At 72.7% G+C, this 57,106-nt stretch carries 46 protein-coding genes and 2 tRNA genes (1 of these 48 cut by a window edge); 13 read left to right on the top strand and 35 right to left on the bottom strand.

Features of this window, described 5'->3' with window-relative positions; translation table 11 throughout:
- The 12 genes from QC385_RS40025 to QC385_RS39970 form a co-directional block, all read right to left on the bottom strand.
- Positions 1-711 carry the 5' portion of an alpha/beta hydrolase gene (locus QC385_RS40025; RefSeq protein ID WP_279546328.1) on the bottom strand. 405 nt of this gene lie to the left of the window's left edge, so the window shows 711 of its 1,116 coding nt (coding positions 1-711); its start codon is at positions 709-711; its stop codon lies beyond the left edge, outside the window.
- A 21-nt stretch (positions 712-732) separates the two neighbouring features.
- Positions 733-1,182: a DUF4260 family protein gene (locus tag QC385_RS40020; protein ID WP_279546327.1), complete on the bottom strand. Its 450-nt coding sequence runs from the start codon at positions 1,180-1,182 to the stop codon at positions 733-735.
- Positions 1,183-1,431: 249 nt separating this feature from the next.
- Positions 1,432-2,310, bottom strand: coding sequence for a 4'-phosphopantetheinyl transferase family protein (locus QC385_RS40015; protein ID WP_443033105.1), 879 nt, complete (start codon positions 2,308-2,310; stop codon positions 1,432-1,434).
- Positions 2,216-3,097: a 2-oxo acid dehydrogenase subunit E2 gene (locus QC385_RS40010; protein ID WP_279546326.1), complete on the bottom strand. Its 882-nt coding sequence runs from the start codon at positions 3,095-3,097 to the stop codon at positions 2,216-2,218. The genes QC385_RS40015 and QC385_RS40010 overlap by 95 nt, the downstream gene beginning before the upstream one ends.
- On the bottom strand, positions 3,094-3,339 hold the full coding sequence (locus QC385_RS40005; protein ID WP_086851943.1) for a phosphopantetheine-binding protein: 246 nt from the start codon (positions 3,337-3,339) through the stop codon (positions 3,094-3,096). Before QC385_RS40005 ends, QC385_RS40010 begins: the two co-directional genes overlap by 4 nt.
- Positions 3,336-4,370: a 3-oxoacyl-ACP synthase III family protein gene (locus QC385_RS40000; RefSeq protein ID WP_279546324.1), complete on the bottom strand. Its 1,035-nt coding sequence runs from the start codon at positions 4,368-4,370 to the stop codon at positions 3,336-3,338. Before QC385_RS40000 ends, QC385_RS40005 begins: the two co-directional genes overlap by 4 nt.
- On the bottom strand, positions 4,367-7,432 hold the full coding sequence (locus tag QC385_RS39995) for a type I polyketide synthase (RefSeq protein ID WP_279546323.1): 3,066 nt from the start codon (positions 7,430-7,432) through the stop codon (positions 4,367-4,369). The genes QC385_RS40000 and QC385_RS39995 overlap by 4 nt, the downstream gene beginning before the upstream one ends.
- On the bottom strand, positions 7,432-7,713 hold the full coding sequence (locus tag QC385_RS39990) for a phosphopantetheine-binding protein (protein ID WP_086845001.1): 282 nt from the start codon (positions 7,711-7,713) through the stop codon (positions 7,432-7,434). Before QC385_RS39990 ends, QC385_RS39995 begins: the two co-directional genes overlap by 1 nt.
- 89 nt (positions 7,714-7,802) lie before the next feature.
- On the bottom strand, positions 7,803-9,563 hold the full coding sequence (locus QC385_RS39985; RefSeq protein ID WP_279546322.1) for an acyl-CoA dehydrogenase: 1,761 nt from the start codon (positions 9,561-9,563) through the stop codon (positions 7,803-7,805).
- A complete protein-coding gene (locus QC385_RS39980; RefSeq protein WP_279546321.1) occupies positions 9,557-11,371 on the bottom strand; it encodes an acyl-CoA dehydrogenase family protein in 1,815 nt (604 codons plus the stop codon). Before QC385_RS39980 ends, QC385_RS39985 begins: the two co-directional genes overlap by 7 nt.
- A 1-nt stretch (position 11,372) precedes the next feature.
- Positions 11,373-13,163 (bottom strand): fatty acyl-AMP ligase, encoded by a 1,791-nt coding sequence (locus QC385_RS39975; protein WP_279546320.1) that lies wholly within the window; start codon positions 13,161-13,163, stop codon positions 11,373-11,375.
- 193 nt (positions 13,164-13,356) lie between these two features.
- The gene (locus tag QC385_RS39970; RefSeq protein ID WP_279546319.1) at positions 13,357-15,294 is read right to left on the bottom strand and encodes an HAD-IIIC family phosphatase; all 1,938 of its coding nucleotides are present in this window, start codon (positions 15,292-15,294) and stop codon (positions 13,357-13,359) included.
- A gap of 260 nt (positions 15,295-15,554) precedes the next feature.
- Between QC385_RS39970 and QC385_RS39965 the strand changes: the two genes are divergently transcribed.
- Positions 15,555-17,114 (top strand): MFS transporter, encoded by a 1,560-nt coding sequence (locus QC385_RS39965; protein WP_279546318.1) that lies wholly within the window; start codon positions 15,555-15,557, stop codon positions 17,112-17,114.
- A 312-nt stretch (positions 17,115-17,426) separates the two neighbouring features.
- Here the strand turns inward: QC385_RS39965 and QC385_RS39960 are convergent, their stop codons facing one another.
- The gene (locus QC385_RS39960) at positions 17,427-19,280 is read right to left on the bottom strand and encodes a 1-deoxy-D-xylulose-5-phosphate synthase N-terminal domain-containing protein (RefSeq protein ID WP_279546317.1); all 1,854 of its coding nucleotides are present in this window, start codon (positions 19,278-19,280) and stop codon (positions 17,427-17,429) included.
- Positions 19,281-19,462: 182 nt separating this feature from the next.
- On the bottom strand, positions 19,463-20,239 hold the full coding sequence (locus QC385_RS39955) for a thioesterase II family protein (protein ID WP_279546316.1): 777 nt from the start codon (positions 20,237-20,239) through the stop codon (positions 19,463-19,465).
- Between the two features lie 321 nt (positions 20,240-20,560).
- On the opposite strand from QC385_RS39955, the gene QC385_RS39950 reads away from it, so the two are divergent.
- Both QC385_RS39950 and QC385_RS39945 read left to right on the top strand, forming a co-directional pair.
- Positions 20,561-20,977, top strand: coding sequence for a DUF4260 family protein (locus tag QC385_RS39950; RefSeq protein WP_279546315.1), 417 nt, complete (start codon positions 20,561-20,563; stop codon positions 20,975-20,977).
- 123 nt (positions 20,978-21,100) lie between these two features.
- Complete coding sequence (locus QC385_RS39945) at positions 21,101-22,339, top strand: cytochrome P450 (RefSeq protein ID WP_279546314.1); 1,239 nt, start codon at positions 21,101-21,103, stop codon at positions 22,337-22,339.
- 325 nt (positions 22,340-22,664) lie between these two features.
- On the opposite strand, the gene QC385_RS39940 is transcribed toward QC385_RS39945, so the two are convergent.
- From QC385_RS39940 to QC385_RS39890, 11 genes are all read right to left on the bottom strand, one after another.
- Positions 22,665-23,924, bottom strand: coding sequence for an FAD-dependent oxidoreductase (locus QC385_RS39940; RefSeq protein WP_336621348.1), 1,260 nt, complete (start codon positions 23,922-23,924; stop codon positions 22,665-22,667).
- Positions 23,925-24,152: 228 nt separating this feature from the next.
- The gene (locus QC385_RS39935; protein WP_279546313.1) at positions 24,153-24,593 is read right to left on the bottom strand and encodes an SRPBCC domain-containing protein; all 441 of its coding nucleotides are present in this window, start codon (positions 24,591-24,593) and stop codon (positions 24,153-24,155) included.
- Positions 24,594-24,779: 186 nt separating this feature from the next.
- Positions 24,780-27,431: an AfsR/SARP family transcriptional regulator gene (locus tag QC385_RS39930; protein ID WP_279546312.1), complete on the bottom strand. Its 2,652-nt coding sequence runs from the start codon at positions 27,429-27,431 to the stop codon at positions 24,780-24,782.
- Between the two features lie 7 nt (positions 27,432-27,438).
- The gene (locus QC385_RS39925) at positions 27,439-28,440 is read right to left on the bottom strand and encodes an AfsA-related hotdog domain-containing protein (RefSeq protein ID WP_279546311.1); all 1,002 of its coding nucleotides are present in this window, start codon (positions 28,438-28,440) and stop codon (positions 27,439-27,441) included.
- A 170-nt stretch (positions 28,441-28,610) separates the two neighbouring features.
- Positions 28,611-28,684: transfer RNA gene (locus QC385_RS39920), tRNA-Lys, on the bottom strand.
- Positions 28,675-29,295, bottom strand: coding sequence for a bifunctional DNA primase/polymerase (locus tag QC385_RS39915; protein WP_279546310.1), 621 nt, complete (start codon positions 29,293-29,295; stop codon positions 28,675-28,677). Before QC385_RS39915 ends, QC385_RS39920 begins: the two co-directional genes overlap by 10 nt.
- A gap of 136 nt (positions 29,296-29,431) precedes the next feature.
- Positions 29,432-29,800, bottom strand: coding sequence for a hypothetical protein (locus QC385_RS39910; protein WP_279546309.1), 369 nt, complete (start codon positions 29,798-29,800; stop codon positions 29,432-29,434).
- A 447-nt stretch (positions 29,801-30,247) separates the two neighbouring features.
- Entirely contained in the window at positions 30,248-31,582 is a 1,335-nt protein-coding gene (locus tag QC385_RS39905) for an AAA domain-containing protein (RefSeq protein ID WP_279546308.1), read from the bottom strand.
- The gene (locus tag QC385_RS39900) at positions 31,579-33,171 is read right to left on the bottom strand and encodes a hypothetical protein (protein WP_279546307.1); all 1,593 of its coding nucleotides are present in this window, start codon (positions 33,169-33,171) and stop codon (positions 31,579-31,581) included. Before QC385_RS39900 ends, QC385_RS39905 begins: the two co-directional genes overlap by 4 nt.
- Complete coding sequence (locus tag QC385_RS39895) at positions 33,162-34,301, bottom strand: hypothetical protein (protein WP_279546306.1); 1,140 nt, start codon at positions 34,299-34,301, stop codon at positions 33,162-33,164. Before QC385_RS39895 ends, QC385_RS39900 begins: the two co-directional genes overlap by 10 nt.
- Positions 34,252-35,205 (bottom strand): phosphatase PAP2 family protein, encoded by a 954-nt coding sequence (locus QC385_RS39890; protein WP_279546305.1) that lies wholly within the window; start codon positions 35,203-35,205, stop codon positions 34,252-34,254. Before QC385_RS39890 ends, QC385_RS39895 begins: the two co-directional genes overlap by 50 nt.
- Before the next feature lie 193 nt (positions 35,206-35,398).
- Here QC385_RS39890 and QC385_RS39885 point away from each other — a divergent pair, with 193 nt between their 5' ends.
- Positions 35,399-35,992, top strand: coding sequence for a histidine phosphatase family protein (locus QC385_RS39885; RefSeq protein ID WP_279546304.1), 594 nt, complete (start codon positions 35,399-35,401; stop codon positions 35,990-35,992).
- A 10-nt stretch (positions 35,993-36,002) separates the two neighbouring features.
- On the opposite strand, the gene QC385_RS39880 is transcribed toward QC385_RS39885, so the two are convergent.
- Complete coding sequence (locus QC385_RS39880) at positions 36,003-37,454, bottom strand: hypothetical protein (RefSeq protein WP_279546303.1); 1,452 nt, start codon at positions 37,452-37,454, stop codon at positions 36,003-36,005.
- Positions 37,455-37,751: 297 nt separating this feature from the next.
- Here QC385_RS39880 and QC385_RS39875 point away from each other — a divergent pair, with 297 nt between their 5' ends.
- Positions 37,752-38,147 (top strand): hypothetical protein, encoded by a 396-nt coding sequence (locus QC385_RS39875; protein ID WP_279546302.1) that lies wholly within the window; start codon positions 37,752-37,754, stop codon positions 38,145-38,147.
- A gap of 476 nt (positions 38,148-38,623) precedes the next feature.
- The gene (locus QC385_RS39870; protein ID WP_279546301.1) at positions 38,624-39,493 is read left to right on the top strand and encodes a spermidine synthase; all 870 of its coding nucleotides are present in this window, start codon (positions 38,624-38,626) and stop codon (positions 39,491-39,493) included.
- 31 nt (positions 39,494-39,524) lie between these two features.
- Here QC385_RS39870 and QC385_RS39865 read toward each other — a convergent pair whose 3' ends face one another.
- The gene (locus QC385_RS39865; protein ID WP_279546300.1) at positions 39,525-40,055 is read right to left on the bottom strand and encodes a hypothetical protein; all 531 of its coding nucleotides are present in this window, start codon (positions 40,053-40,055) and stop codon (positions 39,525-39,527) included.
- Positions 40,056-40,187: 132 nt separating this feature from the next.
- Here QC385_RS39865 and QC385_RS39860 point away from each other — a divergent pair, with 132 nt between their 5' ends.
- The 6 genes from QC385_RS39860 (at position 40,188) to QC385_RS39835 (ending at position 47,058) form a co-directional block, all read left to right on the top strand.
- Positions 40,188-40,892: a response regulator transcription factor gene (locus QC385_RS39860; protein ID WP_279546299.1), complete on the top strand. Its 705-nt coding sequence runs from the start codon at positions 40,188-40,190 to the stop codon at positions 40,890-40,892.
- Positions 40,889-42,289: a HAMP domain-containing sensor histidine kinase gene (locus QC385_RS39855; protein ID WP_279546298.1), complete on the top strand. Its 1,401-nt coding sequence runs from the start codon at positions 40,889-40,891 to the stop codon at positions 42,287-42,289. Before QC385_RS39860 ends, QC385_RS39855 begins: the two co-directional genes overlap by 4 nt.
- Positions 42,290-42,507: 218 nt before the next feature.
- Positions 42,508-43,821: an ABC transporter substrate-binding protein gene (locus QC385_RS39850; RefSeq protein WP_279546297.1), complete on the top strand. Its 1,314-nt coding sequence runs from the start codon at positions 42,508-42,510 to the stop codon at positions 43,819-43,821.
- 31 nt (positions 43,822-43,852) lie between these two features.
- Positions 43,853-44,836, top strand: a complete 984-nt coding sequence (locus tag QC385_RS39845; RefSeq protein WP_279546295.1) for a carbohydrate ABC transporter permease — start codon at positions 43,853-43,855, stop codon at positions 44,834-44,836.
- Complete coding sequence (locus tag QC385_RS39840; RefSeq protein ID WP_086854787.1) at positions 44,833-45,720, top strand: carbohydrate ABC transporter permease; 888 nt, start codon at positions 44,833-44,835, stop codon at positions 45,718-45,720. The genes QC385_RS39845 and QC385_RS39840 overlap by 4 nt, the downstream gene beginning before the upstream one ends.
- Positions 45,721-45,741: 21 nt before the next feature.
- Entirely contained in the window at positions 45,742-47,058 is a 1,317-nt protein-coding gene (locus QC385_RS39835) for a glycoside hydrolase family 36 protein (protein ID WP_279546293.1), read from the top strand.
- 61 nt (positions 47,059-47,119) lie between these two features.
- Here the strand turns inward: QC385_RS39835 and QC385_RS39830 are convergent, their stop codons facing one another.
- The 4 genes from QC385_RS39830 to QC385_RS39815 all read right to left on the bottom strand — a co-directional run bounded on the left by QC385_RS39830 (position 47,120) and on the right by QC385_RS39815 (position 51,917).
- Positions 47,120-48,556, bottom strand: a complete 1,437-nt coding sequence (locus tag QC385_RS39830; RefSeq protein WP_279546292.1) for a GH1 family beta-glucosidase — start codon at positions 48,554-48,556, stop codon at positions 47,120-47,122.
- A gap of 98 nt (positions 48,557-48,654) precedes the next feature.
- Complete coding sequence (locus QC385_RS39825) at positions 48,655-49,563, bottom strand: carbohydrate ABC transporter permease (RefSeq protein WP_102912406.1); 909 nt, start codon at positions 49,561-49,563, stop codon at positions 48,655-48,657.
- A gap of 12 nt (positions 49,564-49,575) precedes the next feature.
- Positions 49,576-50,589, bottom strand: coding sequence for a carbohydrate ABC transporter permease (locus QC385_RS39820; RefSeq protein WP_279546364.1), 1,014 nt, complete (start codon positions 50,587-50,589; stop codon positions 49,576-49,578).
- Between the two features lie 5 nt (positions 50,590-50,594).
- Positions 50,595-51,917 (bottom strand): ABC transporter substrate-binding protein, encoded by a 1,323-nt coding sequence (locus tag QC385_RS39815; RefSeq protein WP_279546290.1) that lies wholly within the window; start codon positions 51,915-51,917, stop codon positions 50,595-50,597.
- A 398-nt stretch (positions 51,918-52,315) separates the two neighbouring features.
- On the opposite strand from QC385_RS39815, the gene QC385_RS39810 reads away from it, so the two are divergent.
- Complete coding sequence (locus QC385_RS39810) at positions 52,316-53,371, top strand: LacI family DNA-binding transcriptional regulator (RefSeq protein WP_279546289.1); 1,056 nt, start codon at positions 52,316-52,318, stop codon at positions 53,369-53,371.
- Positions 53,372-53,871: 500 nt separating this feature from the next.
- Here the strand turns inward: QC385_RS39810 and QC385_RS39805 are convergent.
- The 4 genes from QC385_RS39805 to QC385_RS39790 all read right to left on the bottom strand — a co-directional run bounded on the left by QC385_RS39805 (position 53,872) and on the right by QC385_RS39790 (position 57,045).
- A tRNA-His gene (locus QC385_RS39805) sits at positions 53,872-53,944 on the bottom strand.
- Positions 53,945-54,059: 115 nt separating this feature from the next.
- On the bottom strand, positions 54,060-54,662 hold the full coding sequence (gene orn, locus QC385_RS39800) for an oligoribonuclease (protein ID WP_086843233.1): 603 nt from the start codon (positions 54,660-54,662) through the stop codon (positions 54,060-54,062).
- A 389-nt stretch (positions 54,663-55,051) separates the two neighbouring features.
- Positions 55,052-56,335, bottom strand: coding sequence for a helix-turn-helix domain-containing protein (locus QC385_RS39795; protein WP_279546288.1), 1,284 nt, complete (start codon positions 56,333-56,335; stop codon positions 55,052-55,054).
- Positions 56,336-56,712: 377 nt separating this feature from the next.
- Positions 56,713-57,045 carry a hypothetical protein gene (locus tag QC385_RS39790; protein ID WP_279546287.1) on the bottom strand — a complete coding sequence of 111 codons (333 nt, stop codon included), beginning with the start codon at positions 57,043-57,045 and terminating at the stop codon, positions 56,713-56,715.
- Positions 57,046-57,106: the final 61 nt, after the last annotated feature.

Here is a 57,106-nt window from a genome sequence, read left to right as displayed (position 1 = left end):
CCACCAGCTCTCGTCGGCGAAGAAGTCGGCCACCGGCGCGCCCACGGTGAGGACCCGGGAGACGCGCGGGTCGTGCGCGGCGGCGCGCAGGGCGAGATGGCCGCTGAAACTGAGCGCGAGCGCCGAGGTGTCGGTGACCTTCGCCCGGCCGGCCAGCCGGTCCATGAGGAAGGTGAGCATGCGCCAGGAGTCGGGCGTGTAGCGCAGGGTGTTCTCGCCGACGCCCGGCAGTTCGGTGACGACCGTGGCGAAGCCCAGCTTGCGCAGCTTCGGCAGCAGCGGGGCCCACTGCTCCTTGACGCTCACGATGCCGCCCATGACGATCAGCAGCGGCCGGGGGCGGGCCTCGTCCAGCCCGGACGCCCAGCAGGCGAACGAGCCGCCGGCGTGCTCGAACTCCAGGCGCTCGATGCCCTGCTGCCCCTGGCGCCAGCGGTCGAAGGTCTCCACGCCCAGCCGCTGCGCCAGGACCCGGTCGTCGTCCGCGTGGTAGGGGAAGCGGGCGAGCGCGTAGTGCCGGCAGGCGTCCAGGAGGTCGCCGCGGGCCGCGGCCACCTTGCCCTCCGCCGTCCACACGGCGGCCCAGGAGGCGGGGTCGCCGGGCATGTCGTTGCCGATCCTGGCCAGGACCTCGGCGGCGTGCCGGGGGGACATGCCCTGGCCGCGGGCGTGCAGCCGGGCGAATTCCCCGAGCTCTTCCAGATGCTCCATGTCTTCACCGTCCAGGTCGGGTCAGTGGATGGCGCCGTCGGGGCGCCGTATGCCGTAGCCGAGGGCCCGGTCCACCGCGATGTGCGTGGTCCAGCCGAGGCCCGCGAGGAGCAGCGGCCGGGATGCCGTGAGGACGCCCGCCGCGAGGAGGGAGGCGGCCAGGCGGGGGTCGTGCAGGGTGTTGTAGAGGGGGACGGTGTCGGGGGAGAGGCGGCCCGGGCCGGAGGGCGGTGTCTTGGGCCGGTGCAGGAGCGCGATGTCGGGCGCGACGAGGGAGGTCCAGAAGGCCCAGCCCACGGCACCGCCGAGGGCGATGCCCGTACCGAAGGCGGCGGCGCCGGTGGCGGCGCTCAGCACCCGCCCGGGGGTGCTGCGCCAGGTCCAGGCGTCCCGGGGGGCGGCCGGGGCCGGGGCCGGTTCGGGGGCGGTGGTGCGGACAGTGGGCGGCAGGGCCCGGAGATCTGCTTTCATACGGCGTCTCCTCTCGCGATCGAGCCGTACGACACGCGTCCGAGTGTTCTCGCGGGTGCTTGCGGCCCGCTTGTACGAACCGGAACCGCCCGGCCTCGTGCCGAGGGCCTGCCCGGCGGATTCCCGTCGTCCGCCCGGAGGGCGGGAATCCGTCGGACAGGCCCTCGGGCGTGTCCGCAACGTCCCGCCTGCTTCGCGGCGTCCGGGCGGACGGCGGGACTTTACGGACAGGCCCTCGGCGGTCGCCCGTCACCACCACTCGTCCGGCCCGGTCTCCTCCGGCTCGTCGTCGCCGAGTACCTCGGCGAGCGCGGCGACGATGCCCGCGTCGAGGGCCGTGCCGGCGGACGTGTCGGCCGTGCCGCCGAAGCCGGCGTCGCTCACCGCCACGCTGACGACGTAGTCGGCGCCGACCTCGTAGGTGCGGAACGTCCACTCGCCCTCCGAGCCCGGCTCGCCGTCCGGTTGCAGCACGTCGCTGGGGGTGCCGTCCGGGCGGAAGCCGAAGTCGGTGAAGCGGAACTGCATGCCGAGCCCGATCGCCTTGCTGTAGGCCTCCTTGAGCGTCCACAGCCGCACCAGTGCCGGATTGCGCTCCTCCTCCGGCATCGCCTCGATCCGCTCGACCTCGTGCGGTGTGCACATGTGACGGCCGAGGCCGGGCCCGTAGAGCCTGCGGTCGGCGCGCTCGGCGTCCACGCCGATCACCCCGCCGGTGGCCAGCCCCACCACGAGCAGTTCGTCGGTGTGGCTGAGGCTGATGTGTACTCCGTCGTAGCCGCGCAGATACGGCCGTCCGGTGTGGGTGTAGCCCAGCTCCACGGACGGCGGCGGCACATCGAGCGCCGCCGCGGCCGCGAACTTCAGCAGCACCCGGGACGAGGCGAACCTGGTGCGCACATCGGGGTGCGTCAGCTCCAGGAACCGTGCCCAGTCGCGGCCCAGCAGGGCGCGCAGCCGCGGCCCTCCCGCCCGCTCCGGACGCCAGTCGTCCAGGCGGGCGTAGAGGATGGCGGCCGCGTGCCGGTCCAGGTCAGCGCGGACTGCGCTCCAGTCCCCGCCGGGGCCGGTGATCACGATCGGCTCCCCCAGGGTCCGGGGTGGTGACTTGCTCCCTGGAGCCGTCATCGAAGGCCTCCATGGTGTGGTGGAGATCGGTGAGCAGGTCGGCGGCGGCCCCGCCGTCGATCACTCGGTGGTCGAAGGTGAGGCCGAGTCGCATGACGGGGGCGGCGGCCACGGTGCCGTCCGCGCGGACCACGGCCCGCTGGACGACCCGCCCCGCGCACAGCGTGACGGCGGTCCCGCCCGCCGAGTGGAACCCGTCGACCGCGCCGTGCCCGAGCGAGCTGACCGAGACGGTGCCGAAGACGCCGGGCCGCTTGCGCGGGTCGCGCAGCGCCGCGGCGAACGCGGCCCGGCCCAGCGCCAGCGGCAGCCGCCCCAGCATCCGTACGCCCTTGAACTCCGGCAGGTCGGCCGCCTCCGGGCCGCGGTAGCGGTCGACCTGCTGCTGGATCTCGCGCAGTCCGGCCCGTTCCAGGCCCGGCACGAGCGCGGACAGCACCGCGCGTTCGCCCTCGACGGGCCGGTCCAGGGCCAGCTTCGCGGTGACCGAGCCGAACCGGACGATCCGGGGCGCGCGCAGCAGCCCGGGCCAGCCGGGGGCCATCACCGCGTTGGCCTCGGGATGCCGGTCCAGGACCCGGCCCGCCGCGTGCAGCAGGTAAGTGACGTAGGAGTAGCGCAGGCCGCGCTCCCGGGCCGCGGCGCGGTGCTCCTGGATCCGCGTCATGTCGATGTCGGTGTCCAGGTGCACCGGGCGCTGTCCGGCGGCCCACTCCAGGAAGAACAGGGTGTGCCGTCGTCGCCGCTCGACCACGGTGCTCGCCCCGCCGGCCGCGGCCCCGCTCACGCCGGCACCGCCAGGTCGTAGATCCCCTTCAGGCTCCTGGCCTCCAGGACCTTGCCGACGGGCACCTTGTGACCGGTGGCCAGCTCCAGGGCCGTCACCAGTTTCAGGAGGTAGAGGGAGTCCCAGTCGGGAAGTTCGTCGAAGTCGGCCGCCACCTGCTCCGGCTCCAGGGGCATGCCGATCTCGTCCCGGACCAGGCGGACGAAGTCGTCGAGACCGAAGGTGCTCGTGCTGCTGCTCATATCTTCTCCAGGGCGAAACCGGCCTTGATCCACTTGCTGGACTCCACGGCGACGGCGAGGGCCTTCTGACCGGCCGCCATCTCCTCGAGGAGCTTCTCGATCTGAAGGAACGGCAGGGCGTTGCCGTTGTTGCCGGTGTCGGCGACGCAGGACACCTCGCGCGCCGTCGGCACCCCGAGCTGCTCGGCGATCAACCGCGTCATCCGGCCGGACAGCTGGGGCGGCAGCAGGAAGTCCAGGTCGTCGGCGTCCCAGTCGAGTTCGCCGAGGAGCTCCCAGAGGATCTCCACGGCCATCACCGGGACGCCCTCCTCGATGGCCTTGTAGTCCTCGGTGAGCGCCTGCCGGTCGTCGTGCCGGTCGGCGAGCCCGAACCACTCGATGACCTGGCCGGGCTTGCGGCCCAGGCCCGTGAACCGGTTGAGGACGTGCCGCACCGCGACCCGCTGCCCGGCCGGCTCGGAGGTGAGCACGGCGGCACCGGCGCCGTCGCCGAACAGCACGAAGTTGACCAGGTCGCTGGGTGCCGCGCCGGACAGGTCGCGCTGGACGTCGAGGTGCTTGCTGCACACGTCGCCGCCGATGACCAGCCCGGTGCGGTACTGCCCGGACGCGATCATGGTCTGGGCGACGCTGAGGGCCTGCACGGCGCCCGCGCACCCCGACTGGAGCTGGAAGGTGGGCACCTGGTCGAGGCCGAGCTGGTCCGCGACGTTGTTGACGGTGGCCGGCATCAGGGTGTCGGGCGTGGCCGTGCCGAGCACGATGAAGTCGATGGCGGAGGCGTCCACGCCGTCGGCGGCGAGGGCCTTCTCGGCGGCCTTCGCGCACAGGTCGGCCAGCGACCAGCGGACCTCGCCGGTGGCCAGGTCGCGTGCGAAGTGCCGGGTCCTGGTGCCGATGAAGACCTCGATCCACTCCTCGTTCACACCGAGCACCTTGGCGAGCGCGGTGTTGTCCACCGGGTCGCCGGGCAGGGCGGTGCCGATGGACGCGAGGTACGCGGTCGGGGCGGTCTGTTCCTGGGTCATGCCGTCCTCTCTTCCTGGCCGGGGGCGGCGGCGCCGATCTCGTGGAGGAAGCCGACGAGGTCTCCGACGGTGGAGAGCCTGGGCAGCAGGTCCTGGACGGTCAGCTCGCCGAGTCCGGTGAGCCGTTGCTCCAGGCGGTTCTTGAGTTCCATGACCATCACCGAGTCGAAGCCGAGGTCTTCGTAGAGCCGTAGCTCGGAGGTGAGTTCCTCCGGCTGGTAGCCGCCGACGGCGCCGACGACCTCGTACGCGGCCCGGGCCACCGGCCCCTCGGCCCGGCCGCGCGCGACGTCGAGCACGGCGACCGCGGTGGCCTGCGGCTCCGGCCGCTCGGACGCCGGCTCCTGCGCGGAGGCGACCGGGCGCAGCGCCGGCTCCGCGCGGGCGGCCGGTGCGCCGCCGAGGGCCGGGGTGCGGGCGGCCCAGTAGCGGTGCTGGTCGGAGAAGGCGTACGGGGCCAGCGGCAGCGGCACCCGGTCGCGCTCCTCGTACACCGCGTCCCAGTGCGGGTCGACGCCGCCGCGGTACAGCTCGGCGAGCGCGTCGGCCAGTTCGCGGCCGCCCGCCCCCTCGGCGGGCACCGGGTGGACGTGCGCGGGCCCGGACGCGGTGCGGGCACCGCCGAGGGTGCGCAGCATCCCGGAGAGCACGGGCCGCGGCCCGATCTCCACCACGTGGCTCGCGCCGTCGTCGAGGAGGGCGAGCGAGGCGTCGGCGAACAGCACCGGCGCGCTGATGTGCTCGGTCCAGTAGGCGGCGTCCATCGCCTCGCCCGCCTCCGCGTCGAGCAGGCGGCCGCGCACCGTCGAGTACACCGGGATGCGCGGCACCCCGCCGCCGGCCTCCCCGGCCAGCGCCGCGAAACGTTCCAGCATCGGTTCCATGAGCGGCGAGTGGAAGGCGTGCGACACCTGAAGCCCGCGCGTGCGCACCCCCTGCGCCGCCAGTTCCCCCTCGATGCGCTCCAGCACGGCCAGGTCACCGGAGAGGACCGTGGCCAGCGGCCCGTTGACCGCCGCCACGCCCGCGAGCGGCTCGCCGGCCACCCGCTCCTCGAGCGTCTCGCGCGCGGCCCGCACCGCCAGCATGCCGCCGCCGGCGGGCAGTTCCTGCATCAGCGCGCCCCGGGCCGCGATCAGCCGGGCCGCGGCATCGAGCGGCAGCGCCTCGGCCAGCACGGCCGCCGCGTACTCGCCGACGCTGTGCCCCAGCAGCACGTCCGGGCGTACGCCCAGCTCGGCCAGGGTGCGGCCGAGGGCGTACTCGACGGCGAACAGGGCGGGCTGCGTCCACCGGGTCAGATGGACGTCCTCGTCCCCGCCGAGCACCAGGTCGCGCACGGAGCGGCCGGTGTGCGGCAGCAGCGCGGCGTCGGCCTCGTCGAGGAAGGACCGGTACAGCGCGGAGTCCCGGTACAGCCCCGCCGTCATCGCCGGGTACTGCGAACCCTGCCCGGTGTACAGGAACGCGGTGCGGGCCCGGCCCGTGGGCGCCGCCGCGAGCCGCGCGAGCAGGTCCGGGTCGTCGGCGGCCGCCCGCAGCCGGGCCACCAGCTCGGCCGGCTCCGACGCGCCGACCGCGAACCGGTAACGGTGACCGGTCTTGACCTGGTTGCTGTTCCACGCCAGCGCGCCCACGGGCACCCGGCGCCGCTCGGCCGCCTCCGCCTGGGCCAGCAGGTTGCGGCGCAGGGCGGGCACGGCGGGCGCGGTGAGCGTGAACAGGGCCGCGCCGATGCCGGCGGGCGCGGCCGACGGCTGCTCCTGGGGCCGGGCCTTGGGGCGGGCCGCCGCTGGGGGCGCGCTCTCCAGCACGGCGTGTGCGTTCGTGCCGCCCATGCCGAAGCTGCTGAGCCCGGCGACGACACCGTCGGCGGGCAGCCGCAGCGGCGCCTTCAGCAGACGTATGCCGTGCTCGCGCAGCTTCAGGCCCGGGTTCTCCTTGGCCGCGAACCGGCTCGCCGGCACCACCCGGTTGTGCAGTGACAGCGCCACCTTGATCAGGCCCGCGATGCCCGCGGCGCCCTCCGTGTGACCGAGGTTGCCCTTCACCGAGCCCAGCGCCAGCGGCTTGCCGGTGCGGGCCGCGTGGTGGTGGCCCAGGGCCCTGATCTCCATCATGTCGCCGAGCGCGGTGCCCGTGCCGTGTCCCTCGGTGAAGGTCACCTCGGACGGTTCGATGCCCGCCCTGCGGTAGGCGGCGGCCAGCACGTCCTGCTGCGCCCAGCGGTTGGGCGCGGTGATGCCGTTGCTGCGCCCGTCCTGGTTGACGGCCGTGCCGCGGATCACCGCGTACACCCGCTGCCCGTCGGCCAGGGCGTCCTTCAGCCGGCGCAGCACCACCACGCCGACGCCCTCGCCGCGCCCGATGCCGTCGGCCTCGGAACTGAACGGCTTGCAGCGGCCGTCGGGCGCCGACAGGCCCGCCTGCGTGTAGAAGATGGACAGAGCCGGGGTGAGGGCGACGTTGACGCCCCCCGCGAGCGCGACGTCGCACTCCTCGGACAGCAGGGCGTTCGCCGCCAGGTGCACGGCGACCAGCGAGGACGAACAGGCCGTGTCGACCGCGAGGGACGGGCCCTTGAGGTCGAGGTGGTACGAGATCCGGTTGGCGGTCATGCAGTAGCCGTTGCCGGAGCCGATCTGCGCGGTGACGTTGTCGTAGTCCGTCAGGTGCAGCTGTGCCCACTCGTTGCCCATGATGCCGACGAAGACACCCGTGGACGAACCGGCCAGCCGCTGCGGGGCGAGGCCCGCGTCCTCCACGGCCCGCCAGGAGCACTGCAACAGCAGCCGCTGCTGCGGGTCCATGGCCGCGGCCTCGCGCGGCGAGATGGTGAAGAACTCGTTGTCGAAGGCGTCGGGGTCGGAGACGAAACCGCCCTCGGTGGTGTTCGTACGTCCCGGCGCCCCGGCCGGCGAGTGGAACTCCTTGGCGTCCCACCGCAGCCGGGGCACCTCCCCCACACCGTCCCCGGAGCGCATCAGCAGGTCCCAGAAGGCGCGCGTGTCCGGCGCCCCCGGGAACCTGCAGTCGATGCCGACGATGGCGATGGGCTCCATCAGCGCGCGCCGCCTTCCACGGCGGCGAACTGCTCCAGCAGGTGGTCGGCGAGCGCCTGCACCGTCGGGTAGTCCCAGGCGGCGGTGGGCTCCAGGACGAAGTCGAAGTCCTCCTCGATGTCGCCGCACAGGCTGAACGCGGCCACCGAGTCCAGGCCGTACTCGGCGAGCGGGACGACCGGGTCGATCTCGGCCGGCTGCCGCTTGAGGTACAGGGCGATGCGCTCGGCCAGCCACGTGGTGAGCGACTCACGGGTGTGTCCGGTGGTCGAAGCGGGCATGGTGCACTCCTCGGCGAGGGTAGGGCGGCGGTGACGCCGGTGGTGAAATCGGCAGTGAGCGGCTCGTGACGGCGGTTCGGCGGGGCCGGTCAGCCGGCCAGCGGTGTGTCGTAGAGGTCGAAGCTCCTGCGCTCGCGGAACCTGCGCAGCACTTCCTCGTGCACCCCGGCGTCGACGGACGCCGGGAGGTCCGGGGGCTGCTGGCCCAGGCGCCGCGCCAGGCGGTGCAGTACGGCGGCCAGCCAGCCGGGATCGGCCAGGAACGGGTCGTCGCCGCCGCGGGCCTGCTGCCACACTCCGATCACGGAGGCGGCGGCCAGCAGCACCGCGTAGCGGTCGGCGAGCGCGAAGGTGCCCGGGCTCGCCAGGGCGGTGCGGTTCTCCGGCGTGAGCGCCAGCGAGGACTCCTGGAGCTGACGCAGCTCGTCCATCATCTTCAGCGCCATGGCGTGCACCGCGCGCTCCTCGGGCGAGGAGCTGGGCAGTTCGTCCACCGAGGCGACGAGGGACGCGCTCAGACTGTCCTTGCCGCTGGCCAGGGTGAGCCGGCCGAAGGGCAGGGCGGGCAGGTCCTCGCGCGGCCGGAACAGCGCGTCGGGGGCCTTGTCCCCGGTGAACCAGGACCGCCGGGCGAGCCGGGCCAGCTGCGGGATGATCGTGGCCTGGCAGGCGGCCGAACCGGCGTGCCCGAGGCTGAGCACCGGCAGGTCCCTGATGTGCTTCTGGAAGATGCCGAACTCGCCCTCACGGACGTAGAAGCGGGCCCCCAGCACGATCGACAGGTCGTGCATGGTCTCCGTGAGCATCTTCGGCACCAGGTACTTGGTGGCCGCGGCGTAGACGCTCGTCTCCTCCGGCAGCAGATGCACCGCCCGGGTCGCGGTGAGCGAGAGGCTGTCGCAGATCAGCAGGTCCAGGAAGGCACCCGACAGCGTGGCCTTCGCGTGCGGGATGTCCATCACGGACTTGCGGTATAGCTCGCGGCCGAGCGCGAACCTGACCACCGTGCGCAGACTGGTGTCGGCCGCGCCGAGCGCCATCCCGGGCACCGCGCTGCGGGTGATCTGGAAGGCCCGCAGGGCGAGTTCGACGCCCTGGCCGCTCGCGCCGACCAGCGCGTCGGCCGGCACCGGCGTGTTGTCGAAGTGCAGCCCCGACAGATGGCAGCCCCGCACACCGACCGCGTCGTACCGGGGCAGCACCCGGTAGCTGTCCGCGTCGAGACCGGCCCGCTCGGCGAACAGCACCGAGTGGCTGCGGCTGCCGGGCGCCGGGCTGGTACGGCTGAACAGCACCCAGGCGTCGGCCCGGTCGGCGTTGTTGATGACCTGCTTCTCGCCGTTGAGGAGGTAACCGCCCTCCGGCGCGGGCCGGGCCTCGAACTCGTTGCGCACGAAGTCGTTGCCGTGCGCCAGTTCGTGGTAGGCGACCGAGACCTTGCCGCCGCCGAGCATGATGCGGGCGAGCCGCTCACGCTGCTCCGCCGAGCCGGCGGTCCACACGTTGACGCCCGCCATGAACGACGTGACGCCGTAGCCGAGCCCCAGGGCGACGTCCCGGCGGAACACCTGGCGCATCACCCGCACCAGGGAGTCGATCCGCTCCAGGCTGCCGCCGTGCTCGCGCGGCACGAAATCGGCGTTGAGGACCACGTCGTCCAGGACGCGCTCACCGGCCGCGGACAGCTCACCGGCCTCGTCGGCCTGGAGCAGCCGGGTGTACGAGAGGTCGTTGTCCTCGGCGGTCGGGTCGCCCAGACGCTTCTCCAGCTCGCCGACACGCGCGGCGACCTGGGCCTCCTGGTCGGTGGTGGGGGCTCCGTGCCCCTGGGGCGGGGAACCGGTCAGCATGACGTCCTCTCGTTCTCGCCGGCCGCGGTGGCGGCCCTGTCAGCGGTGGGCGCGGCCGCGTCCCGCTGCTCCAGCAGCGAGAACAGCCGTCCCTCGGCCCGTGCGGCCCGCACCTGGGCGAGCAGCTCCTCGTAGAACCCGGCGGGCTCGGCCCCCTGCGGGGCGTCCGGCTCGCCGAGGCGGGTCAGCACCCGGTCGAGCGCCCCGCGCAGCCACAGTCCGTCGCGCCACAGCGCGGCCGTGGCGCCCTCGCCGAGACGGTCCGCGCTCGCGGTCCACAGGCCCAGGCAGACGGCGCCGGCGTAGCAGAGCGTGTAGCGGCGGGCCGTCTCGAAGGCCTGCGGCGGGACGTCCGCCAGGACGTCCTGGTGGGTCTCCATCTCGGCGTGCACCTTGTCGGTGACCGCGAGCAGCCGCTGGGCCGCCGCGAGCACGGGCCGCAGCTCGGGCCGGTTCTCGGCCCGTCCGGCCAGCGCCTCGACGGAGCCGGGCAGCGAGGCCAGGACACCGCTGCCGCGCCGCGCCACGACGGACAGCCGGCCCGGGTCCAGCGGCGGCAGCGGCAGGCCCAGGTCGCAGGCCGCCGCGGCCCCCTCGGTGTCACCGTTGCCCCGGCGGTAGCCGCGCACCAGCGAACGGAACTGGTTGACCAGGGAGTTGAGGTTGACCAGCGTGTTGCCGTCGAACAGGCCCACGATGCGGTGGTCCCGCTCCAGCTTCTGGAACCGGCCGTGCGCGAACACGTCCTTGAGGAAGGCGCGGGCTCCCAGCAGCCGGGTCAGCTCGGCGAGCACGTCCTCCGTCCCCGAAGGCAGCAGGTACTTGGTGACCGCGGCGGTCAGGCTCATCTCCGCGGTCTGCGTGTGCACCGCCCGCGAGGCGAACAGCGCCAGCGCCTCGTGCAGCAGCAGGTCGGCGGCGGCCGTGCCCAGGGTCGCCCGGGCCTTCGGCAGGTCGATCAGCCGCCGCCCGTACAGCTCCCGCCGCTCGGCGAAGTCCAGGCCGATGCGCAGCCCGTGGTCGCCCGCGCCGAGCGACAGCGCCGCACACAGCGTGCGGGTCAGCTGAAGGGCCTTGATGACGGTCTCGACGCCGCCGCCCTCCGCGCCGACCAGCGCGTGCCGGGGCACCCGCGCCCCGTCGAAGGCGATCCCGGAGATGTCGGCGCCCCGGATGCCGTGCGTGGGCACCTTGGGCAGATGCCGGTACGTCTCCTCGTCCAGCTCCCGCTTGTCGACCAGCAGGACGCTGAAGCCGCGCGGGCCGCCCGCCGGGTCCGTGCGGGTGAGCAGGGACAGGACACTGCCGCGGGTCGCGTTGTTGATGAGCCACTTCTCGCCGCTCACCAGCCAGCCCCCGGCGGGCGCCCCGGACGCCGTGCCGCCGCTCACCTCGCCGGCCAGCAGGTCACTGCCGTGCGCCCGTTCGGTCAGGCCCAGGGAGACCGGCACCCCGGCCCGGATGTCCGCGCCGAGCCGTTCGGCCTGCTCCGCGCTGCCCGCCACCCAGACGCACACGCCGCCCAGGTAGGTCTTGCCGTGCCCGATCGCGGTCGTCAGGTCGCGCCGGGCGACGACCCGGATGAGCTGGAGCAGCTGCTCGTAGTCGTGGAGCCGTCCGCCGTGCTGAACCGGCACGTAGTAGTCGGCAAGGCCCCACTCCTCCAGGTGGCGGCAGATGTCCGCCGGGAACTCCTCCCTGTCGTCGAGCTCGACGCTGCGCGCGTAGGAGAAGGTCACCTGCGGGTCGTTCGGGTCCCCGAGGAAACGGTCCAGCTCCCCGGCCAGTCGGTACGGCGGATGCTCCATGTCAGACCACCGAATCCAGCGGACGCTCGATGGCGTCGGCGACCAGCTCGCGCACGGCGGGCTCCAGGACCTCGTACAGCGGGGTGATCTGGCCCTTGAGGAACAGCTGCTTCATCAGGGTCCGCTGGATCTTGCCGCTGGTGGTCTTGCGGATCGTGCCGGGACGCACCAGCAGCACGTTGCCCGCCGGGATGTTGAACTCGCGCCCGATGAAGCTCTGCACGGAGGTGGCCAGCGTGCGCAGGTCGGTGCTGACGGAGCTGGTGCGCACCTCCTGCACGACGATCAGGTGCTCGCGGTCCGTCTCCACCGCGAAGACCGCGCCCGCGCCGATGCCCAGCGCCTTGTCGGTGCCCTGCACGGCCCGCTCGACGTCCTGCGGGTAGAGGTTGCGGCCCGCGAAGATGACCAGTTCCTTGAGCCGGCCCGTCACGTACAGCTGGCCGTCCTCCCACACGCCGAGGTCGCCGGTGCGCAGCCAGCCGCCCCCGTCCTGGCCGCCCTTGCCGTCGGCGATGGCCGCGTCGAAGATCTCCTTGTTGGTCAGCGGCCGCTTCCAGTAGCCGGAGGCGATGCTCTCGCCCTTGGCCCAGATCTCGCCGACGGACCCCTCGGGCTGCTCCAGGAACGTCTCCGGGTCGACGATCCGTACGTCGAAGTCCTCCCGGCGCACGATGCCGCTGCTGACCAGGGTGCGGCTGGGCACGTCGTCGCGCGGGTCGGCCAGCCGGCCCGCCTCCAGCGCCTGGGAGTCGACGGCGAGGACCACGGGGCGGGTGCCGCGCGGGGTGCCGGAGACCAGCAGCGTCGTCTCCGCCATGCCGTAGCAGGGGAAGAACGTCTCGGGCTTGAAGCCGACCGGCTCGAAGCGCTTGGTGAAGGCGCGGACGGTCTCGGCCCGGATCGGCTCCGCGCCGTTGCACGCCGCCTGCCAGCTCGACAGGTCGAGGGTGGCCATGTGCTCGTCGGTGACGCGGCGCAGGCACAGGTCGTAGGCGAAGTTGGGGCCGCCGCCGATGGTGACCTTGTAGTCGCTGATCATCTGGAGCCAGCGGTGCGGCCGCTTCAGGAACGACACCGGCGCCATCAGCGCGGCCGAGCCGCCGAGGAACAGCGGCTGAAGGATGTGCCCGATCAGGCCCATGTCGTGGTAGAAGGGCAGCCAGCCGCCGTAGCGGGTCTCGGAGTTGGAGCCCACCGAGTTCTTGATGGCCTGCTCGTTGGCGAGCAGGTTGCGGTGGGAGACCATGACGCCCTTGGGGTCGCTGGTCGAGCCCGAGGTGTACTGGAGGAACGCCAGGTCGTCCGGGGTGAGCGACGGCGCGGTCCACGCGCCCGGGTCGCCGTAGCCCTCGCCGTCGGTGGCCAGGCAGTGCACGTCGGTCATGTTCTCGGCGGTGAGCCAGGCGGATATCTCCGGGGCGTTGGCCGCGTCGGTGAGCACCGAGTGCGCCTCGGCGTCCCGCAGGATGCCGGAGACGCGGGTGAAGTGGTTGCCCTGCTCGGTGGGCAGCGGCGCGGGCACGGCGACGGCGCCCGCGTACAGGCAGCCGGCGAAGGCCTTGATGAACTCCAGGCCCGACGGGTACAGCAGCAGCACCTGCCGTCCCGTCGCCCCCTTCTCCTGGAGCCACGACCCGATCCGCCGGGCGTCCTCGTCGAGCTGGCTGTACGACAGGTGCTGCGGGGCCGAACCCTTGGCGTTGTCCGGCAGGAAGATGAAGGCGTCCTTGGGGCCGAGCGCGTCGGTGCGCGCCAGAACCAGTTCGGTGAAAGTGCGGAAGGCTGTCAACGTCGTTCCCTGACCTCTCCACGATCCGCTGGCGCTCACGCCGGCGAGGAGGACTGTTCGGACACGGCGATGCTCCGACGAGGTGCTAAGGCGACGCTTGTGCGAAACCTCCGGATCCGGGAGGGACGGGTTCCGGACATGCCTGACGCCCGCCCCGGGGGTCGGGCGGGCGTCAGGGCCGGAGAGGTCCGGCTCACACAGTGGATTCGGTCGTCTCGCCGGAGAACGAGACAGTCAGGCTCAGGTGCCCGGGGACCGGCGGTACGTCGGTCAGGTCGTGCCGGAACTCCAGGGCCCCGTCCTCGGACTCGGCGGTGGTGGCGAAACCGAGGGACGGCCAGAAGTCGCGCACCCGGTGGTTCTTGGCGGTGGGCCGGTACCCGGCGTGCACGGCCGCCGCCCCGCTGTCGCGGGCGTGTGCGAGCAGCGACGACACCGTGGCCTGCTCGATGCCGCGGGCGAAGACTCGGCAGCTCAGCAGCATGTTGTCGATCGTCCAGGTGTCACCGTCGCCGTGCGCGAAGACGGCGCCGATCACACCGTTGTCGCCGAACCGGTCGCGGGCCCGCATCGCCAGCACCAACTGGCCCGGCTCCGTCCGCAGCCGCCGTACGTCGGCTTCCTGGAGCCGGCGCGTGGTGAGGTTGAACTGGTTGGTGCGCAGGGTGATCTGGGCGATGCGGGCCACCTCGTGGTCGCGTACCGGGGACACCTCCAGACGGATGTCCAGGGCCCGCAGGTAGTCCTCCATCGAGCCGGCGCTGTCCTGGAGGTCCTGCCGGGCCGCCTCCGAGCGGTACTGGCCCGCGCGCAGCCGGTCCTCCGCCGTCAGCGCCCGCACGTCGAACCAGCCGTCGGCGAGCAGCCGGTCCACGTGCAGCGCGGGCTCCTCGTCGAGCCGCACCACGGCCACCTCGGGCAGGCTGGAGGCGACCAGGCCGCACTCGAAGGGCGAGTCGTCGGCGAAGACGAAGCTGTCCACGCCCAGGTTGAGGCGGGCCGCGATGTCCCGCAGGTTGCCGTCCTTGGGGTCCCAGTTGGCGTTGACCCGGGTGAAGTCCGCCTCGCGCAGCGTCATGTCCGGGTGGTCGCGCAGCACGCCCAGGACCGGCTCGCGGTCGTTCTTGCTGCACACCGCGAGCAGCACGCCCTGCGCGCCGATCTGCTTGACCACGCGCTGGAACTTCCCGAAGGCCTCGCCGCGGTACGTCGTCGCCGCCGCGATGCCGTCCGGGCCGTCGTCGCCGAGGATGCCGTCCCACAGGGTGTTGTCGGCGTCGACCACGAGGACCTTCTTGGCGCGGCCGCGCAGCGTGCGGGCCAGATGCCCGACCTCGCGGGCGTACCGGCCGAGCAGCTCCTCGCCCAGGTGGACCTTGGCGTAGGCGGCGAGCCTGCTGTCGCGCACCGGGCCGCCCTCGGCGACCAGCGGGTCCAGGTCGACCACGTGCAGCCGCGGGTGCCCGGCCGCCAGCCGCAGCAGTCCGCAGTTGAACTCGCGCCAGCGCAGCGACAGTTCGGTGCGCGAGGCGTGGTCGACGAGCTGGTGGGTGTGCGCGGGCAGCAGCGGCAGGGTGTTGAGGACCAGGGTGCCCGGCCCGTGCTCGGTGTAGCGGGCCACCAGGGCGGTGATCTGCCGCAGCCGGGCCTCCAGCGCGGCGGCCAGGTCGGCGACCTGCCAGGGCAGCGGCAGCTCGTCGAAGACGACCTGGGCGTCCAGGACGCACAGCGCGAGCTCGGTGCCGGGCGCGTACAGCGGGCTCGTGGTGTCCTGGAGGTCACGCAGCCAGGAGTCGTACTCCGCGTCGAAGGTCCGCAGCGGGATGCCGTGCCGGGCGAACTGCCCGGTCAGCGCCGGGGTGAGCGCGTCCAGCATGCCGTGCCCGGTGACCGCCACGGTCGCGGGCTGAACGCCCGGGTGCCGTTCCCGCACGGCGTCCGGCGATACGCGGGCCAGGAGCCGTCCGGCCCGGGCCAGCGCCGCCAGGTCGCCGTCGGGGCCGATGAGTTCGGCGAGGAGCCCGGGCACCGACGGGTACTCCTCGGCCAGGCGCCCCTCCTGGTGCAGCGCGCGCAGCCGGTCCAGGGGACCGACCCGCTCCGTCTCCGTGGTCGTCACTGCTGTGGTCACGTTCGTCTTCTCCCGTCCGTGGCGAAGCAGCCACGCGAATACGGCCGTAGGACCTGTCCCTTGTGGTCGGCCACCGTTCACAGCGCGCCTAAAGGGGCGGTTGCACCGGAGCCCGGCGGCCCCCGGAAGGGGGCGCTTCAGCGAGCCGCAAGCGCCCGCGCGCACCCTGCCGTTCCGCGCTCACGGCGCCGTCGCACCAGCGACCCACCCGGAACACCTAGTCGCCGCCGGCTCTCCGGCCCGGCATGCGAGGAGACCTCATGAAGACCGACTCGGCTCCCGAGCGGCGCACCGCTCAGGCGGAGGCGTCCGCAGATGCCGCCACCGCGCCGCCGGACCCCCGGCGCTGGTGGGTGCTCGGAGTCATCTCACTTGCCCAGTTCGTCATCGCCATCGACTCGTCCGTGGTCAACGTGATGGGACCCCGGCTCAAGGAGGCCATCGGCCTGTCGACGACCGGCCTCCAGTGGGTCATGAACATCTACGTCCTGCTCTTCGGAGGGCTGCTGCTGCTCGGCGGCCGGCTGGCCGACGTGGTCGGCCGGCGCCTGGTGTTCATGGCCGGCCTGACGCTGTTCACGCTCGCCTCGCTGGGCGCCGGGCTCGCGGAGTCCGAGGGCCAACTGCTCGCCGCGCGAGCGCTCCAGGGCATCGGCGCCGCGGCCCTCTCGCCCGCCTCGCTGTCCATCCTGGTGACGGTGTTCCCCGACGCCAAGGAACGGGCGAAGGCGTTCGGTGTGTGGGGCGCGGTCATCGGCATCGGCGCCAGCATCGGCACCATCCTGGGCGGTGCCATCGTCAACGCCGACTGGCGCTGGGCGTTCTGGATCAACGTGCCCGTCGGCCTGGCCATCGGGGCCGCCGCCGTCACGCTCATCAAGCTGCCCAAGCCGTCCGGTGAGCGCCCGCCGAAGGACCTGGCCGGCGCGGTCACGGCGACCGGTGGTCTGCTGCTGCTCGTCTACGGCATCGTCACCAGCAGCGACCACGGTTGGAGCGACTGGCGCACCCTGGGCTCCCTCGCCGCGGCCGTGGTCCTGCTCGTGGCGTTCGTGCTGGTGGAGGGGCGCAGCGCCGCGCCGCTCGTGCCGCTGCGCCTGTTCCGCTCGCGTTCCGTGGTCGCGGGCAGCCTCGGTGAGTTCCTGACGGCCGCCCTGATGATGCCGATCTTCTTCCTGCTGCCGCTGTGGATGCAGGGCGTGCTCGACTACAGCCCGCTGCAGACCGGTCTGGCGTACCTGCCCGTCAGCATCGCCCTGATGGTGCTGGCGCCGGCCGCCTCGCAGCTGATCGGGAAGACCGGGCCGCGGAACATGTACCTGGCCGGCACGGTCGCGCTCGCCGCGACCGTCGTCATGCTGATCCGGATGCCGGTGCACAGCGGCTACTGGAGCTTCCTGCTGCCGGTCACCGCGCTGTTCGGCATCGGCCTCGTGTTCTGCCTCATCCCCACCCCCGTGGTGGGTACGTCCGAGGCGACCGACGAGGACGCCGGCACGACGTCCGCGCTGCTCAACGCCTCGACGCAGATCGGCGCCGCGTTCGGTATCGCCGTCTGCGTCACCGTGCTCAACAAGAAGGTCGCCTCGGAGGCGGCGGCCGGCGCGAGCGAGAACGTCGCCCTGGTGCACGGCCTCCAGGCCGCCTTCGTGGTCCTGCTGGTCTTCCTCGCCCTGTCCGTCCTGAACGGCGTCTTCGGCTTCCGCCGCGGGGTGATCGAGACACCGGCGACGGAGGAACCCGCACGGCCCTCCACCACACGGACGACCGCCACCCTCACGGAACCCGCCCCGGTGGCCCGACCGGAACGAGTGGGCTGACGCCCGCGGTTCCCCACGGTGGCCCGCCGTCCGACCTGGTCGGATGGCGGGCCACCGGTTTTCGGGGTGCGGACTGGGCACTGTCGAGTGCCGGCTGCCGCCGGAGTTGCGGGATGCTCGGCGGTGGCCGGGCTTGCGGCGGGTGGGTCGAGGTTCGTGGTTGCCCGCGGTGGCCCGTCGTGCGACCACGGTGGATTGCGTCCAGCGGGGTCGCGGATGCGTTGGGACCGCGCCCGCCGCCGGGACGACGTGGCGGGGCCGGGCAGTGATGCCGGGCTCCGCGTCGACGCCACCGGCCCGGCCGCCGGAGGCCTACGCCCCCACGTCGTCGGGTTCGCCGAGCCGTCGCACGACCGACTCGGCGATCGCGTGGGGCGAGAGCGGGGTGCCGTCGGCCGGAGGGGAGAAACGCAGCAGGGGGAGGTGCGGTGACCGCCGGTCCAGGGCACGGCTCAGCTGGTCCGCCATACCGGTGATGCCGCCGTCCTCCTCGACGGTGACCGACAGGCCGTGTCCGGCGGCGAGTTCGGTGAGGTGCGCGGGCAGCGGGGCGACCCAGCCGGGGTCGACGACCGTCACCGCGACGCCCCGCGCGTCCAGCAGCCGGGCGGCGTCCAGGCACACCCGGGCCGTCGTACCGACGCAGACGACCAGGACGTCGCCGTGCGCGGCCGGCCCGCGGTGCAGGACGTCGACGCCCCGGTCGTGGTCCACGGCCTCGATGTCGGGCCCGGCGGGGCCGTCGGGGACGTACACCACCGTGGGCGCGTCCTCCACACCGAGCGCCGTGTCCAGCAGGGCGCGCAGCCGGGCACCGTCACGCGGGGCCGCGCAGCGCAGGCCGGGGACGAGCCGGGCCAGTTCCGCCACGTCCGTGCCGCCGGTCCGGCCGAGCGCGAAGGTCACACCGCACCGCGGCGCGATCGGTACGAGGGCGCGGACCGGCGAGTCGTCGGGCACGGCAAGTACGGGGTGCAGCCCGCCCGCGGCCAGGCCCCCGGCGCAGGCGGTGGCGTGCGCGGCGGTGTGTCCGGTGCCGAGGACCCGGTCGGGGTAGGCGTCCGCGAAGGGGCCGAGCTCGGGGCCGGGCCGCTCCTCGGCGTGCACGGCGACCACCTCCGGCCGCTCGGCGCCGGCCCGGGCGAGCTCCTCGGCGAACACCGACGCCCAGGTCCGGGGGAGCGGTGCGGCGCGGACCACCTCGTACGGCGGGACGGCCCGCCCGCGCGCGCGGGTCACGCAGTGCACGAGCACGGGCCGCCCGAGGTCCCGGGCCGCACGCAGCGCCGCCTCGACGTCCGCCACACTGCCCCCGTCGACCAGCCCGTCCCCGGCCATCCGCAACCCCGCCGCCCCACCGCGCGCCGCGAGAAGCCCCGGCAGCCCTCGGCCCGGGCTCCGCCCGAACGCGGCGTCGACGGGCCCACTCCCCGCCGCACGCGAGCCCGCCGACGGCCCCTGCGCCGCGAGGAGTTCCCGCAGTCCCCGGCCGACGGTGTGCCACGCTTCGGCGACGGGCCCACCGCCCGCCGGATGCGAACCGGCCGACGGCCCCTGCGGCCCGGCGCCCCCCGGCACCAGCTCGCGCAGCCCCCTGCCCACGGCGTGCCACGCTCCGGTGAGGCCCGCGCCCGTCACCGGTTCCCGGCGCAGGGCCTCACGCGCGGGCACGCCCTCCTCCAGCACCACGACCACGATCCGCAGCTCCGGCGCCTGAGCGAGCGCGCCGAGCGCCTCCCAGCCGGCGCCGCCCGCCAGCGCTTCGCCGTCCACGACCACCACGACATGGCGATCGGCGCACCCGCGCAGGCGGAAGGCCCGGGCGAGCCCGCCGGCGTAGGACAGGACCTGCGCGTGCGAGCGTTCCCGGGGCCGGTCGCCGGTGTCGGTGCCGGTGAACTCCCTTTTCCCGGCGAGCACTTCGTGGGCGAGCGGTACGTCACGCAGGCGGCCCCCGCCCCACACCACCGCATCGCGGTGCGTGTCGAAGACGCGGTGCAGGGCGATGCCCAGCTCCACGGCCCCGGCCGCTGCGCACCGCGTCCGCAGGAACTCCCTCGTCTCGGCGGCCAGCTGGCCCAGCCGTCCGGGCTCCAGCGCGCGGACGTCATGAGGGCCGTGCACGTCGTCGAGCAGCGGTCTGCGCGTTCGGGGCAGCGACGTCAAGGCGCACCTCCTGCTGGGGCCTGGGATCTCGGCAGTGCGCCCGGGCCGTGAGGTCCACACGGTGACACGCGCCCGGCACGGCGAAACAGGTACGGGGGCACGGCCGGACGGTGAGGATGCGAACGGCCGGACCGTGAGGAATTCACGGCCCGGCCGTCCGGGTCACGGTCGTGCGCCCACCGTCAGGCGGCGACCGGAACCAGCGCGTACTGGCGTGTCAGCGCGGCCAGTTCACGCAGGAACGTGTCCTCGTGGGCCCGGACGAAGAAGTGCCCGCCCGGCATCGTGCGTACCTCGCAGCCCCGCCCCGCGTGGCGCCGCCACGAGACCACCTCGGACACCGACACCAGCCGGTCGCGCCGCCCCGCGAACAGGTGCAGCGGCACCCGCAGCGGCTCCGACGTGGTGGACATCGGCCGGCCCGTGCACAGCAACAGGTCGTCACGGGCCACCGGCAGCAGCGCCGAGAGGAAGTCCGGGTGGTTCAGCAGCACCTGGGGAATGCCGCCGAGCGCGGCGAGGCTCTCGATCAGCTCCTCGTCGCTGGCCTCCGGGTGCGCGATCTGCGGTGCGGGCAGATGCGGGGCCCGGTAGGCGCTGAGCACGACCGCCAGCGGCAGCGGGGCGCCGCGCTGCTGGCGCCGCCAGGCCAGCGAGTAGGCGATCAGGGCGCCCATGCTGTGGCCGTAGAAGATGTGCGGGTACTCCAGCTCATCGTCGAGCTGGGCGTCCATGTCGTCGATGAGGGCGTGCAGGTCGGTGAACCGCGGTTCGTCCATCCGGCCCTCGCGCCCGGGGAGCTGTATGGGCAGGACCCGGACCCGCGCGCCGTGGGCGTCCAGGTTGCGCTGCCAGCGCCCGTAGGCCGAGGCGCCGCCGCCCGCGTACGGGAAGCAGAACAGGCGTACGTCCGTGCTCAGGCCCTCGTCGATGCTGCTCCGGGACAGGTATCGGGTCATCTTGCTCCGCCTCGGGTTCCGTCCAGCGTGGGTGTGTCGGCGGGATCCGCGGCGCGGCGTTTCACCGGCGGCCGAACGGACGGGCAGGCCCGGCCGGCGTGGCACGGGCACACGCGGGCGGGGCGGAAACCCGACCGGGAGGACGCCGTCTCCACTGCGAGGCGGACCCCGGCCGACACGTCGAGCAGAGTGCGGCCGGGGGCTAAAGGACAGCCAAACTCCCCTTCCGGCACGGCCCGTTCGCCGACGCGCTCAAACCCCGCTTTAGCGCCTCCGCCCACGATGGAGCGCCCGTATGCCGTCCCTCCACGAGGAGATCCCATGACATCCCCCACTCTCCGGGGCGCCACCCGCAGTTCGACGTCGGGGCCCGTGCGCGTCGCCTGGGCGCTGCTCGGCGCGTTCCTCCTGGTCTGGGTCGTGTTCGAGATGATCAAGCATGCGGGCTGGGTGATCCCGCTGGGCGTGCTGGGCTTCATCGCCCCCGACCTGTCGTTCTTCGTCGGCGCCTCCGGCCCGCACCAGCACGGGCAGCTGCCGCGCGGCACGGTCGGCCCGTACAACCTCGTCCACCGGCCGATCGGCCCCGTCCTGTGGATGACGGTCACGGCCCTGCTCGCCGACGGGCCCGGCGACAACGCCGCGCCGTTCACCTTCGGCCTGGCCTGGCTGCTGCACATCGCGATGGACCGGGCACTGGGATACGGCCTGCGCACGGCCGACGGCTGGCAGCGCTGAGTACGCGGCCCCGCGCGATCCGGACAGTTCGAGGCGCCCCCGCGGGGGCGCCTTTGCCGTGGCGCAAGGTCGCGTTGCGAGCATCCTGCGAGCCCCGACCCCCCATTTCCGGAGGCAGCATCCATGGATACCGAACGGCAGACGGCCCACGACGTCAGCGCCACGGCCGAGCCGTCCCTGAGCTATCCCTTCCCTCGCCCTTCGGCGGTCGAAATACCCCGCGTCTACAGCGAGTTACGTGACAAGTGCCCGGTCGCGCACGTACGGCTGCCGAGCGGCGACGAGGGCTATGTGGTCACCCGCTACGACGACGTGCGCACCGTCCTGGCCGACGCCCGCTTCAGCCGCGCCGCCACCGTGGAGCCGGGCGCCCCCCAGCTGTCCAAGAGCCCGCCGCTGGCCGGCGGCCTGTTCACGATGGACCCGCCCGAGCACACCCGGCTGCGCAAACTGGTCCTGCGCGAGTTCACCAACCGCCGTGTCCAGCAGCTGCGCCCGCGCATCCAGGAGCTCACCGACGGACTGCTCGACTCCATGGAGCGACTGTCGCCGCCCGTCGACCTCAACACCGAACTGGCCTTCCCCCTGCCGGTGATGGTCATCTGCGAGCTGCTCGGCGTGCCCTTCGAGGACCGCGGCCGCTTCCGCGCCTGGTCGGACGCCTTCGTGTCGCTGACCTCCCACACCCCCGAGGAGACCGCCGCCCAGCGCACCTCGATGATCGGGTACCTGAAGGCGCTCATCGACAGCAAGCGCGAGGCGCCCGCCGACGACCTCATCAGCGCGCTCGTCACCGCGCACGACGAGGACGGCAGGCTCACCGAGCACGAGCTGATCACCATGTGCATCACCCTGCTCGTGGCCGGCCACGAGACCACCGTCTCCCAGATCGGCACCTGCGTGCTGACCCTGCTGCGCCACCCCGAGCACCTCGCCGCCCTGCGCGAGCGCCCCGACATGATCGAGCACGCCGTCGAGGAACTTTTGCGGATCAACCCGATCGGCGACGGCGGCCCGCTGCGCATCACCCTGGACGACGTCGAGATCGGCGGCACGGTGATCCCCAAGGGCAGCGCCGTCCTCGCGGCGATCTGCTCGGCCAACCAGGACGCCGGCCGCTTCCCCGAGGGCTCCCCGGCCGACTTCGACCCGGCCCGCCCCTCCGCGAACCAGCACGTCGCCTTCGGGCACGGACCGCACCACTGCCTCGGCGCCGCCCTCGCCCGCGCCGAACTCCAGATCGTCATCGGCACGCTGCTGCGTCGCTTCCCCGGCCTGAAGCTCGCCGAGGAGGTCGAAGCGCTGCGCATGACGACCGGCATGATGGTGCACGGCCTGACCCGCCTGCCCGTCACCTGGTGACGTACGGCCGCTGAGACCAGCGCACGACGAAGGCCCTGCCCGGACCACGGGCAGGGCCTTCCTCATGGCTAGGGGGTGTCCGCAAAGTCCCGCCTGCCTCGCGGGCGGACGACGGGACTTCGCGGACACCCCCTAGGGCGTGTCCGCAAAGTTCCGCCTGCCCCGCGACGCCCGGCACGCCCTCTCGCCGCACCGGGCGAACACCCACGTACAACCAGTACGCGGGCGTCCGCCCGGCACGCCGAGAGCACGCACCGGACGCCGCGAGGCCCGCCCTCCGGGCGGACGACGGGACTTCGCGGACACCCCCTAGGCCACCGTGCCGTCACACGCGCGACGGCGGCCGCTGCTGGCGCACCGCCACGTGCGGGCCGGGCTTCTGGAGCTGGAAGTACGCCCCCGCGAGCACCCGCTGCTTGAGCGACTGGCTGCGGTCCACCACCCGGTACAGGGTGCGGCGGAAGGCGCCGCCCGCACCGTGCAGCGCGAACAGCCGCTCCTGGCGCAGCTGGAGTCCGCGCGACTTGCTCACCGACGTCTCCCGCGCCTGCTGGAACTCCTCGCCCGCCCGCGCCAGTTGCGACGGCGTACCGCCGGCTTCGAAGGCCCGCTGCACCAGCGGCGCCAGCGTCACCGCGTCGATGATGGCGTGGTTGACGCCCTGCCCGAGGATCGGCGTCAGGGTGTGCGCCGCGTCGCCGGTCAGGATGAGACCGGGGCACGACCAGCGCGGCACCAGCGTGGTGAAGATGTCCAGCATGGACGTGTCCGACCAGCCGCGTATCTCCGTGCGCACGGCGTCCGACAGCTCCGGCGCGAGCCGGTCCAGCCGCTCGTAGAGGGCGGGCAGGCCCTTGGCGCGCAGGTCCTTGAGGCCGCCCTTGGGGATGTTGAACCCCACCCGCACGCTGTCGGGGTGGGTGGGGATGAACAGGCCGTGCTGGTCGCCGTGGATGCGGATGCGGTACGTCCGGTCGTCCCACTGCTCGGGGAAGGGAAGCTTCAGCCACACCACGTCCCGCTCCAGCGGGATCTTGGTGTACGGCAGCCCGGACATCTCCCGCACCTTGCTGAAGCGGCCGTCCGCCGCCACCGTCAGCGCGGCCCGTACGGTGATCTCGCCGTCCGGCGTCCGCGCCCGCACTCCCGTCACCGGGCCGTCGCCCTCGCGCACCAGGCCGGTCGCCGTCGCCCGGCGCACCAGCGTGAAGTGCTCCGGGGATTCCTCGCCCAGGTCCGCGAGGGCCGACAGCAGCGCGGGCTGCGGCATCTCCACGGGGTAGGGGTGCGGGTAGGGGAACCGGGTGAAGTCGGCGCGCAGCACGGTGCTGCCCGAGTCGACGATCTCCATGCGGTGCATCTGCTGGTACGCGCCGTCGAGCCGGCCGAGGATCCCCAGCCGGTCGAGGAGCCACACGGAGTCGGGGGAGACCGACTCGCCCCGGAACGACCGGTCGAAGTGGCCACTCTGCTCCAGGACCACGACGGAGACCGAACGCTTGGCGAGCTCCACGGCCAGAGTGAGGCCCGCCGGACCCCCTCCGACCACGCACACCTGCGCGGTCAGCTCATCTGTCATCGTCATCGCTGCCTTTCCGGAGGAGACACGGTCGTCCGATGGTCCCGGCGCGGCCTAAAGCGGCCCTTGCAGAGCGGACGCCGGCCGCGCACCGGTCCGGCCGCAAGCGGCCCTTTAGGGCGGCGCGTCAGGGTGGCAGCGGTGACGGAAAACGCCCGGAGCGATCCGGGCGCACCGGGATACGAGTCTGCCGCCGGCCCCACGTCCCCCGTCGGCCGGCGGCAGACCTCGTCCTCAGGACCCGGCCGTGGCCTCCACCCGCTCCTTCAGGGCGTCGGTCAGCGAGCGGAACCCCACCTCGCTCTGCCGGATGATCGAGCCGGTGACGGGGACGAGCACGCCGGTGAACGTCTCGGCCTGCACGACGTGCGTGCCGCCCTCGCGCGGGGTCAGCTCGAAGCTGTGCAGCCCGTCGAAGACACCCGTGACGCCCAGGCGCCCGCGCCACCGCAGCAGCCGGGGCGCCTCGCTGACGAGCACCGTCGGCTTGAACACCATCTCGCGACCGCTGCCCGGCAGCCGGAACCGCAGGCTGAGCCGCTGCCCCGGCTCCGCCCGGCCCGCCGCCCCCACCAGGAACGGGTTCCACTCGTGGAACCGCTCGAAGTCGGTGAGGACGGCCCACACCTCCTCGGGCCGGGCACTGATCTGGACTTCGGACGCGATACGGCGCACGCTGCTGCGCTCCTTCCACGGCCCCGCGGGGAGCCGCTCACGGGCGGGTCGGCTTGCCACGCTAATGGCTCGACGCACCGCTCCACAGGTGGCTTTGGCGTCACGCAACCGTCCCTTTAGCGCCCTGTACTCGAATCCGGCCACCCACGGCCGGATGCCACCGCCGGCGCCCTCGCGACCGGCCGCTCACCCGCCCGTGAGATGCGCGGGAAGCAGCCACACACCCGGGCGTACCTCCAGGGGCGCGGTCCCCAGCTCCGTTTCGCGGGCCGCGGCTCTCGCCTCGGTGACGGTCCTGGTGAGGCGTACGGCGTACTCCTGCCAGCGCCGGTCGCCCGCGCGGCCGGCAGCCGCCTCGTACTCGGCGAGGCGGCTCAGCGCCTCCGTGGCGCGTCCTTCCCGCAAGGCCACCAGGGCCAGGCCCCGCAGGGCGTTCGCGGCACCCCGCTCGTCGCCCGCGGCGCGGCCGGCCGTCAGCGCCCGTACGTATCCGCGCTCGGCGCGCGCGACCCGGCCCTGGCCGAGCATGACGTCCGCCTCGCCCGACACGCAGCGAGCGGCCGAGGCGCGGTCCCCCTCACGGGTGAACACGTGCCAGGCCAGCCGGTAACGGTCGACGGCCGCCGTCGGCTGCCGCCGCTGCCACGCCAGGTCGCCCAGCGAGCACAGCACCACGGCCTCCGCGCGCGTGTCGGCGGCCTGCCGTGCCGCGTCCAGGGCGAGTTGGTGACTGGACTCCCAGTCGTCCCACAGCGCGCCCGCCTCGTAGTACCCCGCCGCCGCCGAGGCCAGGGCGCAGCACAGTCCCCACTGCCCCGTCGCGTGCGCCTGCCGCACCGCCTCCAGCAGCCCGGCCGACTCCTCCTGGAACCACTGGAGGGGCGCCGCCCCCACCAGTTCCTCCGGGTGGATCCCGGCCGGTGGCGCCACCGGCTCCACCAGCCGGTCACGGCCGGGCGCGAGCCGTGCGTCTGCGTGCCGGGCGAGTGCCAGGAACGCCCGGCACAGCCGGCCGGTCGCCGCCGCCGAGCCCTGCCCGAGCAACTCCAGCGACAGGGCCCGCAGCAGCGGATGGAACCCGTAGCGCACCGGCGTCAGACGCCCCGTCCGGGGCCTGGCCTCCAGCAACTGGGCGCGCACCAGCTCCTCGGCGTACCGTTCGGCCTCGGCCGGCTCGCAGTCGAGCAGCGCGGCCGCGCTCCACAGCGCGAAGTCCGGCAGCGGAGCGAGCCCGAGCAGCCGGAACGCCTGACGCTCGGGCACGCCCACGTCCCGATAGGCCGTCAGCAGACTGCCCCGTACGTCGAGATCGCCGAGCGCGAGCGCGCCCAGCCGGGTCCGCTCGTCGGCCAGGCGCCGCGCCAGGTCGGCGGCCGTCCAGTGCGGCCGCGCCACCAGCCCGGCGGCCGCGACCCGCAGCGCCAGCGGCAGGTTGCCGCACAGCCGTGCCGTCTCCGCGACGGCGGCCGGGTCCTCGCGCATCGCGGGACCGCCGCAGCGCAGCAGCAGATCCCGGGCCTCGTCCGCGTCGAACACGTCCAGGACGAGATGCTGCACCCCTTCGAGCGCGCCCAGCGCATGACGGCTGGTCAGTACGACGGTGCTGTCGGGCAGCGCCGCGAGCAGCGGCCGCACCTGGGCCTCGGACACCGCGTCGTCCAGGACGACGAGCATCTTGCGGCCCCTGGTCCGCTCGTGCAGCAGCTCGCCGGGCTCGGCCGGTTCCGCCGGCGGCCCGTCCGCACCGGGTTCCGGCTCCCCGCGCAGCCGCCGCAGCAGCGTCGCCACGGCGGCCTCGGCGGTCAGGGCCCGGCCGCCCGCGTCGCGCAGCAGCAGCAGGACGCGTCCGTCGGGGAAGCGGTCCGCCGTCTCGTGCGCCAGCCGCGCGGCCAGCGTGGTCTTGCCGGACCCGGCCGGACCGGACACGGCCAGCACGCGGCCCGGAACGGGCCCCTCCCCGTGCAGGAAGCGCCTTCCCAGCGCGAGCTGGGCCGCCCGGCCGGTGAAGTCACCCACCGGCGCCGGCAGCCACACCACCGGCTCGTCGCGCACCGGCCGCGCCGCCGGCCGCCCGCTCCCGGTGCCGCCGCGCCAGGACAGCGCCGGGTCGCAGGCGAGGATCCGCTCCAGGAGCCGGCTCATCACCGGCCCGGGCTCGACCCCCAGCTCGGAGACGAGCGCGCGGCGCGCCTGGTGGTACACCTGCAACGCGTCCGACTGCCGCCCCGACCGGTACAGCGCCACCATCAGGTGACAGTGCACGGTCTCCCGCAGCGGGTGGTCGTGGGCGAGAGCCATCAGTTCGCCCACCAGCTCCTGGTGGCGCCCCAGGCGCAGATCGGCCGCGATGCGCTGCTCGAGCACCTCGGCGCGCAGCTCGTCGAGCCGTATCGCCGACGTCTCCAGGGTCGGACCGTGCGGGATGCCGGACAGCGCCGGCCCGGTCCACAGCGCCAGCGCCCGCTCCAGGGTCCGGGACGCCTCGTCGTACTCCTGGCGCCCGTAGGCCGCCCGCCCCTGCTCGCGCAGCGCCTCGAACACCAGCAGGTCGAGGTCGTCCGGGGCGACCCGGAGCAGATAGCCGGGCGGCCTGGTGATCAGGGGCTGCTGCCCGTCCGCGGTGCCGTCGAGGAGCGCCTTGCGCAGCTGGGAGACGTAGACCTGAAGGGTGGTGGTGGCCGTGCGCGGCGGCTCGGTGTTCCACAGCTCGTCGATCAGCGTGTGCGTGGACACCACGTTGTTGCTCTGCACCAGCAGCGTGGCGAGTACCGCCCGGGGCTTGGCCGCGGACGGCGCGGCGGGCACCATGCGGACCGGCCCGAGGACGCGGAAGCGCATGGCCGGCCTAACAGTCCTGCAGCACGGTCACGGACACCCGGGCCACTTCGCGGTCACCCTGCCGGAACGTCAGCCCCAGCCGCGCCGACGGCCGCCCCGCCGCGTCCCGGTCCGCCGCCGGCCGCGTGCCGTCGGCACCGCTCACCGCGCCCACGGCGCAGTACAGCGGCAGACCCGGCTCGGCGAAGCCGCGGAAAGCGGCCTGCCACCGGGTGAGCAGGGCGTGCGACGGCACGAAGCCGTGCAGCTCGGCGGCGGCCAGCAGCGCCGCCTGCCGCGACGCCTCCAGGAACATCGCCGGGGGCACCTCGCCGGAGCCGTCCGCCAGCACCGCCTGCGCCGCCTCCCCGTCGACGGGGAACAGCAGCTCCTCGTCACCGTCCTCGCCCTCGGCCGACAGCGCGACGAGCACATGGCGAGGGTCACGGTGCCCGACCTGTTCCGGCGCGGGAACACCGGCCGGCTCGACAAGCCACCCGGCGGCGATGCTCTGCTCGCTCTGCCGCCGCCCCGCCTCCCGGTGCCCCCGGTACACCCCGGGGCTCAGGAACACGAGCCGGGTGTCGGCTGCGCCGCAGCGCCGCCCGTCGATCGACACGGCCGCCTCGCACTCCAGGCCACGAGGCACGCCGGTGACGACGTCGACCGGGGTGAGGGCGAGGTCCAGGGTGAGCCGCGAGCCCTCGCCGATGCGCCGCCACGGCGTCACGTCGGTGATCTCCACACCGGTGGCGGAGACGGCGGTGATCCGCTTCTCGGGCACCCGGAAGTACTGCCGCGCCGCGAACAGCGCGGCCTGGCGCAGCGCCTCGACGGGGAACAGCAGGTCGTGGAAGGGCGTCGTGGTGTCGCTGAACAGCGGGTGCCGGTCCGGCAGCTCGGTCGCGAAGCTGAAGCTCTGCCGCACGGGCGTACCCGCGTCGAGCAGGAAGGCCTCGGGGCTGTCCGGTTTGTGCACCAAGTGCTGCGGGCCGAGGAAGAGGCGGGAGAGCGCGAGAACGGTGTCCATGCGATTCCTCCGCGACGTGTCCGGGGTCCCCTGGTGCGTTCGAGTCTCCGGCACCGTCCGTCCGCGGTGAATCCTCGCCGTCATGGCTTGGATATGACGATTTCATACGCGCGCACGGTCACGGGCACGCGAAGAGGCCCCCCGCTGGGCGGAGGGCCTCTCACCGTCTGTGCGCCGCCAGGGACTCGAACCCCGGACCCGCTGATTAAGAGTCAGCTGCTCTAACCAACTGAGCTAGCGGCGCCTACTGACGTCGTAGACGTTAGCACCCTGATCGGAGGGAGGAAAAATCGATATCCGCACAGCGTCCCGAGCCGCCCGCACAGCCGCCCACAGCACCACCTCCGGTCCGGGCAGCCAGGGCTGCCGGCAGTCCGGCGCGACCAGCCACCGGGCCCCGGCCCGGCCGGACGCCCCGGAGGAAACAGCCGGCCTGGAGGGGGAATCCACCCCCGCAGGGGACACGGCCGCGGCCGGGACGGTGACGGCGTCGCCCGTGCCGTGGCACAGCAGCGGGGGAACCGGCCTCGCACGGCCGCCCGCGCCCCACTCCTCCCACTCCAGCAGCGCGGGCAGCCGCTGGGCCGTGCCGGGCGCGGCGAACAGCAGCATTCGGCCCCTGAACTCCGCGACCGGCCCCGAGCCGGGCCCGTCGTCCCACAGCCGGTCGAGCATCCGCCGCCCGAACATCGCGGGCGCGCTGACGACGTCGAAGACCGAACCGCAGGGCAGCACGACCGGTGCGCCCGGCCGCTCGTCCCAGAGGGCGAGCGTGCTCCGCGGATACGTTCCTGCCGAGGCGAGCCAGGCGGCCCCGTCCGGGGTGACATAGGAGGCGTTCCATGCGCTGCTCATGGCGTCAATGTCTACCGGCCGTGAACGCGCGGTTCCCGAGGGTTGCGGGAAATCGGGACAGGAGGGGGTGGGAGGCAGTATCTTGCCCGCCTGGCATATGCCACGGAGATCGGCGAGGCGGCGGAGCCCCCGGGTCTCAGACCGGGTCGACGGGCCCCCGGCCCTCGCCGCCGCCCCGCAGCAGGTCCCGTCCGAACTCGACCATCTTCTTGGCGTAGTCCTCGGTCCACTCGGCCCGCTCGGCGATGTCCGCGGTCGTCAGCCGGTCGAACCGCCGCGGATCGGCCAGCTGCGCCGCCGCGATCGCCTGGAACTCCACCGCCCGGTCCGCCGCGGCCCGGAACGCCAGCGTCAGCTCCGTCGCGCGGGACAGCAGGGCGCGGGGATCGTCGATCGACTCGAGGTCGAAGAAGTGCTCAGGGTCCGAGGCCGCCTCCGCGGGCTCGAAGAGCAGGGGCGCGGGGCGTAGCCGCGGTTCGTTCCGACGCGGCGTGGGCTCCGCCATGTCATCTCCTTCTCGTACGTCGCGCTGACCCTCCCCCGTGTGCGGGGGCACCCCCAGGTGGAGTGGGCCACCGTCCATTGTCTCGCGGGCGCGCAAGTGGGCATCGCGGTAGTGGGTACGGCCGCGACACCCCCGGCGTTCGTCACGGCCGCCAGGACACGTGATGTCCGGCCGGCTGCGCCGGCACCGCGACCCGTCCGGGCTGTGTTCATCGGCCGCCTCCGGCGGCGTGCCGGTCTCCGGTCGGCGGAGGGGTGGGTCGGGGGCAGGTGTGGCCGCTGGGGCGGTTCATGGCCGCCATGCCACCCGGTGCTCCGCGAGATGCGCCAGCACCGCGTGATTCGCCTCCCACCCGTCCGGGCTGTGTTCATCGGCCGCCTCCGGCGGCGTGCCGGTCTCCGGTCGGCGGAGGGGTGGGTGGGGGGCAGGTGTGGCCGCTGGGGCGGTTCATGGCCGCCATGCCACCCGGTGCTCCGCGAGATGCGCCAGCACCGCGTGGTTCGCCTCCCACCCGTCCGGGAACTTCACCACCGTCCCCAGCTGCACCGGCTCCGTCGACGGATAGTCGTCCAGCAGGTCGCCGACCCCCGCCCGGCAGACCACGATGCACGCGTGCCGGTGGCGGGAGGCCAGGACGCACAGGCGGCCCGTCTCCAGGTGGAAGGCCGTGGCGTCGGGGCGGCCGGAGAGGGGGTGCAGCACCACCGTGACGTCGTACTCGCGGCCCTGGAGCCGGTTGGCCGTGTCCACGACCACGTCGGTGACGCCGAGGTCGGCCAGGGCGGCACGTACCGCGGCCGCCTGGTCCCGGTGTGCCGTGCCGACGGCGATCCGGTCGGCGGTCAGGGGAGAGGGGTCGGGTGAGCGTTCCGACGTCGCCGCGCCTCCCCTGTCCAGCAGCCGCCGTACGACCGTCGCCACGGCCCGCACCGCCTCCGGATCCGTGCGCGGCGTGTGCCGCGCGGGGAGCTCCAGCAGGCCCCAGCCCGACTCGGCCGCCTCGTCGATCACCCGGTCGGGGCCCGAGCCGTCCGACGGCACGGTCAAGGACAGCCGCCGGTCGCCGTGCCCCGTGCCGCTGCGGAAGGGCGTGTACGGGTAGAAGGCGTCCGATACCAGGGGCGCCGCCGAGGCCGGGAGCCGCCAGGACACCGGCAGGCGGTGCTGCGGCAGGTCCGGGTTGTGCGCGAGCAGCGTCGTCACCGCCGAGGCCGACGGGTCGTACGTGAGGCCCGCCCACTGCTCGCTGCCCACGATCGCGAACGGGTCCAGCTGCCCCGGGTCGCCCACGAACAGCGCCCGCTCGAACAGCCCGGCCACCGCGAGCAGCGCGTCCGAGCGCATCTGGTACGCCTCGTCGACGATCGCGTGCCGCCACGGCTCGTCGGCCTTCACATGCGCCCACTTCGCCGCCGTCGAGATCACCACGGCCAGCCCGGCGAGGTCGGCCGCCTTCGCCGACTTGCGGACGTTCTCCAGGCCGTCGAGCGCCTTGTCGTACGGGTCGGCGTCGCTGCTGTGCAGCCGCCCCACCGGCAGCTCGGGGTTCTTCTCGGCGAGCCGCAGGACCAGGTCGTCGACCTGCGCGTTGGTCTGCGCCACCACCATCAGCGGACGGCCGGCCTCCGCCAGCTCCAGTGCCGCGCGGACGACGAGCGTGGACTTGCCCGCGCCGGGCGGGGAGTCGACGACGACACCGCGCGCGGTGCCGTGCAGCGTGTCGTGGAGGATCGCGTCCGTGGCCTGCGTCGCGGCGGCGGAGGGATCGAGGAGCGTCGTCACAGCACGTCCTCCGCGGTCACCGGGTCGGCGGCCTCCAGGGTCGCCTCACCGGGCGGCCCGCCGTGCGTCCAGGGCGTCTCCTCCGGGTCGGGCAGCTTCGCGCCGCCCCGCTGCTCGTGCTCGAAGAGCGTGAAGCAGACCCGGTCGCCCTTCTCCGGCACCGACCCCGCCTCGGGCTCCTTGCCGCGGCCCATCTTGTCCAGGACCCGCAGCACGACGTACGCCCCGTCCTCCTCGGCCCCGACGAACTCCGCCGACTGCGGCTTCCCGCCCAGCGACCGGTACACCTTCGTCCGCTCCCCGAGATGCGGCCGGTCGTCCGTGCGGACCGTGACCATGGGGCGCGGGCTGGGCCGCTTGCCCTCGCTGTACGCCATCACGACGTCGGTGACCTCACCCGCGAACGCCTCACCGGACAGCCGCCGCCCCGCCATGACCAGCGGGTCGTCGAGGGCCTCCTGCGCCTCCAGCCGGGCCTGCTCGCGCTCGCGTGTGGCGAGCTTGTTCGCCGCGGTGACGGCGTCGTCGCGGCGCGGCTGCGGGGGTTCGCCGGCCAGGACCCGGTCGCGGTGGCCGGTGAAGGACCAGCGGTCGCGGGTCCACCGCTCCTCGACATGCGCCCCCTCGGGCAGCTCCCGCAGCAGGTCCAGGCCCTGCCAGACCTTCTCCCAGGTGGGAAGGGTGCGGCTGAGCACCAGGTCCCGGATCTCCCGCTCGGCGGCGGTCAGCGCGCCGAGCCGGTCGTCGGCCTCCAGGCCGTCCTCGGCGGCGGCCAGGGCCGTGCGGGCCCGGTCGTAGCGCTCGATGGCCGGGGCGAGCAGCTTGTTGTCGAACGCCGGGTCGGTGGCGGGACCGGCCGGGGGACAGGTCAGCTGGCCCTGCGCGTCCCGCTCCAGCTCGGCCCGCAGTGCCGCCTCGGCACCGGTCAGGCCCTCCGGCGGGTCGATCCAGGCGAGCAGGGCCCCCAGGTGCTGGTCCTCCAGCGTGGACTGCCCGGTCGCCCAGTGCCGGCCCAGTACGTCGGTCATGGCCAGCAGCAGGGAGGAGCCGGGCACCCGGGCCCGCTCCCCGAAGTGCGTCAGCCACCGCCCGAGCAACGGCACCCGGGGCGGCGCCGGATAAGCGGCCTCCGGGTCCTGTTCCGCCGTACGCCGGAAACGCATCGAGCGCCCGAGCAGCCGCACCAGGTCGATGCCCCCGCGGCTCGGCACGATCAGCTGCGGCGCGTCCGCGCACAGGTCGACCTCGACCTTGACCCGCTTGCCGGTCTCCGGGTCGGTCTCGGTGCGCTCGGCGGCCTCCACGGCCTCGGCGTACGCGTCGACGTACGGCAGCACCACGTCGGCCAGGTCCGCCAGGAACGCGAACCTGAGGTCGCGGTCGCGGGGCTGCGGAACGGCCAGCAGCCGCGGCGCGTCCCGGTCGGTGCCGACCAGCGCGCCGAGCGGTGCCCCGGCCTCACCGGCGGTGGTCAGCGGCACGAACACCAGCGGACGGTCGGACAGGTGCCGGTGCCGGACGGTCGCGGCGGGCTGGGCGCGGCCCGTGCTGACCGCTTCGAGCCGGGCCAGGGTGGAGATCAGCGACATGCCGCCTCCAGTGCCTCGGCACGCAGGGCCGCGGCCCGCCTGAGGGCCGCCACCGTCGGATCGTCGGGGTCGCCCGCCTCGCCGCGGGCCGCCGCGAGGACGTCCTCCACGGTCGTCAGCCCGCCCAGCTCCGCCCGCACCGGCCGCCCGAGCGAGGTCACCGCGCCCGTCTCGCGGGACCGGGTCCGGCAGTGGAAGGCCAGCTCGCACGCGGACAGGCACTCCGGCGCGTACGTCGCCGGGACCGACTCCACGGCGGCCGTCAGCTCCTCGGCGGGCAGCTCCGGGGAGAAGCATGTGCCCTCGGGGAGCGTCTCGGCGATGTCCTCGATGCGGGTCAACCGGGTCAGCTGGCGGGCCGTCACCGCACGCTGCTTGCGGATGTCGACGGCGGAAGCGGCCGGCAGGTTGGAGAAGTCCCTGGGGCAGACGAGCAGGATCCGGTGCCGCACGCGCGGGGCCGGAGCCTTCTCCGGCTCCGCGCCGAGCCGGGCCGCGACCTCCTCCAGCGCCAGCACGTACACCGCCGCCTGCCGGGCCGCCGCCCCGACCTTCGCCGGGTCCGCCGAACCGTCCAGCAGCGGGAACGACTTGATCTCGACCACGGTCCAGCTGCCGTCCGGATGCACCACGACAGCGTCCGGTTCGAGGAACGCGGGGGAGCCGGCGACGTCGAGCGCGAGCATCGGGTGGTCGAGCAGCGTCCACGCGCCCGGGTGCGCGGTGGCCTCCCGCAGCTCCAGCGCCGTACGGGCCGTGCGCCCCTGGGGGCCGGTCGCCGTCAGGTCGGGCACGCGCGCCTCGGCGGGCGGCTCGGCGGCCCGGTCCAGCTTCTCGTGCACCAGCCGCAGCAGCTCCGCGCCGCCGTCGGCCTTGACCTTCGCCTCGAACGCGTTGCCCCGCGTGAGCGCGAACTGCGACTGGCCGAAGGCCGACGGCGCGCCCAGCGCGCTCGCCAGCGCAGCCTTGTTCACCCCGGCGCCGTCGAGGATCGCGCGCCGCGCGCAACCGGGGTTGGCGGCCAGTGCCGCCAACGCGCGCGCGTCCAGGGCCTTCGCCGGTACGTCGGGACCGCGCAGCTCAGCGAGCCGGTGCCGGAGCGCCGTCCCCCGCGTCCTTGGGGGAGGCACTCGGCTCGGCTCCCGCTCCGAACCGCGACTCGCGCTGCCGTGGAATTCGCTCACCCGCGGAAGTCTGGCATCCGGCACTGACAATCGAGGAACCCGCGGCGGGAGATGCGGCCGTGACCGGTGCGACTCGCGGCACGAAACGCGCCCCGACCCGGTCCGCCGTGCGCATCACGACCGGCGCCAGCAGCAGCCCGGCGCCCATGACGGCCGCACCCGCGAGCGCGTCGAGGAAGTAGTGGTTGGCGGTCCCCATGACCACGATCGTCGTGATCAGCGGGTAGGCGACTCCCGCGATCTTCGCCGTGCGCGTACCGCCGTAGCGCCACAGCATCACTCCGCACCACAGGGCCCAGCCCACGTGCAGACTCGGCATCGCCGCGTACTGGTTGGTCATTCCGCCCATGCCGCGCGGGGCGCTCGCCGCGCCGCCCCACCAGCCGTACGAGCTGTACTGGGCCATCGTGTCCACGAATCCGTGGCTCGCGTCGAGGAGCCGGGGCGGGCAGGTCGGCATCAGTGTGAAACCGACCAGGCCTATGAGGGTGGACGTCATCAGCCACGTGCGCGCGGCGCGGTAGCGCACCGTCCGGGAGCGGAAGAGCCACACGAGGACCGCCGGCGTGACCAGGTAGTGCAGCGACGCGTACCAGAAGTCCGCCGGTATGCCTATCCAGGCCTCGTGGGTGAAGAGGCGGTTGAGCGGGTGCTCGAAGTTGAGATGCAGAGCCTTCTCGGCGCGCAGGAGCGCCAGGCCGTTGTCGACCGCGCCGGAGACGTCGCCCCGGGCGAGGAGCCGGCCCGCCGTGTAACACGCGTACACCAGCAGGATCAGCGGCAGTTCCGTCCACCAGCGCAGCCGGCGTGCAGGGGCCGCCTCGGTGCCCGGTGTCTCGGTGTGCGGCATCCGATCGCCCTCCCCCTTCGTCGTCACGCGGCGCCCGGCCGGTGGGTCGTGCCACTTTAAGGCCTGCTTTCGCGCCCCGGGGGGGCGCCCTCCGGACCTCAAAGACGCTGAGATCGCCCCCCGGGTTGCCCGCGACCAGCGTGCGCGATGATGGAGGAGTTCCGCTCGCGTTTTTCTTCCGGAAAGGTCCCCCATGGCTCCGCGCATCCTGCTGGCCCGCCACGGACAGACCGAGTGGTCGCTGTCCGGCAAGCACACGGGCAGGACGGACGTGCCGCTCCTGGAGGAGGGCCGGCGCGGGGCCAAGCTGCTCGGCGAGCGCCTGCACCGGGCGCCGTACGACGGCCTGCCCGGCGCCGAGGTGCGCACCAGCCCGCTGGCACGCGCGCGTGAGACCTGCGAACTGGCCGGCTTCGGCGAGCGCGCGCGTGCCTGGGACGCGCTGCTGGAGTGGGATTACGGGGCGTACGAGGGCATGACCCCGGCGGACATCCAGGCCGTCCGGCCCGGCTGGCTCATCTGGCGCGACGGTGTCCCCGAGGGCGAGACCCTCGCGGAGATGACGGCCCGGGCGGACGAGGTGGTCGCCTGGGCGCGCGCCGAGGACCGGGACGTCCTGGTCTTCGCCCACGGGCACGTCCTGCGGTCCATCGGGGCGCGGTGGCTGGGCCTGCCGATCGACTTCGCGGCGCGGATACGGCTGAACCCGACGTCGCTGTCGGTGCTGGGGTGGGCGTACGGGGAGCCGGCGATCGAGAGCTGGAACGATCTCGGGCACCTGGTGTAGCGGAGGGCGTTCACACCATCCGCGGCGACGACGCGTGCCTCTCCAGGAACGCCGACACCCCGGACGCCCGCCGGTGCGGTGACAACACCCGCGCCGTGGCCGCCAGCATCGTCTGGACCCGGGACGACTGGACCTCCTCCAGCAGATCCAGCACCCGCATCCCCGCCACGGCGGCCTCGTCCGGCAGGCCGCCCCGCGCGAGGTCGTCCGCCAGCTCCGCCGTGTACAGCGCGATGTTCCGGGTGAAGTGCGGATCCTGGAGCTCCGCCGCCCGACGGGCGTGCCGTGCCGCCCGGGGCCAGTCGCCGAGCGCGGACCAGCACTGCGCCTCCAGGCCCTCCAGTTCGGCCTCTCCGTAGAAGCTCATCCACTCGGGGTCGTCGTCCGAGGGGCCCCGGTCGAAGAGGGCCTGCGCCCGGGCCAGTGCCTGCTCGCAGCCGACGCGGTCGGCGAGGCCCGCCCAGCCGCCCGCCTCGCGCAGCGCGAGCAGCGACATCAGCCGGGCCGAGCCCACGGGCCGGGCGACGCGCTGTGCGGCCTGGGCGGCCCGGACCGCCTCGCGCGGCCGGCCCGCGTCGCGCGCGAGGAAGGCCGTGTTGCAGAAGGCGTGCGCCTCCAGGCCCGGATCGTCGGTCATCCGGGCGGTCGCCAGGGCCTCCGCGTAGTGGGAGCGGGCGTCGTCGAAGCGTCCCGAGTCGTGAGCCAGCCAGCCCACGGAGATGGCCAGTTCACCGGCGCCCGAATAGAGCCGGTCCGCCGTCGTCTGCCGGGTCGTACCGGCGTCCAGCAGGGCGTAGGCGGCACGCAGCGGGGCCGCCGCCCGGCGGTAGAGGCCGTCGGCCCCGTGCCGGTCGTCGAGCAGCCGGATGCGGCGGACGGCTTCTTCCAGGGCACCCGCGTCACTCGCCCCGGCGCGGCGCACGGGGCGCTGTGCCGCCGCGGCGTCGAGGGCGAGGCCGACGGGCCCCAGCGAGGCGGCGGCCACCGTGGCGCCCCCGCCGGTCATGAATGCGCGACGTAGCACGTCGCTCTCCTCGTAGGTGTCGTGCGGGTGGTACGGGTCGTACGGGTTCTGCGTTTCATACGGCTCGCACGCCCCGCTGCTCTCACTCGTGGCGTTCGCCGGGTCCGCGGTGCACGTCGGGGGCGCGTCCTCGGTGTCACGCGCCCGGCGTCCGCGTACCGCTGAGCGGGGCGCGAACCCCAGGTCGGTGAGCGTGCGGCCAGGGAACATGTGCAGGAACACCCGTTCGTACGCGTAGTTGGGACAGCGGATCTCGCCCGCCTCGACCCGGCCGATGTACCGCGCGTCACAGCTGACCTGCTCGCCGATCTCCAGGGCGGCCCGCCGGATCGCCGCGGCGAACTCGGCCGGCGAACGCTGCCCGCGCAGGCGCCGGAAGGCGAGGTTGGGCCGCGGTGGCCGGTTGGGTTGAGACGAGGTCACCAGTGACGACGCCATGGCCGGGTCCTCTCGTGCGAACCGTCGAACCATGCCGGGTTCGGGGCAAGTTATACGTGTTGTCCCGCATGTTCTGCCCCGTGTCCGGCGGGCAAGAACGTACCTGCTGTGTCGGAGCCCTCACGCTGGGTTTGACTACAAACCGGATATCTCATCCGTGATCTGCCATGAACTGCCATCCTTTGCGGCTGACTTCCGCCGTAGCCGTTGACGGTTTGCCGCGTTGAACCCTGCGGACCGGGAGGCCCCCGACTCCCGACCGCTCGTCCAAGCAGGGGTTCTGTGGTGGAGGCCGGGATGGAGACCAGCCGGATCGACGATCCTCGAACACCGCCGAGTACACCGCCGGCCGGCTGCGATGTCGTGACGGTGCCGGCGCGGCAGGGGCTGGAGGCGGTCGACATCCTGCGGCGCGGGACCGATGAGGCGGTCGGGCCCGTACTGCACGACGACGGCGGTGACACGCTCGGCTTCCTGGTGCCGCCGGGGACGGCCGCGGCGTGGGACGTGCCGGGAAGCACATGCACGGAGACCGGCGGACGCGGACTGCCCCTGACCCCCGAACCTCCCATGGAGGGCTCGGACTGGCTGCTGCCCCCCGGCGAGGCGGACCTCGCCACGGACCCCGCGGTGCTGCGCAAGGCCCTCGGGGAGGCGGCCCGGACGATCAAGGCGGCGGACAGCTGCCGCTGAGACTGCGGCGGGCGGCGGGGTGCTGATGCCCGGCGGGGCGCTCATCCCAGGCGGGGCTCACGCTCGGCGAGACGCTCACGCCTGGTGGGGGCTGACGCTCGGCGGGGCGCTTACGCCCGGCGGAGCTGACGCATGGCGGAGCTGACGCGAGGTGGTCGGACTGGCGCGCGGCGAGGGGCTCACACCCGGTGGGGGCTGACGCCCGGCGGGACGCTCGCGCCTGGCGGGGGCTGACGCGTGACGGTGGGACTGACGCGAGGCGAGGGGCTGACGCCCGGCGAGGCACTCACGCGCGGCGAGGCACTCACGCCTGGCGGAGCTGACGCATGGCGGAGCTGACGCGAGGCGGTGGGACTGGCACGCGGCGAGGGACTCACACCCGGCGGGGGACAGCCCGGCGGGGGACCGCCCAGTGGGGCGCTCGCGCTAGGTCGGAGCGTACGCCCCGTTAACGGCCCGACCCCGATAATGATCCCATGGGAAAGTCCAGGAGCGGCCGGCGCAGGCAAACCGGTGCCGAAGCCGTCGTCGAGAGCGTCGACGGCGGGCTCGCCGAGCTGATCCCCGACCGTGAGCGGGCCCGGGCCTGGACCCTGGTGATCGACGGGGCCCCGCAGTCGCACGTCGACCTGGACGACCCGGCGTACCTGTCCTTCGAGTACCAGCGCCGGCTCGGGCACGTCATCGACCTCGTCGCCCCGCCGGGCCGGCCCGTGCACGCCGTGCACCTCGGCGGTGGCGCGTTCACCCTCGCCCGGTACGTCGCCGCCACCCGGCCCCGCTCCACCCAGCAGGTCGTCGAACGGGACGCCGGCCTCGTGCAACTGGTGCGCCGCGAGCTGCCGCTGGACCCGAACGCGCGCATCAGGGTGCGGTCCGTCGACGCCCGCGAGGGGCTCGCCAAGGTGCCGGACGGCTGGGCCGACCTGGTCATCACCGATGTGTTCAGCGGGGCCCGGACACCGGCCCACCTGACCTCGACCGAGTTCCTCGACCACGTACGCAGGGCGCTGAAGCCCGGCGGTGTCTACGCCGCCAACCTCGCCGACGGGCCGCCGCTCGCGCACCTGCGCGGCCAGATAGCCACCGCGGCCGCCCGTTTCGGGCAGCTCGCGCTGGTGGCCGACCCGACGGTGCTGCGCGGCAAACGCTTCGGGAACGCCGTGCTGGTCGCCTCCGACGAGCCGCTGCCCGTGGCCGAGCTGACCCGCCGTGCCGCCTCCGATCCGCATCCGGGCCGGGTCGAGCACGGACGGACACTGACCGACTTCACCGGCGGAGCCGTGGCTGTGACGGATCTCGCGGCGGTGGCCTCGCCCGCACCGCCCGCCTCGGTGTTCAGGTGAGCCCGGACGGCACTCGGTGGTTCCCGGGCGCTCAGTAGGTCTGGATCTCCACGCGCGGCGGTCCGTCGTGCCAGGTGCAGAACACCGATACCCGGTCCGCCCCCGAGGAGAACTCCACGCGGATCCATGACTCCGTCTTCCACACCTGCATCGACCAGCCCGCGCCGGGAGTGGCCGAGACGAGGGAGGCGGAGGTCCTGCCGAGGTCGAAGACCGCCCGCCCGCCGTCGGTGTCGTAGCTCTTGACCTGGCCGGTGACAGTGGTGGTGGGGACGGGGGAGGGGCTGGGTGGTTTTGTTGGAGTCGGGGTCGGGGCCGGGGTCGGTTTGACGGTCCTCGGTGGCGCGCTAGGAGTGCGCCGCTTCGGCGGAGGTGTCCGTTCCGGCGGCGTGGCCGGCGGCTTCGGCTCCCTGGCCGTCACGTCGGCGGCCTTGATGGGCAGGGCGCGCGGCGGGTCGTAGGCCGTGCCCGCCATCACCGTGTGGACACCCCACCACGACAGCGTGACCGCCGCGCCCGTGGCGAGCAGCCAGGCCAGTACGTGTACGAGTCCTCTGCGCATCGCGGGCCATCCTGCCTCACATCTCCCACGCGTTGTCCACGAACGAGGGTCGCGCGGGGGCCGGTTGTCCCCATGCGGGGAGTTGTCCACAGGCCCGCACCCGGCTGTTCGACATGGCGTACGGTGCGGCGCATGGCTAGTGTGCTCGTGGTCGAGGACGACCAGTTCGTACGCTCGGCGCTCATCCGGCACCTGACCGACGCCTCGCACACCGTACGCAGCGTCGGGACGGCACTGGAGGCGCTGCGCGAGGTCGCCCATTTCCGTTTCGACGTCGTGATCCTGGACCTCGGACTGCCCGATCTCGACGGGTCCGAGGCCCTGAAGATGCTGCGTGGCATCACGGACGTGCCGGTGATCGTCGCCACGGCCCGGGACGACGAGACGGAGATCGTCCGGCTGCTGAACGCGGGGGCGGACGACTACCTGACCAAGCCCTTCTCCGTCGAGCACCTGTCGGCCCGCATCGCGGCCGTACTGCGCCGCGCCCGCTCCGGCTCGGGGGACGGGGAGCCGAACCCGGTGATCAGGGTCGGCGGCCTGACCGTCGACCCGCTGCGCCGCCAGGCCGAGCTGGACGGCGCGCGGCTCGACCTCACCCGCCGCGAGTTCGACCTGCTCGCCTTCCTGGCCCGCCGGCCCGGTGTCGTCGTCCCCCGCAAGGAACTGCTCGCCGAGGTGTGGAAGCAGTCCTACGGCGACGACCAGACCATCGACGTGCACCTGTCGTGGCTGAGGCGGAAATTGGGTGAAACGGCAGCGAACCCCCGCTATCTGTACACACTTCGGGGTGTCGGTGTGAAGCTGGAGCCGCCGGGGGCGGAGGCGCCGCGATGAGGTGGGCCCTGGTCAAGGTGTCGCTGGCGGTGACCACCATGGTCGTGCTCGCCTTCGCGGTGCCGCTCGGACTCGTCATCCGCGAGCTGGCCCGGGACCGCGCCTTCTCGGGCGCCGAGCGGGAGGCCGCGGCCGTCGCCCCGGCGCTGTCCATCACCACCGACCGCGACCAGCTGGAACGGGTCGTGGCCTCCGCCGGCTCCGACGCCGGGATGGCCGTGCACATACCGGCGGGCGACGGTCAGGAGGCCCTGGAGCTCGGGCGGCAGCGCGCCGCCGACGCGGACATCGCGGCCGTGCGGAAACTGGGCCGCGCCTCCACCACCGGCGTCGCCGGCGGCTCGACGCTGCTCCAGCCGGTCGCGCTCAGCACCGGCGAGATCGCGGTCGTCGAGGTGTACGTGCCGGAGGCCGAGGTCACCAACGGCGTGGGCACGGCCTGGGCGGTGCTCGCCGGGGTCGGTGTCGCGCTGGTCCTCGGCTCGGTCGCGGTCGCCGACCGGCTCGGCGTGCGGATGGTCCGGCCCGCCAAGCGCCTGGTCGAGGGGGCGCGGGAACTGGGGGAGGGCAAGCTGGGCGCCCGCGTGCCCGAGGAAGGCCCCACCGAACTGCGGCTCGCCGCGGTCGCGTTCAACTCGATGGCGGACCAGGTCGTCCAGCTGCTGGCGAACGAACGGGAGCTGGCGGCCGACCTGTCCCACCGGCTGCGCACACCCCTTACCGTGCTGCGGCTCAACACCGCCTCGCTCGGCGAGGGACCGGCCGCCGAGCAGACCCGGACCGCGGTCGAGCAGCTGGAGCGCGAGGTCGACACCATCATCCGCACGGCCCGGGAGTCCAAGCCGCAGACGGCCGCGGCCGGTCCGGGCGCCGGGTGCGACGCGGCCGAGGTGGTGCGGGAGCGGATGGCGTTCTGGTCGGCGCTCGCGGAGGACGAGGGCCGCAAGTGGCGGGTGGCCGGGGCCGACCGGCCGGTGCGCATACCCGTGGCCCGCGCCGACCTGGCCGCCGCGCTCGACGCGCTGCTCGGCAACGTCTTCCGGCACACCCCGGAGGGCACCGCCTTCGCGGTCGACGTGCACAACGGCGAGGACGCGGTGATCGTCCTGGTGTCCGACGCGGGTCCCGGCATACCCGACCCGGAGGCCGCGATGGCGCGGGGCCGCGGCTCCGGGAGCGACGGCTCGACCGGGCTCGGCCTGGACATCGTGCGCCGGCTCGCGGAGTCGACCGGCGGGGACGTACGGATCGGCTCCTCGGTGCTCGGCGGGGCGGAGGTGCGGATCTGGATCCAGCCGGCCGGGCGGGCGCCGGCGAGCAGGGGACGACGCGGGCAGGTGCGGCGACGGCGTCCGGGCAGGCTGGTCGCCGCATACAACCGCTCCCGCTCCGTCTGACGGCTTCCGCTCTCTCGGTTCGGCCCCGGCCCCTCCCGGGCGCGTGAACGCTCACGGGTCGGTCACGTTTCGACAAATCGAAGCGACGGCCCTTGACGCATGACCGGACATACGGCTGTTATTGCGCCACCGTGTTCGGTCAAGTTGATTTCTGGTCGATTAAGACCGGATTTCACGCCACACCCTCGGTGGCCGAACCCTGCCCTCAGGAGCCGTTCATGCGCGACCTCTCCCCCTCCGGACCCTCCTTCCCCGCTCCCAGCCGCCGCACCCTGCTGCGCGGCATAGGCGGCGCGACCCTGCTCGGCGCGGGCATACCCCTGCTGAGCGCCTGCGGCGGGAGTGGCACGGCCGCCGATCCGAAGACGGTCAGCCTCGGCTCCAACTCCTCGGACGCGGTGCCGAAGAAGGCGTTCGCCGAGATCTACGCGGCCTTCACGAAGAAGTCCGGCGTCAAGGTCGACGTGAACACCAAGGACCACAACACGTTCCAGGAGCAGATCAACTCCTACCTCCAGGGCACGCCCGACGACGTGTTCACCTGGTTCGCCGGGTACCGCATGCAGTTCTTCGCTTCGAAGAAGCTCGCCACCCCGATCGACGACGTGTGGCAGAAGATCGGCGGGAACTTCCCCGAGGCGATGAAGAAGCTCAGCAAGGGCGAGGACGGCAAGTACTACTTCGTGCCGCTGTACACGTACCCCTGGGCGGTCTTCTACCGCAAGAGCGTCTTCGCCCAGCACGGCTACGAGGTCCCCACCACCTGGGACGCCTTCGTCGCCCTGTGCAAGCGGATGCAGAAGGACGGGCTGGTCCCGATCGCCTTCGGCGACAAGGACGCCTGGCCCGCGATGGGCACCTTCGACCAGATCAACTTCCGCACCAACGGCTACGACTTCCACGTCGAGCTGATGGCGGGCAAGGCCTCCTGGACCGACGCCAAGGTGCGCAAGGTCTTCGACCACTGGACGGAGATCCTGCCCTACCACCAGGAGGGCGCGGTGGGCCGCACCTGGCAGGACGCGGCGCAGACGCTGGTGGCGAAGAAGGCCGGCATGTACGTGCTGGGCACCTTCGTGGGCCAGCAGTTCACCAACAAGGCCGACCTGGACGACCTGGACTTCTTCGCCTTCCCGGAGATCGACCCGCAGTACGGTCAGGACACCGTCGAGGCGCCGACCGACGGCTTCATGCTCTCCAAGGCCCCGAAGAACAAGGCGGGCGCCGTCGAGCTGCTGGAGTACCTGGGCACGCCGGAAGCCGAGCAGATCTACCTCAAGTCCGACCCGAACGTGGTGGCCGCCTCCACCAAGGCCGACACCTCCTCGTACACGCCGTTGCAGAAGAAGGCGTACGAGATGATCTCGGGCGCGAAGAGCCTGACGCAGTTCATGGACCGTGACAGCCGGCCGGACTTCACCTCCACGGTGATGCAGCCCGCGCTCCAGAACTTCGTCCGCAACCCCAAGAACGTCGACAGCATCCTCTCGTCGATCGAGCGCCAGAAGAAGACGATCTTCGCCTCCTCCTGACCGAACGGAGAATCGACGACTCGGACCTGACATGACTGCCACCCCCGCCAAGGTCCCGGAGACGGCCGACGAGCCGGCTCCGGGGCCCGCCCCCGCGTCCACGCCCGCCAAGGTGCCCCACGGGCACAAGCGCCTGCTGACCCGCCGCGACCGGCTCACGCTCGGCCTGATGGCGGGCGTGCCGACGATCCTGCACGTCGCCCTGGTGTGGCTGACGGCGCTCGCCTCCATCGCGCTGGCCTTCACCACCTGGGACGGCATCGGCTTCGACTCGATCAAATGGGTCGGGCTCCAGAACTTCCGCGAACTGTTCACCAGCAACCCGCAGTTCTGGCCGGCCGTCGAGCACAACGTCGTCTGGTTCGTCGTGCTCATCCTGCTGCCCACGCCCTTCGGCCTGTTCCTGGCCGTGCAGCTGGACAAGCGGATCCGCTTCAGCCGCGTCTACCAGACCGCGTTCTTCCTGCCGGTCGTGGTGTCGATGGCGGTCATCGGCTTCGTCTGGCAGCTGGTCTACAACCCCGACACCGGCCTGATCAACAGCCTCATCGGAGCCAACAAGCCCGGCCACTACATCGACTGGATCGGCGACCCGGACCTCAACCTCTGGGCCATCCTGGTCGCGGCCTCCTGGCGGCACGCCGGCTACATGATGATCCTCTACCTGGCCGGCCTCAAGGGCGTCGACCCCGCCCTGCGCGAGGCCTCCGCGCTGGACGGCGCGGGCGAGTGGCAGACGTTCAAGAACGTCGTCTTCCCGACCCTGCGGCCCACCAACACCGTCGTCCTGGTCGTCACCATCATCGAGGCCCTGCGCGCCTTCGACCTGGTCTTCGTCTTCAACAAGGGCGCCCAGGGCACCGAGCTGCTGTCGATCCTGGTCACCAACAACATCATCGGCGAGTCCAGCCGCATCGGATACGGCTCCGCCATCGCCGTCGTCCTGCTGGTGATCTCGCTCGCGGTGATCATTCCGTACCTGATCGCCACCTTCCGGAAGGAGAGGCGCGCATGAGCACCGTCGCCGGCGCTCACAAGCAGCGCACCCCCATCCGCCCCGCCCGGGTCCTGCTGCACACGTTCCTCGTCGTCACGGCGCTGGCCTGGCTGGCGCCCCTGCTGTGGGCCCTGCTCGCGGCGATGCGGCCGTACGCGGAGACCAGCGAGAAGGGCTATGTCTCCTGGCCCGACAAGCTGACCTTCGACAACTTCACCAACGCCTTCCAGCAGTCCGACATGCTGCACTACTTCGGCACCACGCTGATCGTCGCCGTGCCGGCCGTGCTGCTGACGTTGCTGCTGTCGTCGATGGTCGCCTTCTACGTCAGCCGCTTCGACTTCCGCGTCAACCTGTTCCTGCTGCTGGTCTTCACGGCCGGCAACCTGCTGCCCCAGCAGGTCATCATCACCCCGCTGTACCGGCTGTACCTGCTGATCGATCTGCCCGGCATCACCATGTCCGGCAAGCTCTACGACTCCGCGCTCGGCCTGGTCCTCATCCACGTGGCGTTCCAGTCCGGCTTCTGCGCGTTCGTGCTGAGCAACTACATGCGCTCGCTGCCGCACGAACTGACCGAGGCGGCACTCGTCGACGGCGCCTCCGTCTGGCGCCTGTACTGGCAGATCGTGCTGCCGCTGTGCAAGCCCGCGATGGCCGCGCTCGCCACCCTGCTGTCCATCTGGATCTACAACGACTTCTTCTGGGCCATCGTCCTGATCTCCACCGGCGAGAACATGCCGATCACCTCGGCCCTGAACAACCTCTCCGGCCAGTACTTCACCGACCCCAACCTGGTCGCCGCCGGAGCCCTGCTCACGGCCATCCCCACCCTCATCGTCTACTTCGTGCTCCAGCGCCAGTTCGTCAGCGGCCTGACGCTGGGCGCCAACAAGGGCTGACCCTTCCCGAAAGAGATCACCGTGCAGCACCCCTTCACGCCGCTGGCCTCCGTGCCCGTCGACCCCCGCCGCGCCCGAGTCCACGAGGAGGGCTGGCAGTCCTGGAGCCCCAGCGGCGCCTACGCCCTCGGCACGGCGCCCTACCGCCCGGCCAACGCCAACTGGGCCACGGTCTGCTACCGCCCCGGCGTCAGCGTCCCCGACGGCGTCTTCCAGGGCGAGGGCCTGCTCGCGCTCGACCCCGGCGACGGCTCACCGGTCCGGCTGTGGGCGGCGGCCGAACCGACGCGCGAGGTGCCGTCGATCCGGCTCGCCGTACGGGACGGGATCGCGGAGGTCGGTGCCGACGGCCCGGTGAAGGAGTGGACGGGCGACGACATCCGGTCCGTGCTGGGCGACTGGGCCTCCGGTCTCGGCATCGTGGCCCCGCGCCCGGCGCCCACCGTCTGGTGCTCCTGGTACGAGTACTTCACGCAGGTCACCGAGGACGACATCCACGAGAACCTCCGCGCGATGGACACCCTCGACCTGCCCGTCGACGTCGTCCAGATCGACGACGGCTACCAGCGGGCCCTCGGCGACTGGCTCACGCTCTCCGGCCGCTTCCGCTCCCGCGCCTCAATCGCCGACAAGATCCGCTCCCGCGGCCGCCGCGCCGGTATCTGGACGGCACCGTTCCTCGTGGACCCGGCGAGCGAACTGGCCGCCGAGCACCCCGACTGGCTGGTCCGGGACACCGCCGGCGGCTTCGCCCACGCCGGCCGCAACTGGGGCCACGACCTGCGCGTCCTGGACACCACCCACCCGGACGCGGCGGCGTACCTGACCGAGGTCTTCACCACCCTGCGCGCGGAGGGCTACGACTACTTCAAGACCGACTTCCTCTACGCGGGCGCCCTGGACGGCGTACGCCTCGCGGACGTCGACCCCCTCACGGCCTACCGCTCCGGCATCCGCCTGATCCGCGACGCGATCGGACCGGACTCCTACCTCCTGGGCTGCGGCGCCCCGATGCTCCCCTCCATCGGCCTGTTCGACGCCATGCGGGTCAGCCCCGACACGGCCCCGCACCGCCGCCCCGAGGCGGACGACTACAGCCAGCCCGGCCAGGACCCGGCCGAGTTCACCGGCGCCGGCCGCCAGTGGCAGCACGGCCGCCTCTGGACCAACGACCCGGACTGCCTGATGGCCCGCCCGGCCGTCGAGACCCGCGAACAGTGGGCGGCACACGTGGAGGCCACGGGAGGCCTGATGGCCTCCAGCGACCGCCTGCTGTCGCTGGACGAGTGGGGCGTGACGACGACCCGGCGGCTCCTGACGCCACGCGTCGTCTCCTGACATGCCGGGGCGCGGCACTCCCCTATTAGTGCCGCGCCCCGTCCCCCCGCCTCCGCAGTGGCTATACCGCCTCCACCTCCGGCAGCGTCCCGGTGCGCGCAGCCTTCGCGTACCAGTGGGCGCTGGACTTCGGGGTGCGTTCGAGCGTCGCGTAGTCCACGTACACCGCGCCGAAGCGCTTGCCGTAGCCGTAGGACCACTCGAAGTTGTCCATCAGGGACCACAGGAAGTAGCCGCGGACGTCCGCGCCGTCGGTGATCGCGCGGCGGACCGCCGACAGGTGGCCGTGCAGGTAGGCGACGCGCTCCGGGTCGTGCACCCGGCCGTCCGAGTCGATCTTGTCGTCGTAGGCCGCGCCGTTCTCGGTGATGTACAGCGGCAGGCCCGGCGCCTCCCGGGTGTAGCGCATGATCAGCTCGTGCAGGCCGGTCGGGTCGATCGTCCAGCCCATCTCGGTGCGGTCGCCGGGGGTCTGGTGGAAGGCGACGTCGTCCGCGGCCGGCCAGGGCGAGTGCTCGCTGGACCCGTGGCCGTCGGCGCGCGGCCCCTTCGCCGCCGGGTCGGCCGCCGAGACCAGCGCGGGCGTGTAGTAGTTGAGGCCCAGCGCGTCCAGCGGCTGGTTGATCAGCGCCAGGTCGCCGTCGAGGACGTAGTCCCAGTCCGTGAGCTCCGCCGTCGCCACGTACAGCGACTCCGGGTAGGCGCCGTGCAGGACCGGGCCGTGGAAGACGCCGTTGGCCAGGTCGTCGATCTTCGCGGCCGCCGCCAGGTCCGCCGGGCTCTGCGAAAGCGGCCTGACCACCGAGGAGTTGAGGCTGATCGCGACGGAGTTGCGGGCCGGCATCACCGACCGCAGCGCGGACGCACCCAGCCCGTGCGCCAGGTTCAGATGGTGCGCGGCGCGCAGCGACGCCGCCGGATCCGTGCGGCCCGGGGCGTGCACCCCGGAGGCATAGCCGAGGAACGCGCTGCACCACGGCTCGTTGAGCGTCATCCACTGCTCGACCCGGTCGCCCAGCGCCTCGCCGACGATCTGCGCGTACTCCGCGAAACGGTACGCCGTGTCACGCTCCGGCCAGCCGCCCGCGTCCTCCAGCTCCTGCGGCAGATCCCAGTGGTACAGCGTGACGGCCGGCCTGATGCCCTTCGACAGCAGCTCGTCGACCAGCCGGCGGTAGAAGTCCAGGCCCTTCTGCACGGCCGGACCCCGGCCGGTCGGCTGCACCCGCGACCACGAGACGGAGAACCGGTAGGCGCCCAGGCCCAGCTCCGCCATCAGCGCCACGTCCTCGCGGTAGCGGTGGTAGTGGTCGACAGCGATGTCACCGTGGTCGCCGCCGGCCGTCTTGCCCGGCGTATGGCTGAAGGTGTCCCAGATCGACGGCGTACGGCCGTCCTCCCGCACCGCACCCTCGATCTGGTACGCGGAGGTCGCCGCGCCCCAGAGGAAGGCGGGAGGGAAGGTCACCGCAGTGGCCGGGTTCTCGGAGTCAGGCATGGAAGCGCTCCCAAGGGGGTCGTATGGACCGACGAGTGGAGGGGGGAGGGGGGAAAGGGGCCGAGGCGGCTGTGGCTCGGCCCCTGGGAAAGCAGGACTCAGCCCTTGACGGCGCCCTGCATGATGCCGCCGACGATCTGCTTGCCGAAGATCGCGAAGACGATCAGCAGCGGCAGCGTGCCCAGCAGGGCGCCGGCCATGATCAGCGACTGGTCCGGGGTGTAGCCGCGCCCCAGCCCCGCCACCGCCACCTGCACGGTCGGGTTGCCGGTCTGGGTCAGGACCAGGAAGGGCCACAGGAAGTCGTTCCAGGTCTGCACGAACATCAGCATGCCCAGGACGGCCATCGCGGGCCGCGCGGTCGGGAACACCACGTGCCACACCACACGCCAGCTGCTCGCCCCGTCGACCCGGGCGGCCTCGATGATCTCGTCCGGCAGCGCCTGGATCAGGTACTGCCGCATGAAGAACACACCGAACGCGCTCACCAGCGAGGGGAAGATCACCGCCTGCAACTGGTCCGTCCAGTCGAGCTTGGCGACCATCATGTACAGCGGGATGATGCTGAGCTGCGGCGGCACCATCATCGTGCCGATCACCACCAGCATCGCCGCGCCGCGGCCCTTGAAGCGCAGCTTGGCGAAGGCGAATCCTGCGATCGTCGACAGGAATACGATGGTGAACGACGAGATGCCGGCCACCAGGGTGGTGTTGAGGAACGCCTCGCCCAGGTTGGCGTCCGTCCAGGCCACTTCGAGCTTGTCGAAGAGGCCGGAGCCGAACCAGAACGGCGGCGGGGTCTGCGCCAGGCGCTGGTTGTCGCGCGAGGCGGCGATAGCTGTCCACACCAGCGGGAACAGCGAGATGACGGTGAAGAGGGCAAGGATGACGTACGCCACCGGGCCGGCGTGCAGCTGCCCGCCCGCGCGTGCCGCCTTCATGCCACGTGACCGCTTCGGCGGCTCGGGGACCGCGTCGGCCGGGGGTTTCGTCAGGGTCGTCGTCACGGCCGGTTCTCCTTAGCTACTGGCGCGCAGCCGGCGCGAGATGACGTAGTTGACGACCCCGATCACGATGAGGATCAGGAACATCGTCCAGGCGATGGCGGAGGCGCGGCCCAGGTGCTGGTTGATCCAGCCCTGCTCGTACAGGTACAGGCCGAGCGTCTGGAACTGGTGCTGGGATCCGCCGGAGGCGCCCTTGTTCGCGTCGAAGAGCAGTGGCTCGCCGAACACCTGCGAGGCGCCGATGGTCGACACCACCACCGTGAACAGGATCGTCGGACGCAGCGAGGGCAGCGTGACGTGGAGGAACTGCCGCCAGCGGCTGGCTCCGTCCAGTGCCGCCGACTCGTAGAGATCCTGTGGGATCGCCTGCATCGCGGCCAGGTAGATCAGCGCGTTGTACCCCGTCCAGCGCCAGACGATGATGCTGGACACGGCGATCTGGGACGGCCACTTGTCGTTCTGCCAGTCGACGTGGTCGATGCCGACCGCGTTCAGCGCCCAGTTGATCATGCCGTAGTCGCGGCCGAAGAGCAGCACGAAGACCAGCGAGGCGGCGGCGATCGACGTGGCGTAGGGGGCCAGCATGACGACGCGGTAGAAGGTGGAGCCGCGCAGCTTGTAGTTGAGGATGTGCGCTAGGCCCATCGCCATCAGCAGCTGCGGAACCGTGGAGATGATGCCGATCGTCAGGGTGTTCTTCGCCGCGTTCCAGAAGAAGTCGTCGTCGAAGATCCGGGTGTAGTTGCGCAGGCCGACCCAGGACATGTCCGTGGGTGCCGTCAGCTCCACCTGGTGGAGCGAGGCCCAGCCGGTGTACAGCAGCGGGAACAGGCCGAACGCGAGGAAGAGCAGGAAGAAAGGCGAGACGAACGCGTAGGGGCTCCACCGCATGTCGCGTTGCCAGCGACGGGAGAGCCGGGCGCGCTTCTTCATCGCCCGCTCCGTGTCCGCGGCGGCCGGCGGGCGGCCCGGGGCCGCGCCCCCCTCCTTCACGGGGGGCGCGGCGGTGTCGTGCCTGGATGCCATTCCGGTCACTGGTCCAGGTTGTTGTCGATGGTCTTGACGGCCGTGTTCCACGCCTCCTCGGGCGACTTGCCCTGGGTGACGAGGATGACGCCGTTGTCCGTCAGACCCTGCTGGATGATCTGGTCCTTCGGGCCGATCGTCTGTACCGGGCTGCTCTTGGCGGCCGCGGCGAAGATGGTGCCGATCGGCGCGTCACCGGTCATCTCGTTCTTGGCGCTCTTCACCGAATCCGACTCGTAGGCCGCCGGGGTACTCGGGAAGCTGCCCTGCACGGCGAACAGCTTGGCCTGCTGCTCGGGTGCGGTCAGCCAGGCGGCCAGCTTCGCTGCCTCCTCGGCGTTCTTGCCCGACTTGGGAACCGCCAGGAAGGAACCGCCCCAGTTGCCGGACTTCGGCGACGCGGCCACGTCCCACTTGCCCTTGGCGTCCGGCTTCGACTTGCCCTTGATGTAGCCGAGCATCCACGGCGGGCAGGACATCGCGGCGAACTTGCTGTTGGCGATCGTCGTGTCCCAAGCGGGCTGGAACTGAGTCTGGTTGCCGATCAGTCCGTCCTCGGCGGCCTTCGCGGTGAGGTCGAACGCGTCCTTCACAGCCGGGTTCGACTTGTAGATGACCTTGCCGGAGGAGTCGTAGAAGCGGTCCTTCTCACTGCTGAGGATCGCCTGGAGCAGACCGCCGGGGGAGTCCAGGAAGGTGGTGCCCTTCGGCGCCTTCTTCTTGTAGTCCTCGCCGACCTGGACCAGCTTCTTCCAGTCACCGGCCCACAGCTTGGCGACCTCCTCGCGGTCGGTGGGCAGACCGGCCTTCTCGAAGAGGTCCTTGCGGTAGCAGATGGCCATCGGGCCGACGTCCGTGCCCAGGCCGACGGTCTCACCGCCCTCGGTGGTGGCCTGCTGCCACTTCCACTCCAGATAGTCGCTCTTCTTGCCGTACTTGGAGAGGTCCAGCAGCTTGGCGGACTGGGTCTTGACGATCTCGGCGATGTTGCCGACCTCGACGCCCTGGATGTCCTGGAGGCCGCTGTTGGTGGTCAGGTGGTTGACCAGGGTGGGGTAGTAGTTCTCGTTCCGCTCGACGACCGTCTGCTGGATGTCGATGTCCGGGTGGAGCTTCTCGTACTCCTTGTAGAGGCCGGCCTCCTCGAACCCGAAGGTGCCGAAGAGCCCCAGAGTGATCTTGGTCTTGCCGCCGCTGTCGCCGCCGCTGCCGCCCGACGAGCCGTCGCTTCCGCCGTCGTCGGCACAGCCGGCCAGCAGCCCGGCGCCCAGCGACGCGGCGGCCGCGAGGACCATCGCCTTGCGGGCGGTTCGGATGCGTGCTCGCATGTCGTCCTCCTGTTGCCCTGACGTGCCGACCCCCCGGCCAACTGCATTGTTGGACCCGTTTTTACTCGCTGCGGCTCGGGTGGGGAACGTGCGGGTTGTGTATGTGTCAGGTACTGTGGGAGCGCTCCCACCAGTGATGTGTTGAAGGTTCTCCGGTCGCGGCGGGGGTGTCAAGGGACCGGACAGCGAGAGATGCGTTCAGTTATCGGGACGTTAACTGGACCCGGGGCGGCAGTCCCTTGCCGCCCCGGGCGGCGGTATCCAGCCAGGCGGACCGGCTCGCCGGCCGAAGCGGAAGCCCGGGGGCGGCGGGCCTCGGTGGCGGTCACTACGACTGACAAGCCTGTTAAATTCCAGGCCAGCCGCAGAGTGCGGGTGTGGACGGGAAGGCGGAGCCCATGGCAAGCCACGGAGCGCGGGGCCGAAGTGGTGGCCGGCCCACCCTCGAAGAGGTGGCGGCGCGCGCCGGTGTCGGCCGCGGCACGGTGTCCCGGGTGATCAACGGCTCGCCCCGGGTCAGCGACGCGACCCGCGCGGCGGTCGAGGCGGCCGTCGCGGAGCTCGGCTACGTCCCGAACACCGCGGCCCGGGCCCTGGCCGCCAACCGTACGGACGCGATCGCCCTGGTCGTGCCCGAGCCTGAGACCCGGTTCTTCTCGGAGCCGTACTTCTCGGACATGCTGAAGGGCGTCGGGGCGGAGCTGTCCGAGACGGAGATGCAGCTGCTGCTGATCTTCGCCGGCAGCGACCGGGAGAGGCAGCGGCTCGCCCAGTACCTGGCCGCCCACCGGGTGGACGGCGTCCTGCTGGTCTCGGTCCACGCGGACGATCCGCTGCCCGACCTGCTGGCCCAGCTGGACATCCCGGCGGTGATCAGCGGCCCGCGATCGGCGGCGGAGACACTGCCGTCGGTCGACTCCGACAATTACGGCGGCGCACGCCAGGCCGTCGAGCACCTGTTGTCCCGTGGCCGCCGCCAGGTGGCCCACATCACCGGACGCCTCGACGTCTACGGTGCCCAGCGCCGCATCGAGGGTTACCGCGACGCCCTGAGCGACGCCGGCCACGGGGTGGACGAGGCGCTGATCGAGCCGGGCGACTTCACGGAGGAGGGCGGCACCAGCGCCATGGCCGCGCTGCTGGAGCGCCGTCCCGACCTGGACGCGGTCTTCGCCGCCTCCGACGTCACCGCGGCCGGCGCCCGCCAGGCGCTGCGCGAGGCGGGGCGCCGCATCCCCGACGACGTGGCGCTCGTCGGCTACGACGACTCCGCCATCGCCCGCCACATGGAACCGCCCCTCACCAGCGTCCGCCAGCCCATCGAGGTGATGGGCCGCCGGATGATCGACCTCCTCCTCACGGAGGTCGCCGACCGCCGCCCCCTGGCGTCCCGGGGTCTGGACCGACGGCAGGTCGTCCTCGCCACGGAACTGGTGCCCCGGTCGTCGTCGTGACGCCGCACCCCCTGCTGGACATCGCCGAGGCCGCCCGGACCGAGCCGTACCTGCGCACGGTGGGCGAGGTCTTCCGGGCCTTCCGCGACCAGGACTCGGGCTCGTAGAGGTCGACGGCAACGAAGCCCTCTGCCTCCACCGCCGGGTGGGCGTCGAGGAGATGGCCGACGGCGCGCAGGACCCGGGGGACGGGGAGGGCCGGGAAGCGGGCCATGGGGCCTGCGTGGCACAGCCGCGCGGGCGAGTGCACGGACTCCCCGCGACGCCGGGGCACGGTGAGGCACGGCGGTCCAACTGACGCTCGTGGAACGGGCCACGCGCACGGACCCGGCCGAACGCTTCACGACCGGGGCGGAGTCGACCGCGGCGTGGCGGCGCTCGGGACACGGCGCCCCGGACAGCGCCGCATGACATCCACCGCGTAGCCGCCCGGCCCCGGACCGGCGCGCAAAAAGCTTCAGCCGGTGGCTTCGACGTGAAGCCACCGGCTGATTACTCAGGGTGAGTGACGGGACTCGAACCCGCGGCATCCTGGACCACAACCAGGTGCTCTACCAGCTGAGCTACACCCACCATGACCGGCTTGGAGATCAGTGACTTCTCCGACCGGCCGAGAAAAAGTGTACAGGGTCCGAAGGGGTGCTCGCGCCCGGCTTTCGCGGCACCCCTCCCCGGGCCCCCGGCACGGCTACTGGGCAGGCAGAACGTGCTTCGCGGCGATCTTCTTCGCGGTGTCCGAGTCGGGCCCGGGCTGCGGGACGAAGACGGCCTCGCGGTAGTAGCGCAGCTCCGCGATGGACTCGCGGATGTCGGCGAGCGCGCGGTGGTTGCCGTTCTTCTGCGGGCTGTTGAAGTACGCCCGCGGGTACCAGCGGCGGGCCAGCTCCTTGATCGACGACACGTCGACGATCCGGTAGTGCAGGTAGTCCTCCAGCGTCGGCATGTCGCGCAGCAGGAAGCCGCGGTCCGTGCCGACGGAGTTGCCGCACAGCGGGGCCTTGCCCGGCTCCTTGACGAACTCCCTGACGTACGTCAGGACCTGCTCCTCGGCGTCCTTCAGCGTCGTGCCGTTCGGCAGCTCCGTGAGCAGCCCGGAGGCGGTGTGCATCTGACGCACCACATCCGGCATCGTCTCCAGGGCCCGGTCCGGCGGCCGGATGACGATGTCCACGCCCTCGCCGAGCACGTTCAGCTCGGAGTCGGTGACGAGGGCGGCTACCTCGATGAGCGCGTCGTCCGACAGCGAGAGGCCGGTCATCTCGCAGTCGATCCACACCATGCGATCGTTCATGTGTCTAACCTTACGGTGAGCCGCCCTGGGCTGAGCCGACCGTGCGGTGACCTTGTGGCCACGGGAGTGCCTGCCTCGCGGTTAGGGCCTGTCGTTTGGATCACGCCGCAGACGCGGGGTCTGGCACGCACATCTGCCGCGTTGTCGTCGGTTGCCGACTCCCCCACGCGCGGCTTCGCTCGCGCGGGTGGTGCCCCCATCGCGTCGACGCCCTCCTCCGCCTTGCAGCTGCACGCACCAGACCCCGCTCACCGGCATCGACCAGCACCGTCAGTTTCCTGCGGCCTGATCCAAACGACAGACCCTAGGGGTGTGCTCGCCTCCCGAAACGGCACCGGACCCGCGCGGAGATGCCCTCCACACGGGCCCGGTCACCGGCTCACGTCACCTCAGGTCGCGCTGCGCTGCCCCGGCAGACTCGCCCGGCTCGGCATGTACGCCTCCCGGCCGTTGTCCGACCCGGCCGACGCGGACATGGCGGGGGACGATCCGACCGCGCTCGCCGCCGCCGTTCGGCGGGACTGGAGCGGGACGGGGTGCTCAGGATGCGGCGAGGCCTGCGGCTGACCCTGCTGGCCGGGGTGCCCCCCGTGGCCCGGCATGCCGGACCCCGGTCCGCCCTGGGCGGCCTCGGTGTCCTGCGGCCGCTCGCCCTGCGGGCGACGGGCGCGGTACGCCGCCCGGTACGCGGCCGGCGACGAGCCCAGCTGGCGGCGGAAGTGCCCGCGCAGGGCGACCGGCGACCGGAAGCCGCAGCGCCCGGCCACCTCGTCCACCGAGTAGTCCGACGTCTCCAGCAGGCGCTGCGCCTGGAGCACCCGCTGCGTGATCAGCCACTGCAACGGGGCACTCCCGGTCAGGGAGCGGAAGCGGCGGTCGAACGTACGACGGCTCATGTACGCGCGTGCCGCCAGCGTCTCCACGTCGAACTGTTCGTGGAGGTGCTCCAGCGCCCAGGCGACGACCTCGGCGAGCGGGTCGGCGCCGATCTCCTCTGGTAAAGACCTGTCGAGGTAGCGCTCCTGACCGCCGCTGCGGCGCGGGGGCACGACGAGGCGCCGGGCCAGGGCCCCTGCCGCCTCGTTGCCGTGGTCCGTGCGCACGATGTGCAGGCACAGGTCGATGCCCGCGGCCGTGCCGGCCGACGTCAGTACGTCGCCGTCGTCCACGAACAGCTCACGCGGATCGACGTGCACCGACGGATAGCGTTTCGCCAGCGTCGGCGCGTACATCCAGTGTGTCGTCGCGGGCCGGCCGTCCAGCAGGCCCGCCGCCGCGAGGACGAAGGCGCCGGTGCACAGCCCGACGATGCGGGCGCCCTCCTCGTGTGCCCGGCGCAGCGCGTCGAGCGCGTCGTCCGGTGGCGGAGAAGTGATCGAACGCCAGGCCGGTACGACGACCGTACCCGCGCGCGAGATCGCTTCCAGGCCATGTGGTGCGCTGAGTTCGAGGCCCCCTGTGGTCCGCAGTGGGCCGTCCTCGCCGCCGCACACCAGCAGTCGGTAGCGCGGAACGCCGGCGTCCTGGCGGTCGATCCCGAACACCGACAACGGTATGGAACTCTCGAAGATGGGGCCGCCGCTGAACAGCAGCACCGCGACGATCTCCTTGCGACGTCGCCCGGAAAGCTTCCGGGTCGCGGCTTCCGGCGCGGCAGTGGAGTCGTGGCTCATACTGCTAAGCCCCCCTCGGTGGTCGCGGCTCCTCGGTTGTGTCGCTCCTGCACGTTTCCCCTCGGTCCTGCACGAGTCCCCCGCCGTAGACAGTCAAGATCGAATCTACTGTGTCCAGTTGCGCCGCAGTGGCCGGATCGGTATTCGGCACATTGTCGACTTGGCAACTTGGCGTGAAGCATTCGATCACGAAGCGTTGCACTCGTGGGGCGTGCAGGGAAGTGCGCCTTGTCGCAGTGGCCAATCCGCATAGGGTGCGCGGCACCCCCGAGGCCCTTTCCGTGCAGGTCGAACGGGGGTTGGAGGGCTGTCGGGGTGGGGGAAGCACGGGGGTGAGAAGTTGGCTGAAAAGCAGCGTGCGTGTGCGCGGAAACCGGTCAGCCGACCGGTGTATCCCCGCCAGTGTGCCGTCCACCGCGGTGCGACCCGGTTCCGGTGCGGTGGTGCCGTCCCCGGTGGGGTGCCCGGTCCTCGGCCGCCAGCCGGGCCGCGCCGCGCTCCGACTGGCGCAGCAGGACCCGGCAGGCGCCCGTGACGGCCGCGAGCCCGAGGGCCGTGCCGGCGGCGCCCGCCAGGGAGGCGCCGTACCCGAGGAGCACGACCGGGACGAGCAGGCAGCTGAAGGCCGCCCAGCGGATCACGTCCGTCGCGGTGTCCCGCGGCGGCGGGGTCGCGCCGTCCGCCTCGGAGGCGGGGCGAGGTCCGGGCATGCGTGCTCCCTGTGGCGTGACTCACGGGGTTCAACGCGTGGCCGGTGATCGGGTCACTGTG

Source organism: Streptomyces sp. DH10, from assembly GCF_029813805.1.
In the GTDB taxonomy this organism is placed as follows: domain Bacteria; phylum Actinomycetota; class Actinomycetes; order Streptomycetales; family Streptomycetaceae; genus Streptomyces; species Streptomyces coeruleofuscus.
The sequence above is the reverse complement of the archived record's forward strand: the minus strand, read 5'-3'. Positions and strand labels throughout refer to the sequence as shown.

Excerpts from the sequence above, each read along its gene's own strand:
- QC385_RS40020 (WP_279546327.1), bottom strand. The coding sequence starts at position 1,182 with ATGAAAGCAGATCTCCGGGCCCTGCCGCCCACTGTCCGCACCACCGCC.
- QC385_RS40015 (WP_443033105.1), bottom strand. The coding sequence starts at position 2,310 with ATGACGGCTCCAGGGAGCAAGTCACCACCCCGGACCCTGGGGGAGCCG.
- QC385_RS40005 (WP_086851943.1), bottom strand. The coding sequence starts at position 3,339 with ATGAGCAGCAGCACGAGCACCTTCGGTCTCGACGACTTCGTCCGCCTG.
- QC385_RS40000 (WP_279546324.1), bottom strand. The coding sequence starts at position 4,370 with ATGACCCAGGAACAGACCGCCCCGACCGCGTACCTCGCGTCCATCGGC.
- QC385_RS39995 (WP_279546323.1), bottom strand. The coding sequence starts at position 7,432 with ATGGAGCCCATCGCCATCGTCGGCATCGACTGCAGGTTCCCGGGGGCG.
- QC385_RS39990 (WP_086845001.1), bottom strand. The coding sequence starts at position 7,713 with ATGCCCGCTTCGACCACCGGACACACCCGTGAGTCGCTCACCACGTGG.
- QC385_RS39985 (WP_279546322.1), bottom strand. The coding sequence starts at position 9,563 with ATGCTGACCGGTTCCCCGCCCCAGGGGCACGGAGCCCCCACCACCGAC.
- QC385_RS39980 (WP_279546321.1), bottom strand. The coding sequence starts at position 11,371 with ATGGAGCATCCGCCGTACCGACTGGCCGGGGAGCTGGACCGTTTCCTC.
- QC385_RS39965 (WP_279546318.1), top strand. The coding sequence starts at position 15,555 with ATGAAGACCGACTCGGCTCCCGAGCGGCGCACCGCTCAGGCGGAGGCG.
- QC385_RS39955 (WP_279546316.1), bottom strand. The coding sequence starts at position 20,239 with ATGACCCGATACCTGTCCCGGAGCAGCATCGACGAGGGCCTGAGCACG.
- QC385_RS39950 (WP_279546315.1), top strand. The coding sequence starts at position 20,561 with ATGACATCCCCCACTCTCCGGGGCGCCACCCGCAGTTCGACGTCGGGG.
- QC385_RS39945 (WP_279546314.1), top strand. The coding sequence starts at position 21,101 with ATGGATACCGAACGGCAGACGGCCCACGACGTCAGCGCCACGGCCGAG.
- QC385_RS39940 (WP_336621348.1), bottom strand. The coding sequence starts at position 23,924 with ATGACGATGACAGATGAGCTGACCGCGCAGGTGTGCGTGGTCGGAGGG.
- QC385_RS39930 (WP_279546312.1), bottom strand. The coding sequence starts at position 27,431 with ATGCGCTTCCGCGTCCTCGGGCCGGTCCGCATGGTGCCCGCCGCGCCG.
- QC385_RS39925 (WP_279546311.1), bottom strand. The coding sequence starts at position 28,440 with ATGGACACCGTTCTCGCGCTCTCCCGCCTCTTCCTCGGCCCGCAGCAC.
- QC385_RS39915 (WP_279546310.1), bottom strand. The coding sequence starts at position 29,295 with ATGAGCAGCGCATGGAACGCCTCCTATGTCACCCCGGACGGGGCCGCC.
- QC385_RS39910 (WP_279546309.1), bottom strand. The coding sequence starts at position 29,800 with ATGGCGGAGCCCACGCCGCGTCGGAACGAACCGCGGCTACGCCCCGCG.
- QC385_RS39900 (WP_279546307.1), bottom strand. The coding sequence starts at position 33,171 with ATGTCGCTGATCTCCACCCTGGCCCGGCTCGAAGCGGTCAGCACGGGC.
- QC385_RS39890 (WP_279546305.1), bottom strand. The coding sequence starts at position 35,205 with ATGCCGCACACCGAGACACCGGGCACCGAGGCGGCCCCTGCACGCCGG.
- QC385_RS39885 (WP_279546304.1), top strand. The coding sequence starts at position 35,399 with ATGGCTCCGCGCATCCTGCTGGCCCGCCACGGACAGACCGAGTGGTCG.
- QC385_RS39880 (WP_279546303.1), bottom strand. The coding sequence starts at position 37,454 with ATGGCGTCGTCACTGGTGACCTCGTCTCAACCCAACCGGCCACCGCGG.
- QC385_RS39875 (WP_279546302.1), top strand. The coding sequence starts at position 37,752 with ATGGAGACCAGCCGGATCGACGATCCTCGAACACCGCCGAGTACACCG.
- QC385_RS39870 (WP_279546301.1), top strand. The coding sequence starts at position 38,624 with ATGGGAAAGTCCAGGAGCGGCCGGCGCAGGCAAACCGGTGCCGAAGCC.
- QC385_RS39865 (WP_279546300.1), bottom strand. The coding sequence starts at position 40,055 with ATGCGCAGAGGACTCGTACACGTACTGGCCTGGCTGCTCGCCACGGGC.
- QC385_RS39860 (WP_279546299.1), top strand. The coding sequence starts at position 40,188 with ATGGCTAGTGTGCTCGTGGTCGAGGACGACCAGTTCGTACGCTCGGCG.
- QC385_RS39855 (WP_279546298.1), top strand. The coding sequence starts at position 40,889 with ATGAGGTGGGCCCTGGTCAAGGTGTCGCTGGCGGTGACCACCATGGTC.
- QC385_RS39850 (WP_279546297.1), top strand. The coding sequence starts at position 42,508 with ATGCGCGACCTCTCCCCCTCCGGACCCTCCTTCCCCGCTCCCAGCCGC.
- QC385_RS39845 (WP_279546295.1), top strand. The coding sequence starts at position 43,853 with ATGACTGCCACCCCCGCCAAGGTCCCGGAGACGGCCGACGAGCCGGCT.
- QC385_RS39840 (WP_086854787.1), top strand. The coding sequence starts at position 44,833 with ATGAGCACCGTCGCCGGCGCTCACAAGCAGCGCACCCCCATCCGCCCC.
- QC385_RS39830 (WP_279546292.1), bottom strand. The coding sequence starts at position 48,556 with ATGCCTGACTCCGAGAACCCGGCCACTGCGGTGACCTTCCCTCCCGCC.
- QC385_RS39820 (WP_279546364.1), bottom strand. The coding sequence starts at position 50,589 with ATGGCATCCAGGCACGACACCGCCGCGCCCCCCGTGAAGGAGGGGGGC.
- QC385_RS39815 (WP_279546290.1), bottom strand. The coding sequence starts at position 51,917 with ATGCGAGCACGCATCCGAACCGCCCGCAAGGCGATGGTCCTCGCGGCC.
- QC385_RS39810 (WP_279546289.1), top strand. The coding sequence starts at position 52,316 with ATGGCAAGCCACGGAGCGCGGGGCCGAAGTGGTGGCCGGCCCACCCTC.
- orn (WP_086843233.1), bottom strand. The coding sequence starts at position 54,662 with ATGAACGATCGCATGGTGTGGATCGACTGCGAGATGACCGGCCTCTCG.
- QC385_RS39795 (WP_279546288.1), bottom strand. The coding sequence starts at position 56,335 with ATGAGCCACGACTCCACTGCCGCGCCGGAAGCCGCGACCCGGAAGCTT.
- QC385_RS39790 (WP_279546287.1), bottom strand. The coding sequence starts at position 57,045 with ATGCCCGGACCTCGCCCCGCCTCCGAGGCGGACGGCGCGACCCCGCCG.